We start from the raw sequence: 57,671 nt of genomic DNA on the forward strand, positions 1-57,671 counted from the left end.
TAATTGTTACTGTATAGGTGCCGGCAGTAAGACCACTTGCAGTTGCTGCTGTACCACCGCTGGGCGACCAGCTATAGCTGTAAGGTGCTGTGCCACCGCTTACGGCAACACTCGCCGTACCATTGCTGCCCATGTAACAGCTTACATCTGTTTTAGAAGCAGTAACTGAAAGTGCTGTTGGTTGGTTAATGGTCACACTTTTTGTAACCTGGCAACTATTAGCATCGGTAATTGTACAGGTGTAGGTACCCACTGCAAGGCCGCTGGCAATTGCGCCGGTTCCGCCGCTGGGGCTCCAGCTATAAGTATAAGCGGGTGTCCCTCCGCTTACGGCAACGCTCGCCGTACCATTGCTGCCTGCGTTACAAGACACATTGGTAGCTGAAATGGTAGCAGACAATGCGGCTGCCGGTTGTGAGATTGTAAAGTTCTTTGTAGCCGTGCAGGTTATGTTATCGGTAATGGTTACCGTATAGCTACCTGCCGAAAGCCCGCTGGCTGTAGCTGCTGTACCACCGCTGGGCGACCAGCTGTAACTATAGGGTGAAATCCCGCCCGAAGGGGTAACAGTAACGCTGCCCGTACTCGCTCCATAGCAGGCAATATTCGTCTGACCGAAAGCTGAGCTTATATTTGATACGGTAAGTGTACCGGCATTTGACGTTGCAGTTCCTGAGCCGCTGGCTACACACCTGTATTGGTTGCTACTCATTCCCGCGGTAATTCCTGCAAGGCTAAGTGTACTTGTTGTAGCACCGGAATATGCCCCTCCATTTGAGATGTTACTAAAACCAGACCCGGTGTTTTCCTGCCATTGGTAACCGGTAGCATTGGTTGCCGTTACCGAAAAAGTAGTATTGGACAATGCGCACACTGTACGGTTGAGAGGATTGGCTGTTATGGCTGGTGGTGGGCTTGCTGATGCAGGACCAACCTGTATATTGTTTACTGTAATATAAGAACTTATTCCGCCCTGTTGATACATCCGCACCTCATCCACATTTTTAAATATCGCAGAAAGCTGATCCTCCTCTCTTAATTGAACATATGTTCCATCTATATTACCGCTAAACGTTATACTTCCGAGAGAGATACCATCCCTGAATGCCTGCAATACAAAAGTGGTACCACCTTCCCAGTTTCCCCAATCATGCGCATCAATGGCTTTGAGATTGAATTCAGCACCATCGCCGGAACGGACAGACCAGCCATAATGTGCATTGACGGAGCCGTAAGTAATGATAGCAGGATATCCCGACCAGCCGGGTTGGGTTTCATCGTGATATTCAATGGGATCGGCCGTTAATTTTGATCCACCACTGTTTATAGGAAGTATATTAATATCAAAATCACTTATAGCAATAGAACCTCCTTCACCGTCCGATGCAACATTATCACTAAAACCACTATTATTTGAGAAACTGATAACCGGGTTTGTGCTTAATAATGCTCCCGGCACCGCAGTAGTGGTACCATAGCTTGTACCATCTGAGTTGATAGCATAAGCCCTGTAATTACTTGTGCCGGCGGAGACCGGAACATGATTTACCAATGAAAAGCCGTCTGTGCCATCTTCGTTGATGCGAACAACAGCGATATCGCCTGCCGAAAGCGTAGTTTGTGCAAGTGACGCTTTGTGCATGACAATGGCGAACAGGAAAATGAGTGCGATTTTACTTTTGAACCATAGTTTGCTGATACAGGCATAGAACAGCCCGTAGAATGAACGGGTAGGGTAAGGATTATTCATAAGAGATTGGGTTGAACCATTGTATGGTTTACTGAAATAATTTTCTTCTCAAAGAAAAACAACGGCTAAAACAAGATTAGGACATATTTATTTTGATGCAACGGTGATTTATTTACCTGTTAGGAGTTTATGCTTATGCGGGGTGTAAAATACACCTACGGATAATATTATTCATTAATTCAATTGTGCCACACCGTTAGGTAGTCGCTCCTTAAAACGATAAAGCCGGGAAAAAATACAGATACTTTTGTTCGGGAGAATCGTGCCTTGCGGAGAAGTATGAAAGAGGTGTCGGACGCTTGGGTTCAGCATCTTCAAAGCCCGTAGCAGGTACTGCGCTGATCTTGTAGCTTTGATAACGACACTTAACCGGAGCAGAGCCGGGACTTTAGGCAATAAACAAGGGCAATTCCGGTTCGCGAAAGCAATACTGATGGCCAATAACATCACCAGGGTCTACTGTTAAGTAAAGCAAATTATGTTTGTATGAAAAGTGAGAGCCTACCCCCATCCGACTGGTGTCATCCGGGCGGGCGGCTGAATGCCATTCGGACGGGGATAAAGGTGAAAGAAGTGTTTGACTTTTTCACGTTTGACAAAGCACTACCTCCCATTTGCCCGCAATACAGTTATTTCTTTCTTCACCTGGTCGTCATAGGTTTTTTTTACGATATAATGCCATTGCCGTTCGGGCACATCTACAAAAAATACATCTCCTTTTTTATGCTTGCTCACAGCGTCCTGGAATTCTTTAGGCATCATCATTTCGCCGAAAAACCAGTCGGTATCGCCGCGGGTTTTATTCCCATCCATAGTATACTGGTCAGAAAGATCCTCAAAGGAAACACCTTCGGAATGTTTTTGCAGGATAACTTTTTTAAGGCTGTCAACTTCAGCCGGAGATAATGAGAAGCCGTCGAGAAAAATATAATTTGCCCGGTAGTTGGTTGTTTCTGTTCCGTCTAACACCTTATACGTAACATAACCTACTGAAAAAATATCCCCTTTATTCTGCTTCAGCAGGCGCTTGTCAATAAGCGTGGTATCTTTTCCAAGTGTGAGGTAGAGCAGGGTAGGTTTGAGCGCCGGATTAGCATCAATGAATTTTTGCGCTTCCTCTTTTGTGCCGATCTTTTCAAATTGTTCTCTAACTGTTAATTGTGCAAAAATGGGTGTGGAGAAAAGCAGGAATAACCATGCGAGACTAGCTTTCATATTTTTATTTTTTGTTTGGGTCCATTAAAAAAGTTGCCGGTATTTTGTTTTTATAAACGACGAGGTACAGCCTGATGAAGATACTATTTTTTTACAGTCATTCAATGGTGTGTAAGACCCGGACTTTGGAGAAAACTGTTAATGTTACCATTAATATTTCAATATGCTCATAGCATTCACAGGATCGCGATGACAGAAATTGCCTGCTCCGGATTGTTAAGCGCATTATCTTTATAATCTACAAGTCGGGAAAATTAATTGCTATGGAAGAAATCCTCTTTATCACTGTTGCTTTTGTTCTTGGCTATATATTTTTAAGATTCGGACTCCCGCCATTGCTGGGCTACCTTGCCGGTGGATTCCTGCTATCGGCTTTTAACTATAGCAGTTCGCCTGCCTTGGATCAACTGGCTCATGTGGGAGTTATATTCCTGTTGTTTACACTTGGACTAAAGATCAGGTTAAAGAATTTTCTTCAGCCGGAAGTGGCTGTATCGGGATTATTGCAAATTGCGATCAGTGTTGTTGTGCTCTCAGGCTTTTTCTTTGTGATCGGTATTTCAGCAGGGTTTTCCATGTCGCAAACCATCCTGCTGGCCATCCTTCTTGGGGTAGCCAGTACCGTTGTTGCCGCCAAGGGTCTTGAAGATAAGGGCGAGCTTGATTCCTATCATGGCCGGTTAGCGATTGGTATCCTCGTTATGGAAGATATTATTTTGATCGGCATCCTCGCTTTTACCGGTCTTAAAGCGCCATCACCCTGGGCGCTGACCTTGCTGTTGCTGCCCTTGCTTAAACCGGTTGCCGTATGGCTGCTTCGTTCCATTAAAGACGCGGAGTTGCTGATGTTGTACGGCATTTTTATGGCACTGGTGGGATCCTACCTCTTCGATACCGTACACCTTAGTGCGGAACTGGGCGCCTTTTGTTTTGGTGTGCTGCATGCGGGAGAAGAAAAATCGGATGAAATGACGGAAAAATTATGGGGACTGCGTGAGGCCTTTCTTATCGGGTTCTTCCTTAAGATAGGGCTTACAGGAACCCCGGTTTGGCAGGATCTGTTTTATGCTTCGGCGCTCGTACTGTTCCTGCCGTTCAGGGCAGGCGTTTTCTTTACGATCCTGACCGGTTTTCGGCTGCGCGCCCGTACTGCTTTTCTTACCGCTACATCCCTGGCGAGTTTCAGTGAGTTTGCACTCATAACCGGCGCCGTTGCCATTAGTGCCGGATTGCTGCCGGAATCGCTGCTTATCACAATAGCCACAACAGTGGCCCTATCTTTCCTGGTAGGAGCGCCCGTTAACAAAAAGGCTAATTTTATTTACAACCGGCTACAGCATTTTTTAGAACGTTTTGAAAGGAAAAAAGCACGCAGCGATGCAGAACCCAGTTCTATAGGCATTGCCAATTTCATTGTGGTGGGAATGGGCAGAACGGGTACGGCTGCATACGACTATCTGTCTAAAAGTGGCAAAAAAGTAGTGGGCTTTGATACCGATCCGGGTGTGCTGGAAAAGCACCGCGCCCAAAAACGAAGAATATTATACGGTGATGCCAGCAGCACAACGCTCTGGGAAAACTTAGATATAGATGAACTGCAGGGTGTAGTGGTTGCTATACGCGAAGAGACGGCTAAGCTCAATATCATCGAAACGCTTCGTAAAAGAGGATTTGTTGGAGCTGTCAGTGCGGTAACTGAGTCGGAAGCGCAGTCCGCGATATTAAAAGCCGCCGGCGTTAATACACTGTTCAACCCGCTTGTGCAGGCCGGCACTGAACTGGCAGAAAGAGTAGTGATGTCAAGATTACCCGTAAACCAGGAATAGATGTTTCGAAACTTATCTGGCTCTACAACAAAACGGCATTGGCAGGTTGCGTATTTTTTTGTAAGAGGTGAGGAGAGACAAAGGATAGACAAAATCCCCTCGTTTACTTCTTCCTCTCACCATTCACTTCTCGCTTTTCACGTCCCCACTTCTCACTTCCCACTCCACATATTCCCATAGCCGGCCGATTACCTTTTTATTGCCGGATCTGTAAATTCCTCTTTTCGCAACACGATTTCCCAATTGAGTAGTGTGTTTTTTTTTCCTGCACATATTTTTGCCTTGTCTCAAACAAACCAACGTAAAACAAAATGAAGAAAATTAATATGCTTATGGTTGCGGTGTTAGTACTGCTCACAGGTATTTCCGCGCAGCCTGCAACCGGCTATATCAAAGGAAAAGTTACGACAGCAGATGATAAACCGGCCGAAGGTGTAACAATACTTTTAAAAAATACGGTGAAGAATGCAGTTGCTGATAATAGCGGCAATTTTGAAATTAAAAATATTCAGCCCGGCAGTTATACGCTTGCCGTAAGCCTTGTGGGGTATAAAGATGCGGAGCAGGAAGTAACTGTTGAGAACGGGAAAGCCACAACCGTATCTTTTCAGCTCACATTATCAAACAGGGAACTGAATGAAGTGGTGGTAATAGCCAACAGGAACAGCTTTAAAACCAATCGCACCTCCAACTCCCTGCGGCTGCAAAGCCCCATCTTAGAAGTGCCGCAGAATATACAGGTAGTAACAGCCAAACAGATCAGCAACCAGCAGATATTTGATATGCTGGAAGGGGTAACCCGCAATGTGAGCGGCGCCAGCAGGGTGGAGCACTGGGATAATTACGCGCGGATAACCATGCGGGGAAGCAATGTGGGCGCTTTTAGAAACGGGATGAATGTATCTACGGCATGGGGCCCTTTAACGGAAGACATGAGCATGGTGGAAAGAATTGAATTTGTAAAAGGTCCTGCGGGGTTTATGTTGGCCAATGGCGATCCCAGCGGCTTTTATAACGTGGTAACCAAAAAGCCCAGCGGCCGTAACAAAGGAGAAGTGGGCATATCAATGGGCAGCTTTGACCTTTATCGAGCCAGCCTTGATCTCGATGGGAAATTTTCGGAAGATGGAAAATTATTATACCGCATCAATGTAATGGGCCAGTTAAAAGGCTCGCACCGGCAGTTCGATTTTAATAACCGTTACTCTGTTGTGCCCGTACTGAAATATTTAGTAGACGATAAAACATCTGTTACTTTAGAGTATACACACCAGTTTTCTGAAGTGAATGTAATTGGATCCAACTATTTATTTTCCAAAAAAGGGTATGCAGACCTTCCCCGCGATTTTACTACAGCCGAAGCCAATCTGGCACCTACTAAAATGAATGATAAAAGTTTGCTCGTGATCCTTGATCATAAGCTCAGCAACAACTGGAAAATTACCGCGCAGGCTGCCTATTTTAATTACCAGCAGCAGGGAGCATCATTATGGCCGCAGTGGCCGGTAGCTTTTGATCCGCAGAATGATAGCATATTGTACCGGGGTATGTCTATATGGGATGTGCTGGGCACGAGTAAAATAGGGCAGATGTTTGTTAATGGTGAAGTGCAGACGGGCGCCGTATCGCACAAAATACTGGCAGGGCTGGATATGAGCAATAAGGAATATTATCACGACTGGAACCAGGGTGGCGCACTGGGAGGTGAATTTAATATTTACGCTCCTGCATATGGAAATGCCACCCAGCCGGTGTTCGACAGAACCAAAAACATCAGGGAAAGAGGTGTACGGTATTACGATGGGTATACCGGTTTGTATGTGCAGGATGAACTGGGCTTTTTTGACGATGCATTGCGCCTCACTGTAGCCGGCCGCTATACTACCCTTAAAACCGGCGATGTGTACAGCGGGGATTTTAAGAGCAGCCGGTTTACGCCGCGTTTAGGCCTTAGCTATTCGATAGATAAGAATACAGCCGTTTATTTTGTAAAGGATGCATCTTTTTTAGAAAATTTTGGGTCCGACTGGCAGGGAAAAAGTTTTGATCCTATTACAGGCGGAAATATTGAAGCGGGGATAAAAAAAGACTGGGTGAATGGCAAATGGAATTCCGCCGTTTCGGTTTACCAGATCACCCGGAATAATGTGCAGACTACCGATTTTGATCACCTAAATCCCGCAGGTGGTTATTATACCCGTCAATCGGGTCAGCAAAAAACGAAAGGAGTGGAGGTTGATATAAGAGGACAGATCGTAAGAGGGCTTGATGTGATCATTAACTATGCGTACACGGATGCCAAAGTGACCAAAGACAGCGATAAAGAAGTTATCGGCACACAGGTTGCCGGCTCCAGCCGTCATATCCAGAACGCTTGGCTGAACTACAGGATGGACAGGGGAGCATTAACCGGCTTTGGTATTTCAGTGGGCTACCAGTACCAGGTAAAGCGTTCTCCCTGGTATGTTTTTGATAATTCGAAAAACAGCCTGCCCGATTACTTTCGCTTAGACGGAAGCCTTTCTTACCAAAAAGAAAAGATAGGCTTTAACCTGGTGGTGAATAATATTCTGAACAAATATTTATATTCTGGTGCGCCGTACGAGGATTATTATTACTGGCAGGCAGAGCCGGGAACGAACATGCGGTTTAGCGTATCGTATAGATTTTAATTCCACAATGCTATTGTAGTAAGGCATGACATTTAAGAAACTCACAGGAAAAATTCACCTCTGGCTCGGGCTCAGCTCCGGGCTGGTGGTTTTGATACTGGGTATTACCGGTTGTATACTGGCATTTGAACTGGAGATCAGGAGCCTGACCGAATCATTCCGGAACGTAAAGGTGGAGAACAGAGCTGTTTTACCACCATCGGAATTGAAAGCCATTGCGGAAAAATACTTAGCATCAAAAAAAGCGCTGGGCATTGAGTACCCGGGTAAAGACAAAGCAGCCGTTGCGGCCTATTATGATGAAAAAGAGTACGAACTTCTTTTCATGAATCCGTACAGTGGGGAAGTGCTGAAGCATAAAAACATGAATAAGGATTTCTTCCGTATTGTCTTGGATGGTCATTATTATTTGTGGTTGCCAAATGATATCGGGCAGCCTATTGCAGCATCTGCCACACTTGTTTTTTTGGTGATGATGATCAGTGGTTTGATCCTTTGGTGGCCAAAGAACAAAGCGGCAAAAAAGCAAAGATTCACCATTAAATGGAGTGCAGGATGGCGGCGTAAAAATTACGATCTGCATAATGTGCTGGGTTTTTACATGACCTGGATAGCCATCTTCCTGGCAATTACAGGGTTGGTATTCGGTTTTCAATGGTTCGCCAGATCCTTATACTGGATTACAAGCGGCGGTGAAACAATGGTTGAACATACCCACCCGGTTTCAGATACCACAAAAACGGCATCGTTTGCCAATATGGCCGATCATTTATGGCAGGAACACCGCGCAGGGTTAAAAGAAAATGAAAGCATTGGTGTGTATTTCGCCGGCATTCCAACCGACCCGGTTGAAATAGCAATCAATCATAAACCCGGCACCTATTACAATTCCGATTATTATCATTACGATCAATATACCGGCAAAGAGCTACCGGCTACCGGCAGCTATGCCGGAAAATTTGAAGATGCGGCGCTGGCGGATAAAATAGTGCGCATGAATTACGATATGCATGTAGGCGCTATATTGGGTCTTCCGGGAAAGATACTGGCTTTTTTTGCGAGCCTCATTGCTGCCAGTTTGCCCGTAACGGGCTTTTATATCTGGCTGGGACGGAAGAAGAAAAAGAAGGCTGTTTTTGCAAAACAAAAAACATCAGTGGCGGCTTCTGTGGCTTAATTAAAAGGGAGATGCAAGGTGAGTAAGAAGCGCATTTAAGCACTTTGAAAAATAACATGGTATAGCCTGGCTTAACAATGCTGAAAGGTATAGGGCATAGTATTGTTATACGACCTGAAAGGACTGCAGGCTATAGCCCGTTCACACCGAAATGGTACGACCCCTTCGGGGTCGAAGACTTTCTCTATAATTTTTTATAAACCTTGTATCCCTTCAGGATAGAAGGGAGCTATATTGAAGAAATCCGGGACAGCCTATGTAAGCGGTAATGATTCAATTGCCGGGCTGAATATCAATACAATTACCCGGCGTTAGTTTCCTTATTTCGAAAATCATTTTCCTGATTGAAGCACATTTCTCTTTTTGAGGAATCTATTATTGCTGCAAAATTATTTACCGGATGTGCGGATTCCAATATCTATATAATGGTGAAGATGGCTATGTGGTGCGTTGCAAAAATTGCGGGCATTACCAGATTGCTTTTGCCAGTTTTATGCTAACACTTTCGCAAAGCGAATTTCAATCGTTTTGTGAGCTGGTAAAATATAAATGCAATGAACCCGGTTATTCCCTTACCGAATACAGTAAAAGCATCATCCTGCAAACGCCGGCACAGGGCGTATTTATTTTACTTACCAAAAATGAAGATTCCCGGTTATATCAAATACTGGAAGAAGCCGATAATGAGGACAAAGCGCTTGCCCTTATGAGCCTGTTTAGCTCTTGAATCACAGCGTGCTTACAACACCAGGGCCTCTTAAGCCATTCCGGCTTGCTTTAATCATCGGTACATATTTTGTTCCATCACATAAAAAAGTGGTTGTCTTTATTGTAAAGACAACCACTTATATACTATTACTATTTTTTTAGTGAAAGCTACTACTCACTACTGACTACTCACCACTCACTATCCCTAATGCGCAGCCGCTGCTGCCACGGCAGCGCTATTGGGACTTACCTTTTTTTGCCAGAAGAAAAATATAATGAACAGTACAATCAGTATAGCCGGGAAGGCAACCATTTTGGCCAGCGTTGCCTGCCCTGCAACCAGCTCCAGTTGGTCGCCGGTTAAGCCGGTTGTTGCAACAGCAGCTTTATCCTGATCAATCCAGTTACCGATGATGGGTTGCCATATTGCGGTGGAAAACATACCTACGCCACCGATTATTGACATGCCCAGTGCGCCGCTTAGTGGAACACGCTGTGCAACTGCTCCTACCATTGTTGGCCAGAAAAAACAAACGCCTATCGCAAAGAATATAGCCGCTACATAAGCCATAGAGCCGGTAACAGTACTGAACATATATATTCCGATTGCTGCGAAGATAGCTCCCCCCAGCAAAACACCTGTTTGGCCTAAAGCATGCGTAACCGGACCTCCAAAGAATCTTCCAACAGCCATCAACCCCGTAACTAAGGCCAGAATCAGCATTGGGCTTGCCCCGCTTTTACTCATAATCAATCCTACCCATTGTTGCGGACCGAATTCGGAAATAGCCGTAAGCGACATACATACAAACAGGAAAATAAAGGTTGGTGTAACCATCGCCCTAAAGTTTTTACCAAGATGGGTAGCGCCTTCCACTTTTGATTTGGGAAAGGTTTTTCCGTAAAAAAGAATGGCGTAAATAATGGTAGGAACCATAGTAATCCACATCTGTGCCTGCCAGCCCAAATTGGCATCGGTCATAAATTTGGAAATAAGACTTCCGAGAACAATACCGCCAGGGAACCACATATGAAACCTGTTGAGCATCTTACTCATTTTATTGCCCGAATACATATCGGCAATCATTGGGTTACATGCTGCTTCCGTACAACCGTTTCCAAAGCCGATGAAAAGCGTCGAAATGAGCAGCAACGCATACCCCCCGGAGTAAATGGTAAAGATGATACCCAGGGTGTGCGCAACAAAAGCTACTCTCATAATGTTTCTTGCGCCGAACGTGTGATAGAACAATCCTCCGAGGATCATTGAAATGGGGAACCCTATGAAAAACATAAGGTTAATGAACCCAAGCTGTTCGGCAGTAAGATTAAATTCAGTACCAAGTTGTGGTAAAATGCCCGCCCTGATGCTGAAGGTAAAGGCGGTAGTGATGAGTGCAAAGCAACTTCCGTTAAATAAAGCACTTTTGTTAATGTTCTCGTTCATTAATATTTGGTTTAGTGAGTTATGGAATTTTTTTTCAAATGATTAACGCAAACATTCAGGCAATATAATAAAAAAATACACGCTTTTGAATTTATATGAAATCAAATTATTTTTAAGGGGGGTGGTGCAGTGGATGGGTTATGCATTATACCCGCAGGTTTGTATTTGGAACGGGAGTGGAGCGGGACAGGGCAGGACAGGAATTTCATAAAGAAGCAACTTTTGGATATCAGGGGCTATACCGGTTTTTATTTAATGTTCACCTCCAATATCTTTGGCAGTTGGAATACTATTCTATTATTGGTTTAAAATACAAGCCTGTATGATTACAGAAGAAACTTTGGTCCTTGCCCGCCGGTTATGGGATTATCACCACATGAACCATACACTTGCAAAGTGCGATTGTATATTGGCCCTGGGCAGTCATGATTTGCGGGTGGCACACAGAGCTGCTGAACTGTATGTAGAAGGATGGGCGCCGCTGGTCATTATGTCGGGCGGATTGGGAAATTTTACACAGGGTATGTGGACAGAAACGGAAGCCGATCAGTTTGCAGTTATAGCCATGCGAAAGGGCGTACCGGCCGATGCGGTACTCATTGAAAACAGGTCAACCAATACAGGTGAGAACATTTTATTTACAGCCCGGTTATTGAAAGAAAAAGGATTAGATCCCAATAATTTTATCGTAGTGCAGAAACCTTATATGGAAAGAAGGTCGTATGCCACTTTTAAAAAACATTGGCCCAATAAAAATGTACTGGTCACCTCTCCGCAACTGGGTTTTGATGAATACGCAACAGATGAAATACCATTGGAGCGGGTAATCAATATTATGATCGGCGACCTGCAACGCATTAAATACTATCCTGCGAGAGGATTTCAAGTTTACCAGGAGATACCTGCGGAAATCTGGGATGCTTATGAAAGGCTGGTTGCATTAGGGTTTGATAAACATTTGATGAAAGATTAAAACACTGCCGGCTGCGGTCGGCACGCGACAAAGGAGCGTCAGGCCGTATTTTTCTGTGCTGAACGGAGTGGCGGAAGAACGGAGATTCGTACAGCGGGGGTTATTAATATTTTGCGGGACGGAGTCCCGGAAGAACATACTGTATACGTTCGGGATAAGGGTTAAAGAAGTATATTTAAAAAAGAGCAGACACCAGGTCATCCCCCGTCATTCCTTTAAAATAGGCATCAATAGTAAAGTTCTTTAACACTTCCCGGAGTGCAGGTTCGTTATGCGCCTGGTTTTCTAATGCTTTTTCAATGTCGGAAATATCCTTTTCATTAAAAAAATCGCCGAATATCTTTACTTTTTGAATGATGCCCTTTTCAACATCCAGGTTCATCTCCAGCATACCGCCATTGGTTTTTACTTCTTTTCTGAAACTGTAGTCGGGCGACTGTCCGTAATTCCATTCATCGGTAGCATATTTTTCATCCCTTATCTTTTCAATAGCGCTAATGTCTGCAGCGGTAAATGTATAGGGCACACAATCTTCATTGGTTGCAATAATATGCTCCATGATCTTTTGCGTGAATGCTTCTATGCTCAACGGTGTGGTAAGATGTTCCGCTATGTTGGTGACCCTTTTGGGAATGGATTTTACTGCTTTGTCCCTGTATTTTAAAGGGTTTATCCGCAATGCCTCACTTACATTTTTCATTTCAGATGAAAACAATAAAGTGCCATGATGGAGTATTTTATTTTTATAAATATGCTCCGCATTTCCTGAAATTTTTTTACCGTCAATGGTGATATCGTTCCTGCCTTCAAACCTGGCATCTGCACCAAGGCTTCTCAACACTTCCACAATAGGCCGGGTATATTTTTCAAAATCCATCAGGGTAGAATCCCTGCCTGTTTTGGTGAAAGAAAAATTAAGATTCCCCAAATCATGGTACACAGCGCCACCACCGGAAAGCCGTCTCACAACAGGAATATTGTATTTTTTTACATAATCGAAATTAATTTCCGCTAAAGTGTTTTGATGTTTGCCTACTATAATGGCATTGTCATTGCGCCAGAGCATGAAGCAATCCTCTTCTATATGTTTAAAAATATATTCATCGGTGGCTATATTAAAATAAGGATCAGTAGATTGATGATAAATGCAAAGCATGGGAGTGTTTATGCGAATTTATACAAATAAATACCCTTTAACCAGGTACTGCCCGCACGGGTTCCGTTTGCCTCCGATAAAAATAGTATACTTGCAGCCTGTTAGCAGTTCTGCTTAATAATTGGTACACACATGAAATATTCTCAATGGATTGGACTGGCTGCGGCCATACTGGTGGTTATTGCCTGTTATTTACCCTGGATTGAAATTGCTTCTTTATCTAAAATACTCACGGGAATGGACACTGCCGGAACCAATTTTGGTAAACCGGGCAAACTCCATATTATTTTTTGTGTGCTGGCTTCGGTTTTATTCCTGCTCCCGCTGGTATGGGCTAAAAGAGTGAACTGGTTTTTTTGTGCATTGGGTTTAGCATGGGCAATACGTAATTTCCTGATATATGCCCGTTGTGAAATGGCAACCTGCCCTGAAAGGCAGTATGGATTATACCTTGTTTTGCTTGGGTCAGTGGTTATGCTGCTGGCAGCGCTTTTCCCGGACATGAAAATAGTGGAGAAGACAAAAAAATCATCATAGCGTTACCACAGGACAATCATACCTGTCTTTATACCCAAGCGAAAAAATCAATCCTATAGAATGGCTATGGTAGCTATCCTTTTTACCGGGATTGGCCGCCTGGCTAAATCCATCTAAATAATCGGTAAACATAAACCGGTAGCTGGTTTCTGCCGCAAGCGAAAGATTTTTAGTTAAAGCATATTTTAGCCCGATGCCTGCAGGCAATACCACTGCAGTGCGTGGTGTTCGATGTGCAATATCGGATATCAAACCGTCCGAAACCGATTCGCTGTTAAAATAAGCGGCATTATAATTACTCCAGTTGCGGCCGATATGCAACAACGATAATCCCGCTCCCGCAAATACATAAGGTGATAATCCCCTGGGTTGCTCTAGTCCGTTTTTTGCCAGTATATTCCACACCAGCATACCCGAGAACTCTGTTACAGGTGTAGAGAACTTAAAGTTTCTTTGTCTCCTGTATTCAGGTTTTTCGTACACTGCATCGTTGCCTTTTAATTTGCCAAAAGTAAAATTGGCGCGCACAGCAAAAGACCTGTTTAATATCCTGCCAGCAAAAAAACTAATATTGGGAGCAATCGTTTGATACGACCCTAAATCAGAAGGTGTAAGATCGCCCTGGTAAACAAAAGTGCCCACACTAACACCCGCCTCATAGCGGTGCGTATAAATTTGTGCATATATTAATTGGCTGCAGGTTACAAATGGCATAAACCATGCAATTCTTTTAGCAATAGAACTCATCGGTAGGTTTGGTTTAAGTAAAAAATGATACCGTGTAGAATTCTATTTATATAGCATTGATTAAGTTGAATAAAAAAATGATCAGGCAGTAAGTAATGGAAAGAGTAAACTAAGCGAAAGAATAAACTGTACTGCCAAATTAAATAATACAAGCATATAAAACAATGCCATAAGTATTCACAGGCTGTTAAATATTTCAGTATTTTATTTGCCAGCAAGGCATGAAAATGCCTTAATGAGAAAGATCAAAATTCATGACTGAAGGAACAGTAATATTGATAAATAGCCTTCTTTTAAAAAAATCCAGTTATATTGCGGCGAATTTTTAAGGAAAGGTGCACATTATGACTTCATTTACCAATTTCAAAGTACCCTATGCTGCTATAGATGAAAGGTACACCAAACGGGTTGCTTATTTTTCGATGGAATTTGCCATTCACCAGCCGCTTAAGATTTACAGTGGCGGTCTCGGCTTTTTGGCTGGCTCACACATGCGGAGCGCATATGAATTAAAACAAAATCTTGCAGGCGTAGGTATTTTATGGAAATACGGGTATTACGATCAGTCGCGCAACCAGGATCAAACGCTGCAGGTGCAGTGGAATGAAAAAATATACAATTTCTTAGAAGACCATAACATAAAATTCCAGATCAATATACACGATCACCCGGTTTGGGTTAAGGCCTATTATCTGAACCCCGAAACCTTTAAGAGTGCACCTTTGTTTTTATTGAGCACTGATCTGCCGGAGAACGATTACATTTCACAAACCATTACCCACCGCTTATACGACGCCAATGTAGCGACCAAAGTGGCGCAATTTATACTGCTTGGGGTAGGCGGGGCCAAACTCATGGATGAGCTGGGCTTCAATCCCGAAGTATATCATTTGAATGAAGCACACGGACTTTCTGCGGCGTTTTACCTGTATAAAAAATTTGGAAATAAGGAAGATGTAAAAAAACGGCTGGTATTTACCACGCATACCCCCGAGGAAGCAGGAAATGAGAAGCATGAAATTCATCTTTGCGAAAAAATGAGCTACTTCTGCGGTATACCGCTTGATGAAGTGCGTAAGCTTACGGGTATAACAGACGATCAGTTTAATCATTCGCTCGCTGCACTGCGGTTCGCCCGTTTATCCAACGGCGTTAGTGAACTGCACGGCCATGTAAGCAGGGCCATGTGGAGCAAGTACCCTGGCATTTGCCCTATTATTCATATCACCAATTCACAAAACTGGCGGTACTGGGCCGATAAGCAATTGTACTATGCGGCTGAAGAAAATAACGAAGATAATTTTATTGACCGTAAATGGTTTTTGAAGAAAAGAGCTTTTGATACCGTAGCCGATCAAAGTGGTAAGCTGTTTGATCCGAATGTGTTTACCATTGTTTGGGCAAGACGTTTTGCAGGATATAAAAGGGCTGAACTAATTACCCGCGACAAGCATCGCTTTGAGGCGCTGCTTAGCAGTACCAAATATCCTGTGCAGATTATTTGGGCGGGAAAACCTTACCCGGTGGATTATCCTGCCATCAGTGATTTTAATTACCTTGTTAACCTCAGCAAGGCATATAAAAATGTGGCCGTATGTATAGGCTATGAACTAACACTGAGTAAAAGGTTAAAACAGGCCGCAGATCTGTGGTTGAATAATCCACGTGTGCCCCGTGAAGCATCGGGCACCAGTGGCATGACGGCCGCTATGAATGGAGCCGTGAATTTTTCAACAGATGATGGCTGGATTCCCGAATTTGTTCAGCACGGACACAATGGCTTTGTAGTGCCCAAAGCAGATTATGCGCGTATGACGGTACAGGAACAGGATGCCTACGATCTTGAAAAAATATACGAAATATTAGAGAAGGAAATTCTTCCCCTGTATTATGATCATCCCGATCTGTGGCGGCAGGTTATGAAGAACGGCATGGATGACACCCGTTTCAGATTTGATTCCGGAAGAATGGCCGATGAATATTACAGGTTACTCTATAATGCCTGATTGTATTGCCATGCGTTGTATATTATTTGTTGTTTAGCAGGTATTGGGTTTGTCTGTCATTTAAATCATTTACACGCATTTAAATCTTATATAAGACATGGAGGCGTATAAAAAAAACCCTGAAGTAAGATGGGCAGATCTTGATCCCAATTTTCATATGCTCCACTCCAGGTATTACGATTTTGGGGCTTATGTACGCATGTGCTTTTTAACCGAACACGGATTAACACCTGTGGTAATGCAGGAGCATAGTCTCGGGCCTATACTTTTCAGGGAGGAATGCGTGTTTAAAAGGGAGGTAAAATTTGGCGACCGGGTTGAAATAGATTTTGTGATGCTCAAAGCCAGGAAGGATGGTTCAAGATGGACCATGCAGCATCATATTTATACAAATGGCGACACACTGGCTGCTGTAATTACCGTAGACGGCGCCTGGATGAATACACAAAGACGCCGCCTGGCTACGCCACCTCCATTGTTTGCTGAAGTATTTAATAAGATACCGCGTTCTGAAAACTTTGAATGGCAATAAACGGGAAGTAAAAAAAATGTTAAGTCAGGCAAAGTATATCTGTATGTTATCGGGAAAAGTGAGAAGAAAAGGTGAAAGAAGAATTTCACTTCTCACGTTTCACTTCTCACCTTTCACATTGACACAATACTCGTTTCACTTCCCGCATTACAATTTTATTCATTATACAATTTCCACCAGCTCCACATCAAATACAATGTCCTTACCTGCCAAAAAATGATTGGCATCTAATATAACAGCCTTTTCCTGTACTTCGGTAACCACCACAGGAACGGGTTGCCCCTCCTGATTTTGAAGTGTAAGCTGCATACCTGGTTCTAATTTCATATCGGCGGGAACATGCTCAATTGGAAACTCAATAATAGCTTCTTCATTTCTTAAGCCATATCCGTCTTCGGGTGCAACGTTAATTAGTTTTTTTTCTCCAACAACCATTCCTTCAACTCCTGTATCAAAACCTTTGATCATTTGCCCTGCTCCCAAAGTAAATTCCAATGGTTCACGGCCAGCAGAAGAATCAAACTGGTTACCGTCGGTTAAGCGTCCTGTATAGTGCACACGTACCACATCTCCTTTTTTTGCCTGTTGCATAAAATGTAAATTTTGAGTATTTAAAATCAGGAAAGGTAAATGATCCTGCTCTTTCTACAAAAGTTTAAGGATATTTGAGCGCCGGATTATTCCGGCAAATGTATATATATCAATCTTAAAAAATTGTTATGACGGCTCATCATTCCATAATAGCACTGGTAACCTTTTTTGCAACAGGTGCTTCATGTTACTGTACTTCAGCTACATATAATAATGGTGCTGAAACAAATGATGTTTCTGTTGCAAACAACATCAATAAAAATGATAATATTATTACCGGTGCGCAACGATTAGATAAATACATTCATTTGCTGAAAGGGAAATCGGTGGCCGTATTTGCCAATCAAACTTCACTTGTTGATCAGGCACATCTTGTTGATACCCTCAAAAACAGCGGTATTAACATAAAAAAAATATTCTCTCCCGAACACGGCTTTCGCGGCACTGCCGATGCTGGTGAAAAAGTGGGTAATTATACCGATGCACAAACGGGGGTACAGGTTGTTTCTTTATATGGAAGCAAAAGAAAGCCTGCTGCTGAAGATGTAAAAGATGTGGATGTTTTGATTTTTGACATACAGGATGTGGGCGTTAGGTTTTATACCTACATTTCATCACTACAGGAATTTATTGAAGCTGCCATAGCGTTAAATAAACCACTGATCATTCTTGACAGGCCAAATCCCAATGGCTTTTATGTAGACGGACCTGTGCTGGATACGCAATACAAATCCTTTGTTGGTATGCAGCCCATACCTGTAGTATATGGTATGACGATTGGAGAATACGCCTGCATGTTGCTGAAAGAAAATATGCTCTCCGTAAAAACAAAGGTTCAGCCTGCTGTTTACATTGATCCAAAAACAGGGGATAATATTGCTTTATCAAAATTCAGTCTTACCATTATAAAATGCGGCAACTACACGCATGATAGTAAATATGTACTGCCCGTACGCCCATCTCCCAACTTGCCCGATATTCAATCTGTATATCTTTATCCCTCTACCTGTTTTTTTGAAGGAACCGTTTTAAGCGAGGGCAGGGGAACGGCAAAACCCTTCCAGGTATTCGGACATCCGTCTTTGCCAAACAACTTATTTTCTTTTACACCCAATCCAACTGAAGGAGCCCAAAATTCAAAACTATACGGACAGCTTTGTTATGGATGGGATTTAAGCGGAACAATGGAAGAAGTGCTGGAGAAAGTTAATAACCAGGTGCAATTAAAATGGCTGATAGAAGCTTACCGGTTCTTTCCTGATAAGGAGAAATTTTTTATTCTTCCCAGATCCGGAAAAATGGAAGAGTCATTCTTTAATAAATTAGCGGGCAATAATCAATTGTGGCAGCAAATTAAAAACGGTGTGCCGGAAACGGAGATCCGCAAAAGCTGGGAACCCGGATTATCTGCATTCAAAAAAATAAGGAAAAAGTATTTGCTGTATGAAGATTTTTAGCGTGAAAAGTGAGAGCCCGCCCGCCTGCCCCGTCCTACTGGTGTCATCCGGGCGGGGCCAATAGTGAATTTCACCCTTCACCACCTCACTTCCCGCGTTTGACAAAGTATTACATCTAATTATTAATAGCCCGCTATTGATGAATAATATGGCTTCATAAACGGTTTAGTAATTTTGCAATCATGCCTGCACAACAAACAGTTCCTTCTAATAAAAAAGATCTTCGCATTGTATTTATGGGTACACCCGAATTTGCGGTTGCTTCTTTAGATGCATTGGTGAAAGCAGGATACCCTATAGCCGCAGTAGTAACCGCTCCCGACAAGCCTGCCGGCAGGGGCATGAAGCTTACCGAAAGCGCAGTAAAAAAATATGCTTTGGAACAGGGATTAAGGATTCTTCAGCCTGTAAAGCTAAAAGATCCCTTATTTGTTGATGCATTGAGATCATTGAAAGCGGATATACAAATTGTGGTTGCCTTTCGCATGCTGCCCGAAGTGGTATGGAATATGCCGCCGATGGGCACCATAAATGTACACGGATCATTACTTCCCCAATACCGTGGCGCAGCCCCCATTAACTGGGCTGTGATCAATGGTGAAAAAGAAACCGGGGTAACAACTTTTAAGCTGCAGCACGAAATAGATACAGGGAATATTTTACTCCAGGAGCGTTTTGCTATTGGTGAAGATGAAACCGCCGGCGAAGTACATGACCGCATGAAAGAAACAGGAGCAAGGCTTTTAGTGCAAACCATAGACGGCCTCATAAACGGAACAATTGAAGAAACTGCACAACCACTCACCACTCACCACTCACCACTCACCCCCCAGCCCCTTAAACATGCTCCCAAAATATTTACCGAAACCTGCCGGATAGAGTGGAACAAGCCGGTGGATGAAATTTATAACTTAATACGGGGGTTATCCCCTTTTCCGGCTGCATTTACGTTGTTAAATGGAAAAACATTAAAGATCTTCCGCGCAAAAAAAAATACAACTGCGCCGCTTATTCCGCCGGGCACATATGAATCAGACGGTAAGCAATTTTTGCGTTATGCGGGTAAAGACGGTTATATAGAAATACAGGAATTGCAGTTGGAAGGTAAGAAACGAATGAAGGTGGAAGCGTTTTTAAGGGGATACAAATTTTGAATGTGGGAATTTGAGAATGTGAAAATGTGGAGAAATGCAAGTCGGTGCGGCCGGCACGCGACAAATGTAGCGTCAGTCCGCTGTGAAAATGATATAAACTATGAACTACAAACTACAAATCCTCCTTTATTTCTTTTGCCAAAAATAAATTCCGGTCTAATATCCCTGTAGCCGTTATGCTTTTTCCTGCAAGTATTTCAAGTGATGCATCCTTGAATGGGTTGCCGCCCAATTTCCTTAAAATATAAGATTTGTTTTCGGTTTGTAACAATACTGCATTGCGCTCCGATTTGGAACCCTCAGAAGTTTTTTTCATCACAACTTTCCCTGAAAGCTGTACCTCCTTTATCTTACCCGTATTTTTTTTACCTCCGCTCATATATTCTCCACCCCAGTAGCTGGTCCTGGGATTCTTTAACCACCAGTACTTTAATATTATCAAAACCTACTGACCCTGGTGTGGAAATTTCTTTAACGAAAGTACGGAATCTGGCTGTGCGGGGTGCGAGTTTCTTTTCTGCCATGCTCTGCGGGCTGGCTTTTATAGTGGCCTTATACAACCCCTTTTTGTCGTAAGCAGTAAAACCTGTTTCCTTTAGCAGTGTATTGATGTCTTTTTGATGAGCAGACGGTGTTACGTTTTTTTCTTTATGGCTGGGTGCAAGACTCTTTTTTAGATCGGTGCCTTTATTGAATAATTTCATTCTTGTATTTTGTACTGTATTCTTAGAAACCACTTTTTTTACGCTTTCATCAATTACTGCTAACACCGAGGGGTCGCCAAGCAAATGAAACTGGGCGATGGTTTTTAATTCATAAGGGTCGAGATGGGGCCCTGATTCGCTCAAAAATTGTTGTCTTGCCTGTAGCAATGCCCTTCCTGTTGATGCGCCACCAATAATATTTTTTATAAAATACTGTGTTACCAAATCTGCAAGCCCCTGCGAGTCCGCTGGGCCGTATGCGATATTGCTGCTGCCCATAAAAGCAATAGCATTGTTCTTTAAATAATTATTGGCAATGCTTAAAGCGCCGGGTTGAGGAAGCAGGTCGGGGTTTACCAATTCGGCGCCGAAGCAACACTCTGCTGCTACAATGGTTCCCTCGCTGATCTTGCCGTTCAATTGTGTTGAACTGAGCGCTATCGGGTAATTGCTTCCTTTTTGTCCGTAAAAAGCCATGTCGTTTTGTGCGCCGTGGCAATTGTAAAAATGAGTAAGTTTTTTTAATTGGGCAGTGGTATACTTATTTTTTGAACCCGGGCTTAGCAGGAGATTGTTATGATTGCCAACGATGTTCTGCAGGCTCAGTTGGGTTGATACACGCCATACCCATGCGCTTACACCAAAATACTCCATATACAATTCCTCCTTCCGGGGTTTGGCATTTATGATGTTGTTGATGATGGTTGTAAAGTATTGTATGTCATTTTCACCGGGCACATCAGGAATGCGGCCTACCACACGGGTAGGTCCTGTAAAGGATTGTACGTTCCTGCTGTAGGGAGCATCGCAGGCATAGGGAAGATCGGACGGAACGATCAAATCTCCATCTGCATCAGCAGGATTATTGATCTCCTGGAATGGAAATATATCCTGCGAACCTGCCAGCACAATGTAATCCGGTATATGTTTTTTATACAGGTCATCCACGGCTCTTTTGCATTCCCTTGCATTTACATTTTTTACCGGTTTAATACCAGCCTGTTTTGCAGAAGTGGCATCATCTATAAATACAATGCGGGTTGCTATGCCCCTTTTTTTATCGGCCGTTTTCAGGTTTTGAAGCAGTTTTTTTATTTTAGAAAATTGGGTACCATACTTTAATGTCAGCGTGCTTTTGGCAGAGACAATAATTTTTTTAGCATACATGGTAGTTGGTATTAAAGGTGTACAATAATATTATATTGATAACTGTTGCAGAAACCCTTTTAAGCTTGCGGAACTGCCGGGATGGGAGATCACTGCTTCGGTAAATTGTTTCCATTTTCTTATACCTACTCTTTCGTAAGGGAGGGTTTCATCATCAATTAACTTTGATAGTTCGGGGTAAGTATAAACCAATTGTGCCAGTTCTGTATTATACATCTGCATAACGGGTATAGCCTGTGGATTTTTATTTTTAAACAGCGTGCTCAGCACAGGGAACCAGGGCACATGATCTTCCGGTGTTTTTGTTGCGCCTGTTGTTACCGGAATTTTCAATGCATCATTGGCCTGCAATATGCCATTGCCAAAATAATGATGATAGGGCAGGGGCGCATGCTTTACTATTTTTTTTGCAGATGTGTACAACGCATGGCGCACGGCTTCCACACGTTGCCACGGTTGGAGCTTGTTCAACTGGTCAAAATACTTTTTATAATAAATAGCGGCGGCGGCAGCAACCTGGGGTACAGCACACGAAGTGCCGGCTCCGTCAAAGCTAATATTATTTGCTGCTGTGTTTACCCACGGCATATTAGGCGTAAATGCCGCTAATGCTTTTTTCATATACCGCTTAGGTCCAAAGCAGCCCTGCATTTCACCCGGTTTCAGTGTAAAATAAGGTTCCATATTGTAGGTAACGCCACAGGCTGCAATTACTCTTCCAAACCGGGCGGGATATATTACATGCCTGGTGGGTAAGCCATTAAAATTATTCCCCGCGGCAGATACAATAGCAATGCCTGCATTGTATGCCGCATTCACGGCTGTTGCCCACGATGCGGAAGGCGCACCTCCCATGCTTAATGATACAACATGAACAGGTGTACCACTGGCAGTGAGTTGGGTGATATAGTTCAACGCCTCTGCCAAAGCACTTGTTTTTAATAATACTACCGAAGATGCAATTCTGCAGCAAATAACTTCAGCAAACCAGGCGCCGCCTAAATAATCATTGAATTCACCTTTACTTGCCGGCGCTTTAATTTTATTGCCGGCAAGCAGGCCCAGGGTTGCTGTGCCATGGCCGGGCATTTTTAAAAAGCCATCTTTTAACGGGTCGTGTGCGTCATCCACTGGTTCCCCTTCAACGAAATTGTGTTGCCATTTATTTGCCTTTGCACTATCCGGTACAGTAAAATGGGTACGACTGTAGCCCGTATCCAGGTGAGCAACGCGTATAACCGGTTCTCTATCCTGCACGCTTTCCCTTGCTGATTTTAACTGTGAATATGCGTCATCTAAGTGCCAGATCATATTTTGATGGGGCGGCCAGTCTTTATCGTAATTGATATCATTATTCCTGTTCCCGAAAGATTTGGCATCTGTCTTTCCCGGTTCGGTGCTAACTTTTCTATTAATGGGAAACTCCTGTAAAAAATCCGGCTCCACAAATGTATGAGGATCGTTTAAAGCAGTGCGGGCCATATGCGCCACATCCCAGGGGTTTACTTCGGCATCATTGATTTTTGTTTTGGTATATGTATTTTCAGGAATAGTGGTTTTGTATTTTGATTTGGATGAGGCAGAACGTACACCAGCCGCTTTTTTTACCGAATGCACAGGAATGCCTGCCGCTTCCAGGCATTTTTGTATTTCCTTTTCATTGCTGGGAAGCATACCGCCTTTAGTTTGCGGCGCTTCAGCATTTTGCCGGATAATAATTTCAACTGGCTGGTTGTAACATTTCATAGCATCAATTCAAGTTATCAGAAAACAGGAAGGGAACGGAACAGTTAAAGGGCTACAACTGGTAAACAGTAATAGATCAGTAAATTTAATAATTGTTACTGGCAGATTAATACTGTAAAGCTATATTTAAAATCTTTGAAAATATGTCTTTGTATTTGAAGCCGTAACTTGTAATATAAAACAATACAATAGTACATGCAGGCAGCGCTCAAACCCCAACGTATTCTTTCCATAGATACCTTTCGTGGCATTACTATTTTGATAATGGTTTTTGTAAATGAGCTGGCAGGCATAAGAGATATTCCCCAATGGATGAAACATATGCCCGCTGACGCGGATGCCATGACCTTTGTTGATGTAGTATTCCCTGCTTTTTTATTTATTGTAGGCATGTCTGTGCCATTTGCTTTACACAACCGGATGCAGAAAGGTGATGGTTTCCTACGGTTGCAATGGCATATTGTATGGCGTACTGCAGGCTTGCTGGTGCTGGGTATATTTATGGTAAATGGAGAAGGCGGGTATAACGAAAAAGCAATGGGCATGTCCATACACTTATGGCTGCTGTTGTTTTATATATGCGCTGTTCTGGTATGGAATGTATACAGTGCTCAAAAACGAGTATGGGTGTACCTGCTGAGGACAGCAGGAATAGCCGGGTTAATTGCGCTTGCATGTATTTATCGCAGCGGAGAGGCCGGTACGGGCCATATGCAGCCCCGTTGGTGGGGTATATTGGGATTGATTGGATGGGCCTATCTTTTTGGCTGTATCGTTTTTCAATTGTTCCAAAAAAATATATTTGCGATGCTGGTAATGATCGCTTTTTGCATTTCGTTTTATATTGCCGGCCAAACATCTTTTGTGCAGAATAATAGCGGTCTCCGCTGGATCAGCAACCAGGCCGGTAATGCAGCGCATACCTCGGTAGTGCTCTGCGGAATAGTATTATCGCTTATTTATTTTGATAAGCCCGGTGGAAAGTCTGTTACCCGCCGGTTTGTGGAAGCCGGTATTTTTGCATTGCTGCTTTTTGCAGCAGGATATGTTTTGCGTCCTTATTTTGAAATCTCAAAAATTAATGCCACACCCACCTGGTGCTTATACAGCGCAGTTATTTGCTGCATAGCATTTGGTATATTGTACTGGTTAATTGATATTAAGAAGAAAAGCGCGTGGACGCATTTCTTTAAGCCGGCCGCCACCAACCCCCTGCTTACTTATATTATCCCGGGAATATTGTATGCTTTGTTTTCTGTATTGCAGATCACCCTTTTTCCTTCCGGCCTCCGTTACGGGCTCCCTGGCTTTTTTTGGGCCGTTTTTTATGCCATTGCGGTAATGTATGCAGCAAAGGGACTCATCAGGATCAATATAAGATTGCAGTTGTAACGAAATGAATGTGAAAATATGGGAAATGTGGAAATGAGCTAATTTGAAAACCTGCCAGCTCGTCCGAAACGTTCATCCGCTATTCTCCGTTAGGAGAAAGGCAGCGTATAAAAAAAATTCCTGCTTCATTGCACCCTTTCTCTTTCTGTATTTTCATTTAGATTTGCTTTATGACAACATACGAAGAGGCGCTTTCATTTCTGATCCAAAATGCCCTGCAGGAAGATACCGGTGATGGCGATCATTCTACATTGAGTTGTATTTCGCCGGATGCAAAAGGCAAAGCCATTTTAAAAATAAAGGAAGAAGGCATTTTAGCCGGAATGGAGGTTGCAGAAAGGATATTCAGATACGTGCAGCCTGATGTTGTATTCACTGCCTTCAAAAAAGATGGCGATGAAATGAGCATTGGGGAAACAGCTTTTGAGGTGGAGACCGGGGTGCATGCCATATTGCAATGCGAAAGGCTGGTACTGAACTGCATGCAGCGCATGAGCGGTATAGCTACACTCACGCGCAAATATGTGGATCAGCTAAAGGGGTATCACACAAGGTTGCTGGATACCCGGAAAACCACGCCCAATTTCCGCCTGCTGGAAAAAGAAGCGGTTCGTATCGGCGGTGGTTTAAATCATCGTATGGGATTGTATGATATGATTATGCTGAAAGACAATCACATTGATTACTGCGGCGGTATCGAAAAAGCGCTGGCAAAAGCATATGCATATGTTCAGGAAAAAAAGCCCGGTTTAAAAATTGAAATAGAAACCCGGAATATTGATGATATAAAGCGGGTAGTGGCATTTGGTAAAGCAGACAGAATTATGCTTGATAATTTTACGCCTGAACAGTTGCCGGAAGCCTTAAAAATAATCAATGGAAAATTTGAAACCGAAGCCAGTGGAGGCATTAACCTCGAAAATGTAGCCGCATATGCCCAAACAGGGGTTGATTATGTGAGCGTTGGCGCTGTTATCCATCATGCAGTAAGTGCCGATTTAAGCTTAAAAGCTGTATTGATCTGAAAATATCCCGAACATGTCTAAAAAAAATAAGCCAGACAACCGTGGGTATGTGTTCAGCACAGACCCCTCTTTTTCTTTTAAAGAAGAAAATAAAAATATAGAAACGCTGCCTCCGGCGCAGCAGCCCTTAAGAATTATATTAGATACAAAACGCCGTGCAGGAAAAACAGTAACCATTGTGTACGGGTTTAAAGGTAAGGATGATGACCTTGAATCGTTGGGTAAAAAATTAAAAAACTATTGCGGTACAGGCGGATCGGTGAAAGAAGGCGAAATTATTGTACAGGGTGACCAGCGCGATAAGGTGCTGCAATGGCTGCAAAAAAACGATTATAAGAAAGCTTGTAAGGTATAGTTAAAGGTTTCAGGTTACAGGTCTCACGTTTCAGGGGCATTCCCTTGGAACTTGTACCCTGCAACCTGCATCACCACTGATAGCTCGTAGCTGATTGCTGACAACCCCCTTCATAAATTCATCTTATCTCTTATCTTTGCGCCCTTATGGCTACCAACGATAATAACAAATTTCAGGCGGTTATTGCACACGCAAAAGAATATGGTTTTGTTTTTCAAAGCAGTGAAATTTATGACGGGCTCAGCGCCGTTTACGATTATGGTCCCTGGGGCAGCGAATTAAAGAAAAACATCCGCGATTACTGGTGGAAAAGCATGACCCAGTTGCATGAAAATATTGTGGGAATTGATGCGGCTATTTTTATGCATCCCACCACCTGGAAAGCATCGGGGCACGTTGATAATTTCAGCGACCCTATGATTGATAATAAAGACAGCAAAAAAAGATACCGGGTAGATCATTTAATTGAAGCGCATGCGGAAACGCTGCCTAAAGAGGATGCTGAATCTTTGCTTGCTTCAATGGACAGGCTGCTGTCGGGAGATGATTTTACCGGGCTGAAACAACTGATTGAAGATAATAAAATCAAATGCGCCATCAGCGGCACCGGCAACTGGACGGATATACGCCAGTTTAACCTTATGTTCAAAACCGAATTTGGGGCTGTAGCTTCCGAAAATGAGGGCGACAACATGGTTTACCTGCGCCCGGAAACGGCACAGGGCATTTTTGTAAACTTTTTGAATGTGCAAAAAACCGCCCGCATGAAAATTCCTTTTGGTATTGCACAAACCGGCAAAGCATTCAGAAATGAAATTGTGGCACGTCAGTTCATTTTCAGGATGAGGGAATTCGAGCAAATGGAAATGCAGTTCTTTGTGCGGCCTGGTACCGAAGGTGAATGGTATAAATACTGGAAGCAGGAAAGACTGCAATGGCATTTGAGTTTAGGAATGCCTGCGGAAAAATATCGCTATCACGATCATGTTAAATTGGCCCACTATGCTAAGGAGGCCTGCGATATAGAATTTGAATTTCCTATTGGATTTAAGGAGGTAGAAGGCATACACAGCAGGGGTGATTTTGATTTGAGCCAGCACCAGTTGTATAGTAAAAAGAAGCTGCAGTATTATGATAATGATATTGATGCAGCAACCGGAAAGCCTTATGGCAATTATGTTCCCTATGTAGTAGAAACATCCATTGGTTTAGACAGGATGTTTTTGTCTGTGCTCTCCAATGCTTACGAAGAAGAAGCGATACCCAAAGAAGATGGTTCTTCCGACAGCCGCACCGTGTTGCGTATCCCTGCTAAAATAGCGCCTGTAAAACTGGCTATACTCCCTTTAACCAAAAAAGATGGCTTGCCCGAAATTGCCAGGGATATTATGAGGAACTGCCAGGATGAATTTTATTGCTTTTATGAAGAGAAGGATACCATTGGTAAGCGTTACCGCCGCATGGATGCCATAGGCACGCCGTTCTGCATAACTGTAGATCATCAAACCAAAGAAGACAATACTGTTACCATCCGTTACCGGGATACCATGACACAGGAAAGACTGCCTATTGACAAAGTAAAGGAATTGGTGAAGGAAAAGATCAGGTAGAGAGAAGATAAAGGTGAGAGGTGAAAAGAGAGAAGTGAAAGAGCCATTTATTCACGACTATCCATTTTCCTGATTGCCTGCCGTATAGATTGATCATTGATCATCACATCTTTTATTACAGCATCACCGTTTAGAATGCTTACTATCGCATAAGTTTTTTGGGTTGAATCCCTGGTGCTTTCACGGTACACCGTTTCTGCTTTGGGTGCTTTAAATTCATCCATATAAAATTCATCGAAAGGGTATTGCAGGTGAATGACTGCTGTATCCTTTTTCCTGTCAATATAGCTGATGGAAGCTTGTACATAATCGGGCGCTGCAAGTGGCTTTTGCTTTACTACATTTTTAATCTTCGCAAAGCCATCTCCGTCTTTTTCAAGCAGCACATATGCGTCGCCGTAATTGAAGAGGCCCGAATCGGGGGAAGTTGTTGTAAACGCATTTTCTTTGAATGAAAGCGCAATATACCTTCCCTTAAAAGGATGTGACGGGTCAACAGGTTCGGTACGGAAATTGAAAATTTTTCCTTTTCGCAACACGGCTTCCTTATCCCATATCATTTTTCCGGGCACAAACCATTGTACAATGGCAATAATGATAAATGCTCCAATTGCAAATTGTTTCATCATAAAATTATTTTTTGACAATCGCTTTTCTTTTTTTAACCATCATATAATTGGCAGCGAAAAAGCCTGCACCTGTAATAAGAAAGAAAAATCCACGCCATATAAAAGGGATCTCATCATCGAAAAAGCGAAGAACTGCTAATGTCGCTATAATGAACAAGCCAAAATTTAATATACCCAGATGATCCTGCAAAGCTCCTTTATGAATGAAAAAAACAGCCAGGAACAGTATCCACAGGTTGATGAACAGCACAGCAATATGAGGCAGGCTCCGGAACGCCAGCAACAATACAAGCAGAACAAAACCCGAAAAGCCCGTGGGATCGAAAATGATAGTTTTAGTAGTCCTGTAGCCTGATAGTACAAGCCACGCTGCAACGATAAGTATAGAAATAGTAACATATAGAAACGGAGAAAAATATATGGATGGACGGTCAATGTCTGAATAACGGTAGGCATCTGTCCACGACCAGTCGAAGCTCCAGAACATAAGAATACAAATTGTTCCCAATGTTCCAACGATTAAAAAAGGATTGGCGAATAACTTTTGATTGCTAAAGCTTTCCAACCTGCCCAAAAGATAAAACACAGAAAACAAAGCAAGATATCCCGTAAATACCCATTCGGTTCTGTCTTGCCCACCGCTAAAACTTCCCAGTACAATTGTTACAGACAGCACCAACAACCAGTTGAGCAGATGAAAAAAGTTGCTTTCTTTTTTATGTGTCAAATAGGAGTAATAGTGAGGGATAACCAGGGCCAGCAAAAGCAAATAATAAAAAGGAACCGCATCATCCGGGTAGTTAAAATATTTTGTAGCGCAGGCGTACCAGGTAATGCCTGCAATGTATAGTAATGCCACTATGGAAGAAGGCAAAATATAAACAAGCGGTATGGTAAGCAGCATCCATGTTAGTAAAAAGTCGCTTATTGTACCGCTGATATGATAGGTTTGACTAATGAGTGATATGGAAGACGCAACAGCGAAGAACAGGATAACGCCCGCCGGTTCGCGCCAGGCGATATTGTTTTTCTTTTTAAGGAGCACATACAGGCATAGGCCCTGGCCAATTGCCAATGGCAGAAAAGCAAAAAAAGTTTTGGCTGTTCTTCCCAACTCATCCCAGTTGTGCGCCACTACCAGCACTATGCCCAGGCTAACCAGTAAAGCGCCCAAAATGTTAACCACTGCGGAGAACCTGTTGGGTCTGTCTTTCTCTCTGTGTTTATAGTAGTCAGCTATTTCCTGAGCCGTAACTTGGGTTATGATATTGGCGCCTACCAACTCATGCAGTTCTTTTACAAAAGATTTACTCATACATTTCAGGGACTATATACCTTAAACGTAATAAAAAGCAGGAAATTTTTTGAATATTAAAATGGCCTTTAATATTTCCGGGGGAATTTGATGTTTAGTGGCAAGCGGGCTACCTATCGGGCAGTCGTGGCAAGTAAAGCCCAATACCAGCACGGCAGCTAAGTCCAAAATATCAATTGCTGTATTTGTATATAATATTACTTCAAATTGAAGTAGTGATTTATTGTCTTATTTTCCCTTTTAATGCGTCTAATCTTTGAGCGATAACGTTTGAGGGCAACCACTGTTTTCCAATCATTACACCGGCAATACTGGAGGTTTGCGTGATATCATTGAGCGGATTGCCATTCAACAATACAAGGTCGGAAACCGCACCCGGTTTAATTACACCTGACCCGGGATTATTAAAATAGGCGCCGGCGTTTACGGTACTGGTTTGCAATACTTCAAAAGGCGTAAGTCCCGCATCGGCCATATATTTCAGCTCCTGGTGCAGTGAGAATCCCGGAACATCAAAAACCTGGGGCGCATCGGAGCCGGATACAATACCAACATCATTATCGCTGCAGGCTTTCAGTATTTTTTTTCTCAATGCTATCAGCGCTACCGCCCCTGCAGAATCATACAATGGATCGGCCATGATATTGTTTTTTGCTTTCACCCAGTTGTTTAAAACAGACTCATTCATGTATACCATTTCCGGGTCTTTGCTGAAAGCTTCAGCCGTTCTCAAAGGGGTAAACCATCTTTCGGGCAATGCTTCTGTAGGCACAACCCAAATATTATGCTGTTTAAGGGCTTTAACGAGGGTATCTATTTTTGAAAGATCGGCCTGGCGGGCAATGTGCAGGCCAAACAAGCCCCTTTTATGTTCCGGTATTTTTTCTATGCCCGGTACCAGGCTTTCTACAAAACCGTCCATATGATCAACGGAGGCATAACCGGCAGCAATGGCATTCCATATGCCTACATCGTAGGAAACGTGTCCTGCAAAAGGAATGTTTACTTCCTTAGCCGTTTTTACTATAGCGTTAAAATTTTCGGGAGTAAGTCCTGGTAAAAGTTTAAGCAGGTCATATCCTTCATTTTTGTATTTTCTTACAAGGCTGTCCGCGTCTTTTACTGATTTTACCGTACCGCCCGATAAGCCCGGAGCGGCCGCGTAAAAATGCGGGCCTGTTATTTCTCCTTTTGATAGCTGCGCTTTTAATTCGAGATGCACAGGATCGCCAAGCATACCACGAATGGTTGTAACCCCGTTCAATACAAACAGTTCCAGCATATCCTTCATTGCGGCTGTATCTTCTCCACGGGGCATATGTGCATGCATTTCTGCCAATCCGGGTATAAGAAATTTACCCACACCATCAATGATCAAAACTTCTTTACCAGGTTCCTTTTCTGCAGTTGGTCCTATATGTGTAATTTTTCCGTCAGCAACAAATACATCCTGGTTTTCAAGCACTGTTTCTTTGTTCATAGGGATCACAGACACGTTTTGTATTACAAACACGCCTGCAACAGGGCTATCCGTTGGACCAGAGTTACATGCAAACAAAAGCAGTCCTGCCCATAAAAGAAATCCATTTTTCATATTAAGCTATTTATGAGGTGCTGCAATAAAGATAGATAATAAAGATTACATCTCTCTTGCCCTGAACATAAGAAAAAGGCTGAAATCTTCCGCTATTTTAAGTGTATTGATGCCGTACCTTTAGAAATCAAAGGATATGCATTATGAGATATGTCATAAGCTGCTTCATCATTATTTTCTGCACTGCTTATATACAGGCGCAGCCTACACAAAAGCCTCCCTTACACGGTAAACACTGGATGGCCATTACGGGTAAGCCTTTGGCTGCTACAGCAGGCGCCGCTATATTTCAGCGGGGTGGCAATGCGGTGGATGCCGCCTGTGCCATGCTTGCCGCAACCTGCACCATGTGGGATGTATTGAGCTGGGGCGGCGAAACACAGGCGCTGATCTACAATCCCAAAACAGGAAAAGTGATTGGGATCAATGCGCTGGGCGTGGCGCCAACAGGGGCAACACCTGCTTTCTTTAAAAGCAAAGGCATGGATTTTCCTCCTGAATATGGGCCCTTAGCTGCGGTTACTCCCGGTACGCCTGGCGGATTGTGTACCATGCTTGCAGAATACGGCACAATGAGTTTGAAAGAAGTGCTGGGGCCTGCAATGGAAATGGCGGCAGGCTATGCTATGGAAGCGCAAACTGCCAATAGTATAGAAAGAAACAAGGAGCGCATTAAGCAATGGCCTTATTCAAAAAAAGTTTTTCTGCCGCACGCCGGTGAAAAACGTGAAGCGCCGGAAGCAGGCGAAGTTTTTGTGCAAAAAGATCTGTTGCAAACCCTGCAAAAGCTGGTAGAAGCGGAACAGCAGGCGCTGAAGAAGAAAAGGAGCAGGAAGGAAGCGATATACGCGGCATACGACCGCTTTTATAAAGGAGATATCGGGGCCGAATTTGCAAGAGGATGCAGGGAGCAGGGCGGGTTGATCACCACTGAAGACCTGGCGAAATGGACTGTGAAAACAGAGGAACCCTTAGTAGTAAATTACAAAGGTATAGAAGTGTATAAGTTACCGCAGTGGACACAGGGCCCGGTTATGCTGCAGGCATTGAACATCCTGGAAAATTTTGACCTGAAAAGTATGGGGTATAATTCTGCTAACTACATACATACCATAACACAGGCCATGCAGCTATCCTTCGCCGACAGGGATTTTTATTATGGTGATCCTTATTTCCCACCGGAAGAGCCTATGAAAGGATTATTGTCGAAAGATTATGCAAAAGAAAGAGCCCAACTCATTCATCCCGGGTACAACAATGCCAATGCGGGCCCGGGCAATCCCTATGTTTATGAAAAAAGGTCCAATCCTTATCTTAACATAATGAACAAAAGAGGATTTATTACCGATACAACGAAGAGCCGTAATTCAGATGAATTTATGCCTGCACACGATGCCACAACATCTGTGCAATCTTTTTCTTCACCGGAAGAAACAGCGGTGTATAAAGACAGGTTATGGCGGGGCACTACTTCAATAGAAGCTGCCGATGCGGAAGGCTGGGTGGTATCTGTAACGCCCAGTGGCGGCTGGATACCAGCGTGTATTGCCGGCAATACGGGCATGGGTATGAGCCAGCGTATGCAGAGCTTTATTTGCGACAGTACATTAAATCCCTTTAATTTAGTGGCGCCGGGCAAACGTCCAAGGGTAACGCTAACGCCTACCCTTGCATTGATGGACGGGAAACCGTACTTGTCGTTTGCTGTGCAGGGCGGCGATACACAGGATCAGAATTTACTGCAATTTTTTTTAAACATTGTTGAATTTGGTATGACGGTGCAGGAAGCTACCGAAGCAGCCAATGTAAATACCAACCAGCTATGGTTATCGCTCGGCGGAACCAGCAATGCCGACCGAAAGCCACGTTCAGGCAGTTTGTTGCTCAACAGCAATACCCCTTCATGGATAAGAAAAGAACTCACGCAAAAAGGATACAGACTCAGCTTCGATGACCGTACTTCCGGTCCCATCAATGCTATTTATTTCGACTGGAAGCATAAAACACTATGGGGCGGCAGCAGCAACCATGGTGAGGATTATGGAATTGGATGGTGATGAGATGCAGGGTGCAGGTTACAAGTTCCAGGGTGCAGGTTACAGGGTGCAAGGTTACAGGGTGAAACTTGCGGGGTATATGTTACAGGGCGCAGGTCGCAAGGTTGGCGTCACAATAAACTATAAACGACAAACTATAAATCCTTCCTGTTCCATTGCCATTTTACCCCCCCCATCAGCCACCTGCCGGGCATGGGAGAACCTAACAAATCGCTGTATTGCCTGTCGAAAATATTATCTGCCTGTATAAAAACGGATAATGCTTTTTGGAAAAATGCATAATCCAATTTGGCATTCATTATAAAATAATCGGGAGTAATGCTGGCATGAATAGCAGAAGCAAATTGCTCCTGCCTCTTTTTGTATAAGCCATTAATGCTTGCAGTGAAATTATGGCACTGGTAAACAACAGAAAAATTGGTAAGAAATTTGGCGTGCGAAGAAATGTAAAAAGAGGGAACCGTATCGCTGCTTTTGCTGTTGAGCCATACTAAGCCGGCAGATGCGGTAATGCTTTGCTTTTCATTCAATGTATGTATATATTGGAGATCCGTTTCAAAACCTGAAGTATTTACCGTAGCAATATTCTTTGCCAAAGCATACACACCTGCAGGTGAAAGGTTGTCTTTCCTTGGCATGTCGCTATAAGGTGTGGTGCTGTAATCAATGAGCCGTTGATGAAAGCGCTGAAAAAAAGTAGCGGAAACTTTTAGCTTGTCCTGTAAAAACCAGTCGGCACCCGCTTCATAGCTGAACGACCTTTCCGCTTTAAGCCCGGGGTTGCCTATTCTTCCGCTTGTAACAAGTTCCTTATTGTAGTTATTGTATCGTTCCGTAAAATCGGCATCCCTGATGGTTTTGCCCGCGCTGCCCCGCAATTGCCATTGCCGTATTTTGTAGGAAAGATCAAGCTGTGGCACGAGTTCGGCCGGAATTTTTTCAAACAGTGCCAATTGCACGGAAGGGCGAACTAAAAAATGTTCTGCAATTTGTTGCGAAACAGAAACAAAGGGTGACGCCATATACAAAGAGTGATTGCCCCTGTCGTTTGAACGGATTGTTTTTTGCTGGTAGTTCAACCCGGTAACCAGCATTGTTTTTGTGCTTAACTGATTTTGATACAGGAGAAGCGCCTGGAATAATTTCGAAATATTTTTATTGGCTGCTGAGCTGCTGTTGTAGTTGAAATTATCATTTACCGATTTAAAGCCTGCATCTATGGAAAGACTTTGTTTTTGGGTATGATAGCCAATCCTTACCTGGTTCCACAAAGAAGATACTTGTTCTGTTGCGGTATCAGACAAAAAACTGGTATAGAAATTTTGTGCTGCAAAGTCGCGGTTATCGTATGCCGTGCGGTATGCAATATTCCATTTGGAGTTAAAATGATAATTGGCAGAAAGCGATGCTGTAGTATTATGAAAAAATCCCTTTGTGCCTCTTTGCTGTACACCACCGGCATTATTGGTTAATACGCCACCGCCAACGCTGAGGTTGTTTTTGCTGTAAAAAAAACCGGCATCGGCATTTAAAAAACCGTATTCGCCTGCGGAAATGCCTGCCGAAATATTTGTTTTCTCCTGGTTTTGTTTAGCGGCAAATGATTTGGTGATAATATTGATTACGCCACCTACCGCATCGGCGCCATGAATGGCGGAAGAGGCCCCTTTTAAAATTTCAATCCTTTCTATTTCAGACGGCGCAATGGGGATATAGCTGTTAAAGTGCCCGGTATTGGGGTCATTCAGCCGCATGCCGTCTAATATTATCAATACCTGCTGAAAAGTGCCGCCACGCAATACAATATCACTCTGGGAACCCATAGGACCTCTTGCCTGAATTTCCACCCCAGGTACATAGCGGAGCAGCTCATCCAACGAATGCACAGGTAAATTTTTAATGCGCTCTCCCTTTAGTATGGTAATATTTCTTCCGGTTTCGGAAGCTCTTTTCTGGCTTAAAGTAGCGGTTACAGTAATGGGGTCTAATTCTATTTCCTGTGCATGGGTAAAGGAAACAGTTATGAGAAAAATTGCAGTAAGTACTTTGGTAATGGTATTCATATGTGGCGCAAAAATAGTGAAATGAACGAATAGTTTATCTAAACGATATTGTATACAAATGCAGGCACAGGTAAAGTTCAAAATAAATACAACAGATGCATTTGGAAGCACAGGATATAAATGATCCATCTTTATACAGGCCTGTTTATTTTGAATTTACTCCGGCTATCTTTGCATTATGCATATAGATATTATTTCCGTATTGCCGGAATTACTGGAAAGCCCGTTTGCGCATTCTATAATGAAGCGGGCCCGGGACAAAGGTTTGCTGAATGTGGAAGTGCATCATTTGCGGCAGTGGGCAGTAAACGCTTACGGACAGGTAGATGATTACCAGTACGGGGGTGGCGCAGGTATGGTAATGATGTGTGAACCCTTAGTGAATGCCATTGAACAGCTATCCAAAAACAGAACATATGATGAAGTCATTTATCTCACTCCTGACGGAGAGCAGTTTAATCAAAAAACAGCCAATCAACTTTCTTTGCAGCAAAACCTGTTGCTGATCTGTGGCCATTACAAAGGGATTGACGAAAGAGTGCGCGAGCATTATGTGACAAAAGAAATTTCAATAGGCGATTATGTGCTAAGTGGCGGAGAGCTGCCTGCTGCCATATTGGTAGATGCTGTTGGACGCCTGCTGCCGGGCGTTTTGAATGATGAGACTTCTGCATTGTTTGATTCATTCCAGGATAATTTATTGGCCCCGCCGGTATATACACGTCCTGCCGAATACAGGGGCTGGAAGGTGCCGGAAATTTTGCTGAGCGGCGATCCAAAGAAAATAGCCGACTGGCGTTATGAGATGGCTTTACAAAGAACCAAAGAAAGAAGACCGGATTTGGATGAGAAAGAAAACGATCTTTAAATACTGAAAAGCGTTTATACAAAGGCGGTGTAAAGCATTTCAGTTAAGCATAGCATTTTTGAATTAAAAAATGTAAAGATTACATTGATGAAGGTGCTATCAGCCGTTTAACTAAAATGTATGGTTAACTTTCAGGCATGAAGCAACTTGTTTTATTTCTTACGGTACTGTCATTTCTTTTTTTGTCCTGCCGTAACCCCGGTAGTGAAGTTCCTGTTGTTGAAAAAAGAGATACTACCATTACCGTGTCTAACGCCTACACCCAATTGTTCTTTGATAGTCTTGCTTTGGAGCAATACATTCAGCAGCAGCAATATTCCGATACCGCAGCCAACCAGTTCCGTAGTTTTTATAATGCGCGCAATTACCAGTATGCCTGGTTCTTCCATGATGGACCTGCCGAACAGGCGTACAATTTTCTAAACATGCAGAGCGATTACATCGCTTATAGCGGAGACAGCAGTTTATATAACCCCATACTGCAACAGGTATTTGATACCTTAAAATCCGGAGGGCATTTTGTTCCATTAAATAGCAATGATCGTTTGAGGGCGGAACTATCGCTTACTACCCAGTTTTTTCGTTATGCAGGTAAAGCTTACCAGGGCGATAATAATTTAAATACCACCGATCTGAAATGGTATATCCCCCGTAAAAAAATAAACGAAGTGGCATTCCTTGATTCCCTGATTACACATAAAGGTGAAAAGGTTGCCAGTTATGAGCCGGTAAATATATATTATAGACGCTTAAAACAAAAATTACTGGATTACTACGCTATAGAAAAAGCAGGGGAGTGGCAGCCGCTTGTTACCAGCAGAAAGAAATTGGAAGCCGGTGATGCTGATGCGGTTGTTGCCGGTATAAAACACAGGTTATTTCTTTTGCAGGATTTGAGTTCAGCAGACAGTTCAGATTTATTTACCGGCTCTTTAAAGATAGCAGTAAAAAAATTTCAGCGAAGACACGGCATGCATGCAGATGGTGTTATAGGTGCAGCCACACTTCGCAAAATAAATGAGCCTTTGCAGGCAGGTATTCGTAAAATACTTATTAATATGGAAAGACTCCGGTGGGTGCCGGAGGAAATCAATAAGGATTACCTGCTGGTGAATATCCCCGAGTTTAAATTGCATGTATTTGAAAATGGTCAGCTTTCATTCAGTATGAATGTGGTAGTTGGATCTGCCCAGCACAATACGGTTGTATTTAGCGGCGATTTGAAATATGTAGTATTCAGTCCGTACTGGAATATTCCGGTCAGCATTGTAAAAAATGAAATTATGCCCGGCATGAAAAAAGATAAAAACTATATCATTAAGCATAATATGGAGATCACAGGCTATGCAAACAATATTCCTGCGGTAAGGCAAAAACCTGGTCCCAACAATTCACTTGGCAAAGTAAAATTTCTGTTCCCCAACAGCTATAATATTTATCTGCACGATACACCGGCAAAAAGCCTGTTTGGCGAAACAAAAAGAGCTTTTAGTCATGGATGCATCCGTTTAAATGAACCTGAGAAATTAGCTCAGTTTCTTTTGCGAAATGACAGTTCATGGACCGAATCAGCAATAACTTCGGCTATGAATAAAGGCAAAGAAAAGTATGTTACGTTAAAAGCGCCTGTTCAGGTATTCATCGGCTATTTTACAGCCTGGGTAGATTCAAAAGGTGAATTGAATTTCAGAGATGATATTTACGGGCATGATGTGCGGATGGCAGAAAGAATATTTGAGAAAGGCTTGCAAAAATGACAAAACCACAGTTAATATTAATCCGGGATAAATAAATGATCAATAGGTTCTGCTGCAATAGGGTATCAATGGTTTAAACCTTTACAGAATATTAATTTTTTGCATTACACCCGATTTATGGGTTTTGCTGATGGGGATCATATTACCATTTATGAATAGAACGTTTTCCTGTATATCGTTGATCTTGGTAAAATTTACGATATAGGAACGGTGTACTTTCATAAACACCTGGGGATTTACCTTGGTCTCTAAATTTTTGATGGTGTTATGAGTAATGTATTTTTTGGCTGGAGTGATAAACTTTACATAATCACCCATACTTTCAATAAAGAGTATATCATCATTGTGCAGCCGGATAAGTTTGCCGTCTGTTTTTATGAACATATGGTCCTGCTCGGAGTTGCCGTTTAGCTGCTCGGTTTTTTTACTTACTTTTTGTACTGCTTCCAGGAAACGCTGATAGGTAAATGGCTTTTTAAGATAATCTGTAACGTTGTACTGGAAGGCATCGTAAGCATATTCGGTTTTAGAAGTGGTAAGGATCACCTGTGGTGTGTATACCAGTTGATCCAGCAATTCAAAACCGGTGGCGCCGGGCATTTCAACATCTAAAAAAATAAGATCAACAACATTGTCTTTCAAAAAAACCAGGGCATCTTCCGCGTTCAAAAAGTGATGAGCAGCTTCTATAACACCTGATTTTTCACAAAACCTTTTAAGAAATTCTGCAGCAACCTGCAGATCTTCTACAATAATGCTCTGGAACTTCATAAATATTGGGTATTGTATTGTTTCAATCGCTTAATTTCATTTTCTGCAATCTTTATCGCTTCAAGACTTATGGCTATGATATGATGAAACCCGCTTTCGGCTTCAGCCATCGTTTCAGCCTGTGCACATACCTGTTCAAACGATGCAAATTCCTGCATGGTTTCATTAAGACCTGTGTATCCGAATAGTGGCTTCATTTTATGGACCACTTTCTTTAATCCTGCTATATCTCCATCGTGGAACCTGCTTTCCACCAATGGCAGCTCATTGCGCAACTGCTGTACTGTGGATTCAAAAACGAATTCAGCCTGCTGTAAATCATCTCCGTACAATTCCTGCAGGAATGCGGTATCCAGTTCCGGTGAGAAATAGAATGCTATTTTCTGATCTTCATTGTACATGTCACAATTTGTAAACCACAAAGGCGTTTTACCTTTTGCGTTGAATAATTATTATTGGGAAAAATCATCATCTCAGGTTATGCAAACGAATATTTTGGATAAATTAGTATCTTTTTGTTATAGTATTTTAAATAGTGGTATTGATCCTGCAAAAGGACATGAGGAGAACAAAAATGTACAAAGGCTCATCATTTTTATCTTTTTCGGTATAGGTGTAAACCTTATTTCAGTGCTGCTGAATGTTGTACATGGATTGTACATAAGCGTTTCTCTTAATATCACTTCCATCATCTTATTGTCGGTATGCTATTTTTTAAATAAAGATGGCAAAAGAGTGTTTGCAAAGGTGCTGGGTATAATTACAATTAATCTCTATTTGTTTGCCATTAGTTATGCCGAAGGCTTAAAGGCGGGCGAGCACATGTATTATTTCCCTTTTTTACTGGCTCTTATTTTTGTAATTGATATCCGCAAAAATTATGAAGAGCTGATAATGACCTCAGTGGTAACGTTTATTACTGCGGCATTAATTTTTATTGTTGCGCCCTATGTAAGTAATGTTCAAACCATCAGCACAGAGCAATACAGCGCTTTATTCAGTTCAAATCTTAGCCTTTCCCTGGTTATAACGGCATGCTTTACTTACTATATCTTAAAAACACTGGAGATCAATGAGGAGAAATTATTAGATGAAACACGATTTAAAGATACCGTGTACGATACCTCACTTGACAGTGTATTCATTGTTGACACCCATAGTATGGTAATAACCGGCTGCAATAAAAAAGCTATGGAAGTGTTTGGGTTTACAGGTAAGGAAGAAATCCTGGGCACTGCTGCCAGGCAACTTTTGGGCAATGTAATGGAAGAACATATAGTGGTGCAGGGAAAACAGCAGTTTGCTAAAAAATCTCCCTGGTATGGTAACATGGATTTTATACGAAAGGATGACACACCTTTTTTTGCATATGTGAACATTGTTCCTTTTTCGCACAGAGAGTTTAATTATTGTAAAATCAGTATTCTTGATATTACAGAGATCAAAATTGCCGAATTTGAAATATTAAAAGCCAAAGAAAAAGCAGAAAAGGCAGTGCAGGTAAAGTCAAGGTTTTTGTCGAATATGAGCCATGAGCTCAGGACGCCTCTAAATGCCATTATAGGCACTACCAATATCATATTGAATGAGGAGTACCTGCCATCGCAAAAACAAAGCTTTGAAGTACTCAAGTATTCTTCAGAACACATGATGCAACTGGTAAATGATATTCTTGATTTCAGCAAAATTGAAGCCGGGAAAATGGTGCTTGAAAGTACTCCGTTTAATGTGAAAGTATTTTTACAGAAGGTGGCGGCATCTTTTGCCGCCCCAATTGCGGCAAAAAACCTTGCGCTTCACATTGAAGTTGACAACAATGCGGACCTGGAAGTATATGGAGATGAAATGCGCCTGATACAGGTAATGAATAACCTGCTGGCCAATGCTATTAAGTTTACAGAAAAAGGCACTCTTACAATTGAAGTGAAAGCCGTTAACCACAGGAGCCATAATGCGGATATATATTTTGCGGTTAAAGATACCGGTATCGGTATTGCGCAGGGCAAGATGCGGCAGATATTTGAAAGCTTTACGCAGGCAGATATTGAAACCACGCGGAAATTTGGTGGTACAGGATTGGGGCTTGCCATAAGCAAAAAAATAGTAGCGCAAATGGGTGGTAATCTGCAGGCAGAAAGCAATGTAGGAACCGGCAGTATTTTTTATTTTACGCTTGGCTTTAAAATTGCACAACAGCAAAAATCATATGTTGATGAAAACAAATTAAAGGGGCTTTCCAGCCTGGAAGGAATAAAAGTGCTGCTTGCTGAAGATAATCCCATTAATATGATCGTTGCCAAAAGATTCCTGCAAAAATGGAATATTGAGGTAGTGGAGTCCGAAAACGGAGTGAAGGCCGTTGAGCGCTTCTATCAGCATAATCCCGATTTATTGTTAATTGACCTTGAAATGCCGGAAATGGATGGAGCGCAAACCGTTGCTGAAATAAGAAAAACACACCCCTATATCCCGATTATTGCCTTTACCGCAGCTACATATGAAAATATAAAGGAAGATCTGCTCAGTAAAGGCTTTAATGATTATGTGCCTAAACCTTTTAAACCCGAAGAGCTGCACAAGAAAATAATGCAGTTTACCGAAATGCTCAATATTCATAAAAAAGCATCATAAAAAAGGTGAGAGAAAATTAAATGTTTTTCTCTTTTCTCACCTCTCACTTTCATCTTTGAGCAGTCTTGCTTAGTTCGTTTTTTCCAATTCTTTGATATCGAGCGAAGTGTTTACATCAATTTTTGTGATGGTGGCTTTTATCTCTCCTACCATAGGGCTGCTGATTACTGTATTGTAGGCAAAAAGGAATCCTTCAGGCGTTTTTTTGTAATCTGAATAATTGGTGGTTTGCTCAACCTGCTGGCCCATTACAGTTGCTTTTGTAATATTACGTATAAGATAATAGCTGGCGGCATCTATGTAAATGGTAGACACAACATCTCCTTTGCTTAACTGAATCTTGTGTACCGCTGTTCCGTTGGCTGTATCTTTTCCCTCATAGGTGGCTGTATAGCCATTCGCTTTGTAATCTGTTAACTCGCCCCCCGCACTTAATGATCCTGATGCACTCTTTACCGCTTCATCGGGCAATGGTTGCGCCTCTGTACTACCCATTAACGGGTTAATAGACCAGCCTTTATCCTTCCCGATAAAAGTGATTATTTTCTGCCCCTGCACTTCTATTTCCTGGCGGGTAGCTCTATTATACACTATCCATATTTTGGCGGGAAGTTCCATCCCCATTACCTGCATATTGGTTTCCATAACAATGTTTTTCAACCCGTCAATTTTTTCTTTTCCGCCCAATGCTTTAATATAGTTGGTTTGTAACTCTTCAACTGTTTGTGTGTATGCACACATCACCGAAACACAGGTAAAAACGGTCAGTATTGCAAATCTTAATTTTTTCATTGATTGATTTTTAATTGGTTCCGCCAAAAATAAGTTTTTCCGGACTGTTTATGTTGTCCGTTTATCATTTAACTTGTCATCAGATCATCAATTCCTGTTAACATGATTGGTATTACTCAAATTAGGGGCCGGATTGTAGATGTTTTGCGGCAAACCATTTTTCCGGGAATAATTTCTTTTTCCGGGGGTAAGATACAGGCAATACATAAAGCGGCAGATGGAGATAATAATGATCGGGAACTTCCTTTTATTTTACCTGGCTTTATTGACGCGCATATACATATTGAAAGCTCCATGCTGGTGCCTTCGCAGTTTGCAATACTTGCAGTAGTTCATGGTACGGTAGCCACGGTAAGCGATCCGCATGAAATTGCGAATGTATGCGGCATAAAAGGAGTGGAATATATGATCAGCGATGGCAAAAAAGTTCCTTTCGGTTTTTTCTTTGGTGCGCCCAGTTGTGTGCCCGCCACTGTATTTGAAACGGCTGGCGCGGAATTGAATGCCGCGGATATTGAAAAACTGTTACAGCAGGATGAAATCAAATACCTAAGTGAAATGATGAATTTCCCGGGCGTTTTGATGAAGGACCCCGAAGTGATGAAAAAAATTGCTGCTGCACACAAATTAAACAAGCCGGTAGACGGGCATGCGCCGGGTCTTAGAGGTGAACAGGTGCAGCAATATATAGATGCCGGTATTTCAACAGATCATGAATGTTTTACAAAAGAAGAGGCGTTGGATAAATTGAAACGGGGTATGCATATCCTGATCAGGGAAGGAAGCGCAGCCAAAAACTTTGAAGCATTAATTGATTTATTGAACCACTACCCGGAAAAGATAATGTTTTGCAGCGACGACAAACATCCCGACAGCCTGGTCGAGGGACATATTAACCAGCTATGTGCAAGAGCAGTTGATAAAGGCATAGATCTGTTTAAAATATTACGGGCGGCCTGCATTAACCCCGTGTTGCATTATAAGCTTGAAGTGGGTTTGCTCCGGGAAGGCGAAAGTGCAGATTTTATATTGGTTAAAGACCTGAGGGGCTTTGAGGTATTGCAAACCTACATTAAGGGTGAATGCGTAGCTGAAAAAGGAAAGAGCCTGATCCGCCTGCCCGGTAGTGACGCAGGAAACGATACGGTAATTAATCATTTTTCCTGTACTAAGAAAACCATAAATGATTTTCAGCTTGCGGAGCCTGAAGCCGCATTGCCGGTAATTGAAGCACTGAACGGGCAGTTGATTACCAATAAGTGGATGAATGGAAAAGTATTATCCGAACCCGATATTGTGAATGATATATTAAAAATAGTGGTGGTTAACCGTTACAAAGATGCGCCTGTTGCAAAGGCATTCATTAAAAATTTTGGATTAAAGAAAGGAGCTATCGCGTCTTCGGTTGCACACGACAGTCATAATATCGTTGCTGTTGGTGCGGATGATCTTTCCATTTGCAATGCTGTAAATATGATCATTGAGCATAAAGGAGGTGTGAGTCTTTGGTCCGGAGATGGCGAACCCGGAAATATTATATTACCCTTACCGGTAGGCGGTTTAATGAGCAATGAAGACGGTTACCAGGTAGCCGCACAATACGCCGCTATTGATAAAGCAGCCAAAGCGCTTGGATCAAACCTGTCGGCGCCCTATATGACATTATCCTTTATGGCCTTACTGGTTATACCCCACCTGAAGCTTAGCGATAAAGGATTATTTGATGGGGACGATTTTCGGTTGATATAAGGGTGTTGTCCTATTGAATAATTTCCCATTTTTCAATTTCGCCTTTCACAACATTGAACATAGGATGAGAAACAAGTCTTTCTTTATTGCTTGCTTCCGTAAACTTAAGTACGTTACGGATTCTTAGCTTGCTGAGCAAATGGGTTGTTTCATATTTTATTTGTCCGGTTGTAACCTGCATTGACACAGGTGAAAAATTCCAATTTATTTTATTTCTGCCGAAGTTATAGCCTCGTTTGGCAGATTCTTCAAAAACAGAAGCCAGATATTGATTTATTGCATCTTGCGATCTGTCCATTTGTTTAAACCGGTCAAGTTGTGGATGATTGCGATAACCTTTGGTCCTGCCTTCAAGAACCTGCCTGGCGAGCAGTGTTTCTCTCCACAGGGCTACAAGTCCCTTAGCGTCTAAATATTTTGGATGAACAGACCAAATTCTCATACGCTGTCAAAATAGCAAGTTGCCACTATGTATTTCGTAAAGTTGTCAATCATCCTGCTGTACGGTCATGTTTTGCATTGCTGTAACCTTATTGCTGTTCTGCAAAATACCGGTGAAAATAGGGTATCGTTTCTATGCCTTTATAAAAATTAAAAATATCGAACTTTTCGTTGGGCGAATGGAGGTTGTCGCTATCCAGCCCAAATCCCATAAATACAATTTTAATCCCCAGTTCTTTCTCAAACAGGGAGCATATAGGAATGCTTCCCCCGCCACGAACCGGAATAGGTACCTTCCCAAAAGTAGTTTCAATCGCTTTTGCTGCAGCCCGGTAGGCAGGTGAATCAATCGGCGTCATATAGGGCTCTCCGCCATGATGTTCTTCGGCCTTTACAGTTACGCCCGCCGGGGCAATACTTTTAAAATATTGTAATAATCTGTCTGTTATATCTGCCGATGACTGGTTAGGTACCAGTCGCGCTGATATTTTTGCATGTGCCCTGGCAGGTAAAACGGTTTTTGCGCCTTCGCCTGTATAGCCTCCCCAAATGCCATTGAGCTCCAGTGTTGGACGGATGCCGGTTCTTTCATTGGTGGTATATCCTTTTTCGCCCCACAAAGCCTCCACTCCAAGGTCTTTTTTATAGTCTGCTTCATTAAAAGGGGCTTCGGCCATGAGTTTTCTTTCTTCCTCTGTTGCATTTACTACATTATCGTAAAAACCCGGAATGGTAATATGATTGTTTTCATCGTGGCAGGAAGCGATCATTTTAGCCAGTATTGTTATAGGGTTGGCTACAGCGCCGCCGTATACGCCACTGTGCAGGTCGCGGTTAGGCCCTGTTACCTCTACTTCTATATAAGATAGCCCGCGTACGCCTATGTCTATTGAAGGCGTATCCATGCTGATCATGGCAGTATCGCTGATCAGAATTACATCGGCGCTCAGCAAAGCTTTATTGGATGCAACAAATTTGGCTAAGTTGGGAGATCCGATCTCCTCTTCTCCCTCAATAATGAATTTAATATTCGTAGATAAAGTATTGGTTTTAACCAATGTTTCCAATGCTTTTACGTGCATGTAAAATTGTCCTTTATCATCGCAGGATCCCCTGGCGAAAATTTTGCCGTCTTTAATTACGGGATCAAAAGGGCCGCTATTCCATAAATCAAGCGGATCGGGAGGCTGTACATCGTAATGTCCATATACCAATACCGTTGGATTTGAAGCGTCAATTATTTTTTCTGCATATACTACAGGGTGGCCTTCTGTAGAAAACATTTCGGCTTTATCAGCGCCTGCTTCTAATAATTTTTGTTTAACTGCTTCGGCGCAGGCTATCATATCTTTTTTATGTTCACTATTGGCGCTTACCGAAGGAATACGCAACAGATCCAGTAATTCATTTAAAAAACGGTCTTTGTTTTTTAACTGGTAATCTTTCCATACCTGCATAATCTGAAATTTTAGGATGAAGATGACAGAGGAACGAAATTAGGTGGTTTTTACCATACAGGAATAGCAAACAAGATGTTATTGTAATGCGTATGGTATAAAAAAAATTTACATTTTTTTTATGATTGGGTTTATGCTTGTATGCTGCAGCGCTTTATATTTGCATCGCATTGCAAGTCATATATCAGCCTTTGTTGGTCCAACCGTTTATGGAAGGTTCTAACAAAGGCTGAGCCAATTAGTGGCTACCCCAGCTTTGCTTTTTTGCGGAGCAGCATTAGTGCAGCCGAAAAAATAATATACAAAAGCGCCAGGCCTATTAATAAGAATTTGGTAGCCGCCATAACTGTGGTGAGTACAGATGTAAAAGAAGTGGTTGTAATATGAATGGAAAAGCTCATCAGGATATTTTCTATTGCGTCAAAAACCATAGCCACCAAGCTTCCGAAAGCCAGCAGTACACCAGCTCTTTGTGCGCGGCCGGATTGGTAATGAACGGAAAAATATCCACATGTGGAGTAGAGAAAAAGTCCATAAAAGGGAATGAGCAGGAAATCCAGCAGCATATTCATCCGGAATGCTCCTCTCAGTGCATTTTTCCACGCCGTTGCAATGGCCTGCGTATGTGATGAGTGGTAGCTGAATTCCAGCGACAGGATACCTGAAGGAGATGATGGTGTAATCAATTGCTTTCCCTGTAATTGCAGCATCAGCAAAAAAAATATGGTTCCGGCAAAGAAAAAGCCAATGATTTTCCAGTTCGTCATTTGTATAGTGTGTGCAGATTAAGGCAACGAACCCCGTTTGTTCCTGTTTAAGCTTTATTCAAACTGTAGTAGAGGTCCCTTAACAATATTTTCCTCAAACTGAAATGAATAAATAAAGATAAGTCAAAAATCAATTTTGCTCCTTCGCCAATTTCTTTTTGTTGATAATTGATTTGAGACTCCTGAAAAAGCGGTAGTAAAATTCTTTGTTGAACAGCTGAGAATCATGCATGGCCTTATAGGTAAAAAATATGCCAACAGGCAACAATACCAGTGTAGATAGCCACATTCCAAAAAATGCTGAAGTAATGTCTTCCCTCACAAATTTTTCGCCAAACATATTGAGTAAGTGAAAAATAAGAAAAAATATTACTGCTATTACCAGCGGCATACCCATTCCTCCTTTGCGAATAATGGAGCCTAATGGGGCGCCTATTAAAAAAAGAACAACACATGCAAGAGACAATGAAAACTTCCTGTGCCATTCTATAAGATGAAAGCGCAGGTCTTTTTGTTTCATACGGGCTTCCTCAGCTATGATATCAAGGCTGTTTTTTTGGCTGCTTACCCTGTCAATAGCTCTTGTAATTATTGTTCTCCTCGCCGAATCGGGCAGCAATTGAGTGTATCCTCTTCCTTCAGGGGGTTCCAACGCAAGCACAACACTGCCTCTTTTTGGATTGTATTCAGGCTTTTTGGGCGCCAAAAGTTTATTTGCGCCGTTGGGTTGAATATCGGCAGTTGTTATCTTTTCAGCAACAGGATACTCTTTTTTTTGAGGAAGCAGTTCACGTCTCACAAAAGAATAATTAATGCCTACTTCCCGGTCTGTTTTTTTCTCAATATCTCTCCCCGAAGTTTTTTTAAGCGAATCAATGGTTTTATTCAGTTGCTTTACATTCAACATCCTGAAATTATCTTTAAAAAGACTGTCGGGCGTTTGCATCATTTTAAAAGAGCTCAGGTCAAAAACCTTTTTATAGTTTTTAAAGCTCAGTCTTATATAGTCTGTATTGATCGTGTATGATGGTCCTCTTTCTTCATTACGCCACCCGTTCTCTAAGTAAAACTCAAGGAATTTTTTATCGGCGCTGATGCTCATTTTACCATGCTCAGCAACAATAATATTATCCTGCAGGCTGTAATTTCTTTCAAAAATGATGATATTATGGATAGTAGTATTATCCTTGTCTTTCTTTCCAATTTTGATGGTGTAGCCTTCAAATTCCCTGAAAAAAACACCTTCTTTAAGGTTGAATGCAGGCTTTGCCACTGTTATATCATACAGTAAGGTTTGAAATTTTAACTGAGCAACGGGAATAATGTAGTTGGAGAATAAAAAGGCGACTATCGAAATCAGGAAAGAAATAATAAATAAAGGACGCATGAAACGCAGCAATGGTATACCGGCTGATTTTATGGCAACGGTTTCAAAGCTTTCTCCCAGTTTGCCAAAAGTCATTATGGAGGATATCAGCACAGCCAGGGGTAATGCCAGCGGAACTGCCGTGGCAGTAACGTAACTGGTTAAACGTACAATAGTAAAAAAATCGAGCCCTTTTCCAACCAGGTCGTCTATATATTTCCAGAAGAACTGAAGTACCAGGACAAACAGGGTGATAAAAAAAGTGACAATAAAAGGGCCGATAAAGGCTTTGATGATAAGCTTGTCTAATTTTTTAATCACGGTTTTACGCTTGCTGTTTTATACTGCGATAACTTTAGCTGATGGATAATGCAAAAATACAGTTTTCGGCAGATGAACTGCGTTTGGTTACAGACGAGCAGTTCATTTTAACAAAGAATCGCATTATTGAAAAAGTTTCCATTTTTTTTGGTTTGCTGCAGAACAGCTATCGTATTGCATCTGCAGATATTTTCTCTTCACTGGGCATTGTGCAGCAACCCAAAATTTCTCGTGGTGAAAATTATAACGGTCTGCCATATGTGATACTGGATTATCCAAAGCATTTCACAAAGGAAGATATTTTTGCTATACGTACTATGTTTTTATGGGGAAATGATTTTAGCATTACACTGCATCTTAAAGGGCGGTATAAAACACTTTTTGAAGAGCCGCTGATTAAAAATGTGTCATTGTTAAAACATCACGGATGGTATTTGCAGGTGTCTGGAAATGAATGGCAGCACCATTATGCACACGATACGCATCTCCCAGTTAATGATATTACAGTCCATAAAATGCCTTCTGTTATTACAGGCGCATGCTTTATAAAAATTGCATTCTACTTTTCTTTGCAGCAGTGGCGGGAAGCAGAACAATTGTTTTCGGACTGTTTTTTCAGTATAATAACCACACTGGATCTCAAAGCTTAAGCCCCAATGCGGTGAAATAACTCTTTTACCTGGTAATCCCAAAGGCGGCTTTGATCGGCAACTTCTTTTTTCTCAGCAAAATCCTTAATTACCAATATGGTTTGATTGGTGACTTCAGATTTTTCAATGCTAAATTCAAAATATTCTTCTTTGGGAGCATGCGACCAGTGAAAACGGATAAATTTATTTTCTTCCCCTTCCAGCACCTCAGCTTTATCTGTAGAGCCTTCCCATGTAAAACTGAATACCATATCCCTTTCATCAACCCTGTCGGCAAACCATTCCTGTAGCCCTGCAGGGGTTGAAAGAAATTCATATAATATAGAGGGGGAGCAGCGAACCGGATATTCTAGCGTATATAATTGTTTTTTACTCATTTTATCAGTCTGTTAGTCATAATGCATGATAGCCTGCAATAATATAAAATTAATAGAAGCATCAAAGGTTTTTACGGAATATTTTTCTTTAAACGGGTAACAAAACAGTCCCGGGCATTATTTTCATGAAAAAGGGTTGATCCTCAGGGAATAATATTTTTTTCTTATCCCTGCTATTTCCTTAAATTGCTAAAGAAGTGCAATTTCTTATGGTAGCCAGCGTTTTATAGATAAATCCGTATATATATGATTTCTATTAAACCTCTTAAATATTCCTGCGTATGAGTATGCGTCAACTCAAAATCACGAAGTCCATTACCAATCGTGAGTCTCAGAGTCTTGAAAAGTACCTGCAGGAGATCGGTAGGGTAGAACTGATTGGCCCTGAAGAAGAAGTTAAGCTGGCGGGGCTTATTAAGCAAGGCGATCAGAAAGCGCTGGACCGGCTTACCAAAGCCAATCTGCGTTTTGTGGTTTCTGTAGCCAAGCAATACCAGAACCAGGGCTTATCACTTCCGGATCTTATTAACGAAGGTAATTTGGGACTCATCAAAGCTGCACAGCGTTTCGATGAAACAAGAGGATTTAAATTTATATCATATGCGGTATGGTGGATCCGCCAGAGCATTTTACAGGCATTGGCCGAGCAATCACGTATTGTTCGTTTGCCGCTTAACAAGGTAGGGCTTACCAACCGGATCAATAAGGCTTTTCAGCAATTAGAGCAGGAATATGAACGGGAACCTTCTGCAGAAGAACTGGCAGATTTGCTGGATATAGATTCCGACGAAATTTCGGCCACACTTGGGGTAGCTGCAAGGCATGTAAGTATGGATACTCCATTGTCGGATGGGGAGGACAGTACCCTGGTTGATGTTATGGAGAATCCCAATGCCGACAGTGTTGACCTGAAAATAGTCCATCACGAATCATTGAAGAAGGAAATTGAAAGATCCCTGCACACCTTAACCGACCGTCAGCAGGATGTGATACGTTTCTTCTTCGGCATAGGCTTCGATAACCCCATGAGCCTTGAAGACATAGGTGAAAGGTTCAATCTGACACGTGAAAGGGTTCGCCAGATAAAAGATAAGGCAATCACCAAGCTCAGAACAACCTCCAGGTGTAAACTTTTAAAAACTTATTTGGGCACATAATTCTACTCATCGTTACTTTGCTTAACTTTGTAACGTTTTCAAGAGTGAACAATTTGATACTGTTCACTTTTTTTATGTGGAAAAAGCGAATGCATACTTGTAATTGAACCTGCATTAGCGCTTCTTTTAAGAATGATTAAATAAGCAATTGTATGTTTGAGTCATTGTCCGAACGGTTAGATTCAGCCTTTAAACAAATTAAAGGAGAGGGGAGAATTAATGAGTTGAATATCGCCAACACGGTAAAGGATATTCGCCGTGCACTGGTTGATGCTGATGTGAACTATAAGATAGCAAAAGAATTTACCGATACGGTAAAAACCAAAGCACTCGGGGAAAAAGTACTTACGGCAGTAAGTCCCGGTCAGTTAATGGTTAAAATTGTAAAGGACGAACTGGCAGAACTGATGGGCGGTTCTGAAAGTGAGTTTAATATTACCGGAAATCCTGCGGTTATTTTGATTGCAGGATTACAGGGAAGTGGTAAAACTACATTCAGCGGTAAGTTGGCCAATTATCTTAAGACAAAAAAAGGAAAGTCCCCGCTCCTGGTTGCTGCAGATATTTATCGCCCCGCAGCCATTGATCAGTTAAAAATATTAGGAGAGCAGATCAACGTTGAAGTATACAGTGAGCCCGAAAATAAAGATGCTGTAGCCATTGTACAAAATGCTGTAAAAGAGGCCAGGAGCAGGAATAAGAATGTCATTATCATAGATACTGCAGGGCGTTTGGCAGTAGATGAAATTATGATGCAGGAGGTAGAAAGTATAAAAAATGCTGTAAAACCCCAGGAGATTCTTTTTGTTGTAGATTCCATGACAGGACAGGATGCGGTAAATACGGCCAGGGTTTTTAATGAAAGACTTGATTTCAGCGGAGTAGTACTTACTAAATTAGATGGTGATACCCGCGGTGGCGCCGCCCTGTCAATAAAGTACACCGTTAAAAAGCCTATAAAATTCATCAGCAGCGGGGAAAAATTAGATACGCTGGATGTGTTTTACCCGGAAAGGATGGCGCAGCGGATTCTGGGAATGGGTGATATTACCACTTTGGTAGAAAAGGCCCAGGCGCAGTTTGATGAGGTGCAGGCAGCCAGGTTGCAGAAAAAAATGCGGAAGAACCAGTTTGACTTCCAGGATTTTTTGGACCAGTTGCAGCAGATAAAGAAAATGGGAAATATTAAGGATTTGATGGGGATGATACCCGGCATGGGAAAGGCCGTAAAGGATATTGATGTTAGCGATGATTCCTTTAAAGGCATAGAAGCGATGATCAATTCTATGACTCCTTTTGAAAGAGCCAACCCGGATGTAATAAACCCGGGCCGCAGGGCACGGATTGCCAAAGGAGCCGGAAAAGATCTTACAGAAGTAAGCCAGTTCATGAAGCAGTTTGAGCAAATGAAACAAATGATGAAAATGATGAATAAGATGCCGATGGGAAGAATGGGTTTGGGAAAACGTTGATTTTTTGTACTTTTAATTTTTGTAAATAGTTTGCAAGACTTATCTTCGCAAACCTTAAGAAAGAAACCATAATGCATCACCCATTTAAAATGTTTATTTTTTATGGCTGTTAAAATCAGACTACAACGTCACGGGAGCAAGAAGAGACCCTTCTATTTTATAGTGGTAGCCGATGCCCGTGCGCCAAGGGATGGAAAATTCATCCAAAAGATCGGCACCTACAATCCATTGGGGCAACCTACTGCTGTTCAGTTAGACAGGCAAAAAGCACTGGACTGGCTGCAAAAAGGAGCTCAGCCAACAGATACCGTCCGCCGCATTTTGTCTTACAAAGGAGTTTTGTATCTCAAACATTTGCTGCGTGGTGTAAGCCTAGGTTTATTTGATGAAGCAACTGCTATGGGCAAGTTCCAGAAATGGCACGAAGAACATGAAGGCAACATCAGAAAAAAACAGGAAGAAGCCGCTACAGCAAGAAGGCCAAGACGACCTGTTGCACCAAGGAGAACTGAACAAAAAGAAGAAGAAGGTAACTGATTATAAAGTTTTCTTCAACTGAATTAAATTGCCTTGCATCTATTGCAGGGCTTTTTTTATTGCAATTTTGCAGAAAAATTTGAATTCATGTAATGCCCGAATATTTTAAAATAGGAAAAGTTGTTTCGGCGTTTGGATTAGAGGGCGAGATGATCCTGTTGCACAGCCTGGGAAAAAAAACCTCGCTTAAAAGCATAGAAGCCATCTTCATTGAAGAACGAAAAACTTCTTTTTTGCCTTATTTTGTTCAATCCTCACGCATAAAAAGTGAAAAGGAAATATACCTTAAACTTGAAGATATTACTTCACGTGAAGCGGCTTTAAAAATTGTACAGAAAGAAATATGGATGGAGGAAAAGGATTTTAAAAAATTTGCTGCTAAATCGGCGCCTATTTCTTTACTGGGTTATCATTTAATACATAATAATGAAGATATTGGTGAAATAGATGAAATAATAGAACAACCCCACCAGGTGCTGTGTAAAATTATGTTTGGAGAAAAAGAAATACTAATACCCCTGCATGCGCAAACATTGCAACGGGTGGATAATAAAAACCGGAAAGTGTTTGTTGATCTTCCGGATGGATTACTTGAAATTTATAGAAACGGTTAATTCAAAGAGGTTTAAATTTCTCCTGTAACATACACTTCCTTCCAATAATTTAATGTACCAAGGATACCGTGTTGGCCTAATAGTTGCTATTATGCATAAAGCTGTTGTTGAATAGAAGGAGTAAAAATAAATCAATAGAATTTTCACAATATGAAACGCAAAAATAATCCGTCTGGTCTTGTTACCTTATTACTGGTTATAGTTGCTATAGTAGTTTTACATGCGCTGCGTGATGTTCAGAAAAGCGATGGGAGTAAAGCTCCGATTGAGGCTGCATTAACGGAAAAAGTTACCAAAAATTAAATCTGAACACAGCTTTTTTACAATTCCCGGTCCTTCATAAATAAAGCCTGTCCACACCTGCACTAAAGTTGCACCGGCCTGCATTTTTTCCATGGCATCGTTACCATTAAAAATGCCGCCGCTGGCAATAACAGGTATTGCTGCATTTGTTTGCTGGGTAATTTTTTGCACAATTTGCGTTGATCTTTGTTGTACCGGTTTCCCGCTTACTCCTCCCGCACCTATAGCCTCAATTGCGGATACAGCGGTATTTAATCCCTGCCTGCTAATGGTAGTATTTGTAGCTACTATACCATCCAATTGAATTTCTTCAGCGAGATCTATAACATCATTAATTTGCTCATCGCTTAAATCGGGTGCAATTTTCAGCAATATAGGTTTGGGATTTGGTTTTGTTTTATTAATGCTTTGCAGGTTTGACAAGATCTTCATGAGTGCGTCTTTTTCCTGCAATGCCCTTAAGCCCGGCGTATTGGGTGAGCTAACATTCACTACAAAATAATCAACAAAATCAAACAAAGCGGTAAAGCATATCCCGTAATCTTTCCATGCATCTTCATTAGGGGTTAATTTATTCTTTCCAATATTCCCTCCAACCAATAATGGTAACGTGTTTTTTGCGGAAGGCTGCCTGCTTTTCCATTTACGCAGTCTTTCAGCAATCACTGCCGCCCCATCATTATTAAACCCCATCCTGTTGATCAGGGCTTTGTCCTTGGGTAAACGAAACAGTCTTGGTTTATCGTTTCCTGCCTGTGCCTTTGGTGTAACCGTTCCTATTTCAACAAAACCAAATCCCAAACATTCCAGTTCTCTCAAATACCTTGCATTTTTATCAAAACCGGCCCCCAAACCTACCGGGTTGGAAAATATGAGTGACGAATGCCGGGTATGAAGAACGGTAACCAAACGGTCATCTTTTGGGGGAGTATAATATCCTTTGATAAAATCCCTTATCCATTTCACGCTGCATAAACCCTTTAATACGTTCATAGAAAAATAATGTACCCGCTCGGGCGGGAAAAGAAAAAGGATCTTGCGTAATAGTGTATACATAACCGGCGCGAAGTTAATAAAGGAAACGGAGCATAATAAACTTTCTGTCCTGACGGGAACGGAGAGGATGCGTATCGCTACCGTCAAAACCACACTTTTTGCTACCGTCAAAAGACGGTTTTTTTTATGTTTGTCGCCGTTGTTGCTGTTCGTGGGATGGGCAACTTGTGTCGGCATCACCAACAACAAGAGCCGATATTTGATTTGGTAGAGATATGAAAGAAGCGAAAGTTACATTAAAAGCAGAAATTTTAAAACAGCCTTTTTTTATTTTTATTGGCTATCCCGCTGGTGACAACACCAGGCGGGGGCGGTGTAAAGGGTGAAAGTGGAACCCCGTTTTGGCGAAAGAATGAGACATAGGAAAAGAGCGGGGGTTTCTTGTGCCATGTGCTCCATCTCGAATTAATAATCAAATTTTTATGGCAATAAAAGCAGGTATTAACCGGTTTACACAATAAAAGCGCCCGGTAAGATTTTGGTATCCATATCCGGAACATTTATCTTTGAACTACAAAGTTGCATAAACAACTAAACTCAAATACCATGCAGGATGCATATATAGTTGCAGGCTTTCGTACGGCTGTAGGAAAATCCAAACGCGGAGGATTTCGCTTTACCCGGCCCGATGACCTTGCTATAGAAGTGATCAAAAATGTGCTCGCTTCTGTACCCCAGCTGGAAGCTAAACGAATTGATGATGTAATTGTGGGAAATGCTGTTCCTGAAGCCGAGCAGGGATTACAGGTTGGCAGGATCATCGCTGCCCGCGCATTGGGTATTGAAGTGCCGGGAATGACGATAAACCGCTACTGCGCTTCTGGTTTGGAAGCCATTGCTATTGCAACAGCAAAAATCCGCACCGGCATGGCAGAGTGCATTGTTGCGGGCGGTACCGAAAGTATGAGTCTTGTGCCAACTGCGGGTTGGAAACCGGTTCCGGCTTATTCTATTGCCAAAGATGAACCTGATTATTACCTGAGTATGGGACTAACAGCGGAGGCTGTTGCCAAAGAATATAATGTGAACCGTGAAGACCAGGATGCATTTTCATATCGCTCTCACCAAAAGGCCATTAATGCCATTCGGAATGGGTATTTTAAAACCGGCATTTTACCGGTAACAGTTGAAGACGTATATGTGGATGATAAAGGAAAAAGACAAACCCGGAGCTATGTTATGGATACCGATGAAGGGCCCCGCAAGGATACTTCAGTTGAAGTGCTGTCAAAATTAAAACCGGTTTTTGCTGCCGGGGGAACAGTAACAGCGGGAAATTCTTCTCAAACCAGCGATGGCGCCGCTTTTGTAATTGTGATGGGTGAAAATATGGTGAAGGAGTTAGGACTTAAGCCATGGGCCCGATTGGTAGCTTGCGCTTCTGCAGGCGTGCATCCGCGGATTATGGGCGTAGGACCAATTGAGGCGGTACCGAAAGCATTGAAACAGGCGGGTATGTCATTGAATGATATTGACCTGGTTGAATTAAATGAGGCCTTTGCTTCCCAATCGCTTGCTGTAATCCGTACACTGGATATCAATCCGGAGATTGTAAATATAAATGGTGGCGCTATTGCTTTGGGACATCCCTTAGGCTGCACCGGCTGTAAACTTACCATACAAATTACGCACGATATGAAACGTTTGAATAAGAAATACGGTATTGTAACTGCCTGTGTGGGCGGAGGCCAGGGAATTGCGGGAATAATTGAAAATATAAGCTAAATAATAACTCCTCAAATAAAGATTAAGCGGATTTTGTTTTTACACCCGGGATATGTTTCCGGGTTTTATTATGTCTGTACCTGGTATAATCCTGTAAAATAATGGGACGTATCAACAGGTAAAACCGGTGGTAAAAGTAAAATAATACGCATTGAGATCCTTTTGAGCCTTGCAGCAATGTTGTAAAACTTATAATATGTTTATCTTATCTTTACCAGGGATGAAGGAACAGTAAAAGTAGCCGGTCAGTTTAACCGGATAAATTACTTTTAACGGGATGATACTCCAAACCAATATCTTTTACTCAGCATGAGAGGCTTCACCACAGCATTGTACGTATTGTTCTTTTGTTTTTTTTGCCAAACAGCCTCAGCCCAGGAAGATACCTCCTATTTAAAGGCATTATACGATCGCGTACTTGATTTTAACAGCATTAAAGCAGATTCTGTTCTGTTTTATGCGGATTATATTGATAGAGAAGCAAAAAAGCTGGACTTTAATAAAGGAGCTGTATTGTCGTTAAGGCTTAAAGGAATTTACCAGGAATTCAGGGAAGAGTACGATTCAGCAATAAATTATTATTACCAGGCACTCGAACAGGCAAGGGTGCTAAAAAAAAATGAGTACGAAGCTGCTGCTTTAAGCGATCTTGCCATGGCTTATAACAATATTGATCAGCCTCAAAAAGCAAGAGATTTTTTTAAGGAAGCATTCCAGGTATCCATACAGCGAAAGGAGGCCTCATCCATATTTACAAACAGTTCCAATCTCGGTTCCATTTATAATCGCCTTGGATATCCGGACAGTGCTTTATTTTATTTGGAGCAGGCAGAAAGCGTTGCCCAAAAATACAATCTTCACATTGATCTTCATTCTGTATACAACAACATAGGAAACGCATGGTTTCACAAAAAGCAATGGGATAAAGCCCTTCATTTTTTTAAGCTCAACTATTCAGCAAATATTGCCAATAACGACAGGGAGATGCTCTGGTACGACTGCCTGAATATAGGAGATGTATATATTGAAAAGAAAAATTTCGATTCGGCCCGTAAATACATTGATCTTTCTTTTGATATGGCAAAATCCCAGGGGTCCAAAAAGAAAGAAGCGGACGTTCATCTCCTGTATTCTAAATATTATTCTGTTCGTGGTGATTATAAGTCGGCCTACAAACATTTTACGGACTGGCATACGCTGGATACGGCCCTGGTTAACCAGCGTACGTTACACACTGTTGCTGAACTGCAGGAAA

The 57,671-nt window shown here is 42.1% G+C and carries 49 protein-coding genes (1 of these 49 running past the window's edge); 27 read left to right on the forward strand and 22 right to left on the reverse strand.

Annotated elements, in window-relative coordinates; all coding sequences use genetic code 11:
* A partial coding sequence (locus FRX45_RS11630) for a SprB repeat-containing protein (protein ID WP_193311673.1) occupies positions 1-1,750 on the reverse strand: 1,750 nt, incomplete at its 3' end.
* Between the two features lie 603 nt (positions 1,751-2,353).
* Entirely contained in the window at positions 2,354-2,965 is a 612-nt protein-coding gene (locus FRX45_RS11635; protein ID WP_152268605.1) for a peptidylprolyl isomerase, read from the reverse strand.
* A gap of 263 nt (positions 2,966-3,228) precedes the next feature.
* Between FRX45_RS11635 and FRX45_RS11640 the strand changes: the two genes are divergently transcribed.
* The 4 genes from FRX45_RS11640 (at position 3,229) to FRX45_RS11655 (ending at position 9,367) form a co-directional block, all read left to right on the forward strand.
* The gene (locus tag FRX45_RS11640; protein WP_152268606.1) at positions 3,229-4,791 is read left to right on the forward strand and encodes a cation:proton antiporter family protein; all 1,563 of its coding nucleotides are present in this window, start codon (positions 3,229-3,231) and stop codon (positions 4,789-4,791) included.
* 311 nt (positions 4,792-5,102) lie between these two features.
* Positions 5,103-7,463: a TonB-dependent receptor gene (locus tag FRX45_RS11645; RefSeq protein ID WP_152268607.1), complete on the forward strand. Its 2,361-nt coding sequence runs from the start codon at positions 5,103-5,105 to the stop codon at positions 7,461-7,463.
* A 25-nt stretch (positions 7,464-7,488) separates the two neighbouring features.
* Positions 7,489-8,640, forward strand: coding sequence for a PepSY-associated TM helix domain-containing protein (locus FRX45_RS11650; protein ID WP_152268608.1), 1,152 nt, complete (start codon positions 7,489-7,491; stop codon positions 8,638-8,640).
* 400 nt (positions 8,641-9,040) lie between these two features.
* Positions 9,041-9,367 (forward strand): DUF6686 family protein, encoded by a 327-nt coding sequence (locus FRX45_RS11655; RefSeq protein WP_152268609.1) that lies wholly within the window; start codon positions 9,041-9,043, stop codon positions 9,365-9,367.
* Positions 9,368-9,553: 186 nt separating this feature from the next.
* On the opposite strand, the gene FRX45_RS11660 is transcribed toward FRX45_RS11655, so the two are convergent.
* Entirely contained in the window at positions 9,554-10,795 is a 1,242-nt protein-coding gene (locus FRX45_RS11660; RefSeq protein WP_152268610.1) for an MFS transporter, read from the reverse strand.
* A 322-nt stretch (positions 10,796-11,117) separates the two neighbouring features.
* On the opposite strand from FRX45_RS11660, the gene FRX45_RS11665 reads away from it, so the two are divergent.
* On the forward strand, positions 11,118-11,768 hold the full coding sequence (locus FRX45_RS11665; RefSeq protein WP_152268611.1) for a YdcF family protein: 651 nt from the start codon (positions 11,118-11,120) through the stop codon (positions 11,766-11,768).
* Between the two features lie 175 nt (positions 11,769-11,943).
* On the opposite strand, the gene FRX45_RS11670 is transcribed toward FRX45_RS11665, so the two are convergent.
* Positions 11,944-12,924, reverse strand: coding sequence for a lipoate--protein ligase (locus FRX45_RS11670; protein ID WP_152268612.1), 981 nt, complete (start codon positions 12,922-12,924; stop codon positions 11,944-11,946).
* A 132-nt stretch (positions 12,925-13,056) separates the two neighbouring features.
* Here FRX45_RS11670 and FRX45_RS11675 point away from each other — a divergent pair, with 132 nt between their 5' ends.
* Complete coding sequence (locus FRX45_RS11675) at positions 13,057-13,461, forward strand: hypothetical protein (protein ID WP_152268613.1); 405 nt, start codon at positions 13,057-13,059, stop codon at positions 13,459-13,461.
* Here FRX45_RS11675 and FRX45_RS11680 read toward each other — a convergent pair.
* Positions 13,456-14,208 (reverse strand): DUF6089 family protein, encoded by a 753-nt coding sequence (locus tag FRX45_RS11680; RefSeq protein WP_152268614.1) that lies wholly within the window; start codon positions 14,206-14,208, stop codon positions 13,456-13,458. The two genes, FRX45_RS11675 and FRX45_RS11680, sit on opposite strands and share 6 nt — an antisense overlap.
* A 344-nt stretch (positions 14,209-14,552) precedes the next feature.
* Here FRX45_RS11680 and glgP point away from each other — a divergent pair, with 344 nt between their 5' ends.
* Positions 14,553-16,214, forward strand: coding sequence for an alpha-glucan family phosphorylase (gene glgP / locus FRX45_RS11685; RefSeq protein WP_152268615.1), 1,662 nt, complete (start codon positions 14,553-14,555; stop codon positions 16,212-16,214).
* Between the two features lie 97 nt (positions 16,215-16,311).
* Positions 16,312-16,746: an acyl-CoA thioesterase gene (locus FRX45_RS11690; protein ID WP_152268616.1), complete on the forward strand. Its 435-nt coding sequence runs from the start codon at positions 16,312-16,314 to the stop codon at positions 16,744-16,746.
* A gap of 162 nt (positions 16,747-16,908) precedes the next feature.
* Here FRX45_RS11690 and FRX45_RS11695 read toward each other — a convergent pair whose 3' ends face one another.
* Positions 16,909-17,337, reverse strand: coding sequence for an FKBP-type peptidyl-prolyl cis-trans isomerase (locus FRX45_RS11695; RefSeq protein WP_152268617.1), 429 nt, complete (start codon positions 17,335-17,337; stop codon positions 16,909-16,911).
* A 128-nt stretch (positions 17,338-17,465) separates the two neighbouring features.
* On the opposite strand from FRX45_RS11695, the gene FRX45_RS11700 reads away from it, so the two are divergent.
* Entirely contained in the window at positions 17,466-18,794 is a 1,329-nt protein-coding gene (locus FRX45_RS11700; RefSeq protein WP_152268618.1) for an exo-beta-N-acetylmuramidase NamZ family protein, read from the forward strand.
* A gap of 182 nt (positions 18,795-18,976) precedes the next feature.
* Positions 18,977-19,948, forward strand: coding sequence for a methionyl-tRNA formyltransferase (gene fmt / locus FRX45_RS11705; protein WP_226805296.1), 972 nt, complete (start codon positions 18,977-18,979; stop codon positions 19,946-19,948).
* A gap of 112 nt (positions 19,949-20,060) precedes the next feature.
* Here the strand turns inward: fmt and FRX45_RS11710 are convergent, their stop codons facing one another.
* The 3 genes from FRX45_RS11710 to FRX45_RS11720 are packed head-to-tail and all read right to left on the reverse strand — an operon-like array spanning position 20,061 to position 23,565.
* Complete coding sequence (locus tag FRX45_RS11710; protein ID WP_193311674.1) at positions 20,061-20,327, reverse strand: hypothetical protein; 267 nt, start codon at positions 20,325-20,327, stop codon at positions 20,061-20,063.
* Positions 20,314-21,819: a C25 family cysteine peptidase gene (locus FRX45_RS11715; RefSeq protein ID WP_152268620.1), complete on the reverse strand. Its 1,506-nt coding sequence runs from the start codon at positions 21,817-21,819 to the stop codon at positions 20,314-20,316. The genes FRX45_RS11710 and FRX45_RS11715 overlap by 14 nt, the downstream gene beginning before the upstream one ends.
* 30 nt (positions 21,820-21,849) lie before the next feature.
* A complete protein-coding gene (locus FRX45_RS11720; protein WP_152268621.1) occupies positions 21,850-23,565 on the reverse strand; it encodes a S8/S53 family peptidase in 1,716 nt (571 codons plus the stop codon).
* A 195-nt stretch (positions 23,566-23,760) separates the two neighbouring features.
* Here FRX45_RS11720 and FRX45_RS11725 point away from each other — a divergent pair, with 195 nt between their 5' ends.
* The 4 genes from FRX45_RS11725 to FRX45_RS11740 all read left to right on the forward strand — a co-directional run bounded on the left by FRX45_RS11725 (position 23,761) and on the right by FRX45_RS11740 (position 27,947).
* Positions 23,761-24,957: a DUF5009 domain-containing protein gene (locus FRX45_RS11725; protein WP_152268622.1), complete on the forward strand. Its 1,197-nt coding sequence runs from the start codon at positions 23,761-23,763 to the stop codon at positions 24,955-24,957.
* Positions 24,958-25,127: 170 nt separating this feature from the next.
* Entirely contained in the window at positions 25,128-25,982 is an 855-nt protein-coding gene (nadC, locus tag FRX45_RS11730) for a carboxylating nicotinate-nucleotide diphosphorylase (RefSeq protein WP_152268623.1), read from the forward strand.
* Positions 25,983-25,995: 13 nt separating this feature from the next.
* Positions 25,996-26,337 carry a translation initiation factor gene (locus tag FRX45_RS11735; RefSeq protein ID WP_152268624.1) on the forward strand — a complete coding sequence of 114 codons (342 nt, stop codon included), beginning with the start codon at positions 25,996-25,998 and terminating at the stop codon, positions 26,335-26,337.
* A 146-nt stretch (positions 26,338-26,483) separates the two neighbouring features.
* On the forward strand, positions 26,484-27,947 hold the full coding sequence (locus FRX45_RS11740) for a glycine--tRNA ligase (protein ID WP_152268625.1): 1,464 nt from the start codon (positions 26,484-26,486) through the stop codon (positions 27,945-27,947).
* A 47-nt stretch (positions 27,948-27,994) separates the two neighbouring features.
* Here the strand turns inward: FRX45_RS11740 and FRX45_RS11745 are convergent, their stop codons facing one another.
* The 3 genes from FRX45_RS11745 to FRX45_RS11755 form a co-directional block, all read right to left on the reverse strand.
* On the reverse strand, positions 27,995-28,576 hold the full coding sequence (locus FRX45_RS11745; protein ID WP_152268626.1) for a GDYXXLXY domain-containing protein: 582 nt from the start codon (positions 28,574-28,576) through the stop codon (positions 27,995-27,997).
* Positions 28,577-28,580: 4 nt separating this feature from the next.
* Positions 28,581-29,891, reverse strand: a complete 1,311-nt coding sequence (locus tag FRX45_RS11750) for a DUF2157 domain-containing protein (RefSeq protein WP_152268627.1) — start codon at positions 29,889-29,891, stop codon at positions 28,581-28,583.
* A 220-nt stretch (positions 29,892-30,111) separates the two neighbouring features.
* Positions 30,112-31,485, reverse strand: coding sequence for an amidohydrolase family protein (locus tag FRX45_RS11755; RefSeq protein ID WP_152268628.1), 1,374 nt, complete (start codon positions 31,483-31,485; stop codon positions 30,112-30,114).
* Between the two features lie 143 nt (positions 31,486-31,628).
* Here FRX45_RS11755 and FRX45_RS11760 point away from each other — a divergent pair, with 143 nt between their 5' ends.
* The gene (locus FRX45_RS11760; RefSeq protein ID WP_152268629.1) at positions 31,629-33,542 is read left to right on the forward strand and encodes a gamma-glutamyltransferase family protein; all 1,914 of its coding nucleotides are present in this window, start codon (positions 31,629-31,631) and stop codon (positions 33,540-33,542) included.
* A 134-nt stretch (positions 33,543-33,676) separates the two neighbouring features.
* On the opposite strand, the gene FRX45_RS11765 is transcribed toward FRX45_RS11760, so the two are convergent.
* Positions 33,677-35,734 carry a TonB-dependent receptor plug domain-containing protein gene (locus FRX45_RS11765; RefSeq protein ID WP_226805297.1) on the reverse strand — a complete coding sequence of 686 codons (2,058 nt, stop codon included), beginning with the start codon at positions 35,732-35,734 and terminating at the stop codon, positions 33,677-33,679.
* A 49-nt stretch (positions 35,735-35,783) separates the two neighbouring features.
* Here FRX45_RS11765 and trmD point away from each other — a divergent pair, with 49 nt between their 5' ends.
* Together trmD and FRX45_RS11775 are read left to right on the forward strand one after the other, a co-directional pair.
* Positions 35,784-36,473 carry a tRNA (guanosine(37)-N1)-methyltransferase TrmD gene (gene trmD, locus FRX45_RS11770; RefSeq protein ID WP_152268630.1) on the forward strand — a complete coding sequence of 230 codons (690 nt, stop codon included), beginning with the start codon at positions 35,784-35,786 and terminating at the stop codon, positions 36,471-36,473.
* 137 nt (positions 36,474-36,610) lie between these two features.
* Positions 36,611-38,230 (forward strand): L,D-transpeptidase family protein, encoded by a 1,620-nt coding sequence (locus tag FRX45_RS11775; protein WP_152268631.1) that lies wholly within the window; start codon positions 36,611-36,613, stop codon positions 38,228-38,230.
* Positions 38,231-38,311: 81 nt separating this feature from the next.
* Here the strand turns inward: FRX45_RS11775 and FRX45_RS11780 are convergent, their stop codons facing one another.
* On the reverse strand, positions 38,312-39,001 hold the full coding sequence (locus FRX45_RS11780; protein ID WP_152268632.1) for a LytR/AlgR family response regulator transcription factor: 690 nt from the start codon (positions 38,999-39,001) through the stop codon (positions 38,312-38,314).
* Positions 38,998-39,402, reverse strand: coding sequence for a hypothetical protein (locus FRX45_RS11785; protein WP_152268633.1), 405 nt, complete (start codon positions 39,400-39,402; stop codon positions 38,998-39,000). Before FRX45_RS11785 ends, FRX45_RS11780 begins: the two co-directional genes overlap by 4 nt.
* A gap of 79 nt (positions 39,403-39,481) precedes the next feature.
* Between FRX45_RS11785 and FRX45_RS11790 the strand changes: the two genes are divergently transcribed.
* Positions 39,482-41,632, forward strand: a complete 2,151-nt coding sequence (locus tag FRX45_RS11790) for a PAS domain-containing hybrid sensor histidine kinase/response regulator (RefSeq protein ID WP_193311675.1) — start codon at positions 39,482-39,484, stop codon at positions 41,630-41,632.
* 69 nt (positions 41,633-41,701) lie between these two features.
* Here FRX45_RS11790 and FRX45_RS11795 read toward each other — a convergent pair whose 3' ends face one another.
* Entirely contained in the window at positions 41,702-42,424 is a 723-nt protein-coding gene (locus FRX45_RS11795) for a hypothetical protein (protein WP_152268635.1), read from the reverse strand.
* Positions 42,425-42,526: 102 nt separating this feature from the next.
* Here FRX45_RS11795 and ade point away from each other — a divergent pair, with 102 nt between their 5' ends.
* Positions 42,527-44,173 (forward strand): adenine deaminase, encoded by a 1,647-nt coding sequence (ade, locus tag FRX45_RS11800; protein WP_152268636.1) that lies wholly within the window; start codon positions 42,527-42,529, stop codon positions 44,171-44,173.
* A 10-nt stretch (positions 44,174-44,183) separates the two neighbouring features.
* Here ade and FRX45_RS11805 read toward each other — a convergent pair whose 3' ends face one another.
* From FRX45_RS11805 to FRX45_RS11820, 4 genes are all read right to left on the reverse strand, one after another.
* Complete coding sequence (locus FRX45_RS11805; protein ID WP_152268637.1) at positions 44,184-44,615, reverse strand: pyrimidine dimer DNA glycosylase/endonuclease V; 432 nt, start codon at positions 44,613-44,615, stop codon at positions 44,184-44,186.
* An 88-nt stretch (positions 44,616-44,703) separates the two neighbouring features.
* Complete coding sequence (locus tag FRX45_RS11810; RefSeq protein ID WP_152268638.1) at positions 44,704-46,071, reverse strand: dipeptidase; 1,368 nt, start codon at positions 46,069-46,071, stop codon at positions 44,704-44,706.
* A gap of 245 nt (positions 46,072-46,316) precedes the next feature.
* Positions 46,317-46,838, reverse strand: a complete 522-nt coding sequence (locus FRX45_RS11815; RefSeq protein ID WP_152268639.1) for a hypothetical protein — start codon at positions 46,836-46,838, stop codon at positions 46,317-46,319.
* 130 nt (positions 46,839-46,968) lie between these two features.
* The gene (locus tag FRX45_RS11820) at positions 46,969-48,525 is read right to left on the reverse strand and encodes an LptF/LptG family permease (protein ID WP_152268640.1); all 1,557 of its coding nucleotides are present in this window, start codon (positions 48,523-48,525) and stop codon (positions 46,969-46,971) included.
* A gap of 41 nt (positions 48,526-48,566) precedes the next feature.
* On the opposite strand from FRX45_RS11820, the gene FRX45_RS11825 reads away from it, so the two are divergent.
* A complete protein-coding gene (locus FRX45_RS11825; protein ID WP_152268641.1) occupies positions 48,567-49,175 on the forward strand; it encodes a hypothetical protein in 609 nt (202 codons plus the stop codon).
* On the opposite strand, the gene FRX45_RS11830 is transcribed toward FRX45_RS11825, so the two are convergent.
* Entirely contained in the window at positions 49,172-49,552 is a 381-nt protein-coding gene (locus tag FRX45_RS11830) for an START-like domain-containing protein (RefSeq protein WP_152268642.1), read from the reverse strand. The two genes, FRX45_RS11825 and FRX45_RS11830, sit on opposite strands and share 4 nt — an antisense overlap.
* A 281-nt stretch (positions 49,553-49,833) precedes the next feature.
* Between FRX45_RS11830 and FRX45_RS11835 the strand changes: the two genes are divergently transcribed.
* From FRX45_RS11835 to FRX45_RS23295, 5 genes are all read left to right on the forward strand, one after another.
* Positions 49,834-50,709, forward strand: coding sequence for a sigma-70 family RNA polymerase sigma factor (locus tag FRX45_RS11835; RefSeq protein ID WP_226805298.1), 876 nt, complete (start codon positions 49,834-49,836; stop codon positions 50,707-50,709).
* A 152-nt stretch (positions 50,710-50,861) separates the two neighbouring features.
* Positions 50,862-52,181 (forward strand): signal recognition particle protein, encoded by a 1,320-nt coding sequence (gene ffh, locus FRX45_RS11840; protein WP_152268643.1) that lies wholly within the window; start codon positions 50,862-50,864, stop codon positions 52,179-52,181.
* A 102-nt stretch (positions 52,182-52,283) separates the two neighbouring features.
* Positions 52,284-52,718 carry a 30S ribosomal protein S16 gene (rpsP, locus tag FRX45_RS23840; RefSeq protein ID WP_152268644.1) on the forward strand — a complete coding sequence of 145 codons (435 nt, stop codon included), beginning with the start codon at positions 52,284-52,286 and terminating at the stop codon, positions 52,716-52,718.
* A 92-nt stretch (positions 52,719-52,810) separates the two neighbouring features.
* Entirely contained in the window at positions 52,811-53,332 is a 522-nt protein-coding gene (gene rimM / locus FRX45_RS11850; RefSeq protein WP_152268645.1) for a ribosome maturation factor RimM, read from the forward strand.
* A 150-nt stretch (positions 53,333-53,482) separates the two neighbouring features.
* Complete coding sequence (locus FRX45_RS23295; protein ID WP_193311676.1) at positions 53,483-53,635, forward strand: hypothetical protein; 153 nt, start codon at positions 53,483-53,485, stop codon at positions 53,633-53,635.
* Here the strand turns inward: FRX45_RS23295 and FRX45_RS11855 are convergent.
* A complete protein-coding gene (locus FRX45_RS11855) occupies positions 53,609-54,691 on the reverse strand; it encodes a quinone-dependent dihydroorotate dehydrogenase (protein WP_152268646.1) in 1,083 nt (360 codons plus the stop codon). The genes FRX45_RS23295 and FRX45_RS11855 overlap by 27 nt on opposite strands.
* Before the next feature lie 546 nt (positions 54,692-55,237).
* On the opposite strand from FRX45_RS11855, the gene FRX45_RS11860 reads away from it, so the two are divergent.
* Together FRX45_RS11860 and FRX45_RS11865 are read left to right on the forward strand one after the other, a co-directional pair.
* A complete protein-coding gene (locus FRX45_RS11860; RefSeq protein ID WP_152268647.1) occupies positions 55,238-56,416 on the forward strand; it encodes an acetyl-CoA C-acyltransferase in 1,179 nt (392 codons plus the stop codon).
* A 309-nt stretch (positions 56,417-56,725) separates the two neighbouring features.
* On the forward strand, positions 56,726-57,671 hold the 5' portion of the coding sequence (locus tag FRX45_RS11865; RefSeq protein WP_152268648.1) for an ATP-binding protein. Its footprint extends 899 nt past the window's final position; 946 of the gene's 1,845 nt are visible here — the first part of the coding sequence; it begins with the start codon at positions 56,726-56,728; the stop codon falls past the right edge of the window.

The organism is Agriterribacter humi (genome assembly GCF_009192765.1).
GTDB classification, from domain to species: Bacteria; Bacteroidota; Bacteroidia; order Chitinophagales; family Chitinophagaceae; genus Agriterribacter; species Agriterribacter humi.

Bases quoted from the DNA above. Each gene is read 5' to 3' on its own strand.
- FRX45_RS11635 (WP_152268605.1), bottom strand. From the start codon at position 2,965: ATGAAAGCTAGTCTCGCATGGTTATTCCTGCTTTTCTCCACACCCATT.
- FRX45_RS11640 (WP_152268606.1), top strand. From the start codon at position 3,229: ATGGAAGAAATCCTCTTTATCACTGTTGCTTTTGTTCTTGGCTATATA.
- FRX45_RS11645 (WP_152268607.1), top strand. From the start codon at position 5,103: ATGAAGAAAATTAATATGCTTATGGTTGCGGTGTTAGTACTGCTCACA.
- FRX45_RS11650 (WP_152268608.1), top strand. From the start codon at position 7,489: ATGACATTTAAGAAACTCACAGGAAAAATTCACCTCTGGCTCGGGCTC.
- FRX45_RS11655 (WP_152268609.1), top strand. From the start codon at position 9,041: ATGTGCGGATTCCAATATCTATATAATGGTGAAGATGGCTATGTGGTG.
- FRX45_RS11660 (WP_152268610.1), bottom strand. From the start codon at position 10,795: ATGAACGAGAACATTAACAAAAGTGCTTTATTTAACGGAAGTTGCTTT.
- FRX45_RS11665 (WP_152268611.1), top strand. From the start codon at position 11,118: ATGATTACAGAAGAAACTTTGGTCCTTGCCCGCCGGTTATGGGATTAT.
- FRX45_RS11670 (WP_152268612.1), bottom strand. From the start codon at position 12,924: ATGCTTTGCATTTATCATCAATCTACTGATCCTTATTTTAATATAGCC.
- FRX45_RS11675 (WP_152268613.1), top strand. From the start codon at position 13,057: ATGAAATATTCTCAATGGATTGGACTGGCTGCGGCCATACTGGTGGTT.
- FRX45_RS11680 (WP_152268614.1), bottom strand. From the start codon at position 14,208: ATGAGTTCTATTGCTAAAAGAATTGCATGGTTTATGCCATTTGTAACC.
- glgP (WP_152268615.1), top strand. From the start codon at position 14,553: ATGACTTCATTTACCAATTTCAAAGTACCCTATGCTGCTATAGATGAA.
- FRX45_RS11690 (WP_152268616.1), top strand. From the start codon at position 16,312: ATGGAGGCGTATAAAAAAAACCCTGAAGTAAGATGGGCAGATCTTGAT.
- FRX45_RS11695 (WP_152268617.1), bottom strand. From the start codon at position 17,337: ATGCAACAGGCAAAAAAAGGAGATGTGGTACGTGTGCACTATACAGGA.
- FRX45_RS11700 (WP_152268618.1), top strand. From the start codon at position 17,466: ATGACGGCTCATCATTCCATAATAGCACTGGTAACCTTTTTTGCAACA.
- fmt (WP_226805296.1), top strand. From the start codon at position 18,977: ATGCCTGCACAACAAACAGTTCCTTCTAATAAAAAAGATCTTCGCATT.
- FRX45_RS11710 (WP_193311674.1), bottom strand. From the start codon at position 20,327: ATGAGCGGAGGTAAAAAAAATACGGGTAAGATAAAGGAGGTACAGCTT.
- FRX45_RS11715 (WP_152268620.1), bottom strand. From the start codon at position 21,819: ATGTATGCTAAAAAAATTATTGTCTCTGCCAAAAGCACGCTGACATTA.
- FRX45_RS11720 (WP_152268621.1), bottom strand. From the start codon at position 23,565: ATGAAATGTTACAACCAGCCAGTTGAAATTATTATCCGGCAAAATGCT.
- FRX45_RS11725 (WP_152268622.1), top strand. From the start codon at position 23,761: ATGCAGGCAGCGCTCAAACCCCAACGTATTCTTTCCATAGATACCTTT.
- nadC (WP_152268623.1), top strand. From the start codon at position 25,128: ATGACAACATACGAAGAGGCGCTTTCATTTCTGATCCAAAATGCCCTG.
- FRX45_RS11735 (WP_152268624.1), top strand. From the start codon at position 25,996: ATGTCTAAAAAAAATAAGCCAGACAACCGTGGGTATGTGTTCAGCACA.
- FRX45_RS11740 (WP_152268625.1), top strand. From the start codon at position 26,484: ATGGCTACCAACGATAATAACAAATTTCAGGCGGTTATTGCACACGCA.
- FRX45_RS11745 (WP_152268626.1), bottom strand. From the start codon at position 28,576: ATGATGAAACAATTTGCAATTGGAGCATTTATCATTATTGCCATTGTA.
- FRX45_RS11750 (WP_152268627.1), bottom strand. From the start codon at position 29,891: ATGAGTAAATCTTTTGTAAAAGAACTGCATGAGTTGGTAGGCGCCAAT.
- FRX45_RS11755 (WP_152268628.1), bottom strand. From the start codon at position 31,485: ATGAAAAATGGATTTCTTTTATGGGCAGGACTGCTTTTGTTTGCATGT.
- FRX45_RS11760 (WP_152268629.1), top strand. From the start codon at position 31,629: ATGAGATATGTCATAAGCTGCTTCATCATTATTTTCTGCACTGCTTAT.
- FRX45_RS11765 (WP_226805297.1), bottom strand. From the start codon at position 35,734: ATGGATCATTTATATCCTGTGCTTCCAAATGCATCTGTTGTATTTATT.
- trmD (WP_152268630.1), top strand. From the start codon at position 35,784: ATGCATATAGATATTATTTCCGTATTGCCGGAATTACTGGAAAGCCCG.
- FRX45_RS11775 (WP_152268631.1), top strand. From the start codon at position 36,611: ATGAAGCAACTTGTTTTATTTCTTACGGTACTGTCATTTCTTTTTTTG.
- FRX45_RS11780 (WP_152268632.1), bottom strand. From the start codon at position 39,001: ATGAAGTTCCAGAGCATTATTGTAGAAGATCTGCAGGTTGCTGCAGAA.
- FRX45_RS11785 (WP_152268633.1), bottom strand. From the start codon at position 39,402: ATGTACAATGAAGATCAGAAAATAGCATTCTATTTCTCACCGGAACTG.
- FRX45_RS11790 (WP_193311675.1), top strand. From the start codon at position 39,482: ATGCAAACGAATATTTTGGATAAATTAGTATCTTTTTGTTATAGTATT.
- FRX45_RS11795 (WP_152268635.1), bottom strand. From the start codon at position 42,424: ATGAAAAAATTAAGATTTGCAATACTGACCGTTTTTACCTGTGTTTCG.
- ade (WP_152268636.1), top strand. From the start codon at position 42,527: ATGATTGGTATTACTCAAATTAGGGGCCGGATTGTAGATGTTTTGCGG.
- FRX45_RS11805 (WP_152268637.1), bottom strand. From the start codon at position 44,615: ATGAGAATTTGGTCTGTTCATCCAAAATATTTAGACGCTAAGGGACTT.
- FRX45_RS11810 (WP_152268638.1), bottom strand. From the start codon at position 46,071: ATGCAGGTATGGAAAGATTACCAGTTAAAAAACAAAGACCGTTTTTTA.
- FRX45_RS11815 (WP_152268639.1), bottom strand. From the start codon at position 46,838: ATGACGAACTGGAAAATCATTGGCTTTTTCTTTGCCGGAACCATATTT.
- FRX45_RS11825 (WP_152268641.1), top strand. From the start codon at position 48,567: ATGGATAATGCAAAAATACAGTTTTCGGCAGATGAACTGCGTTTGGTT.
- FRX45_RS11830 (WP_152268642.1), bottom strand. From the start codon at position 49,552: ATGAGTAAAAAACAATTATATACGCTAGAATATCCGGTTCGCTGCTCC.
- FRX45_RS11835 (WP_226805298.1), top strand. From the start codon at position 49,834: ATGAGTATGCGTCAACTCAAAATCACGAAGTCCATTACCAATCGTGAG.
- ffh (WP_152268643.1), top strand. From the start codon at position 50,862: ATGTTTGAGTCATTGTCCGAACGGTTAGATTCAGCCTTTAAACAAATT.
- rpsP (WP_152268644.1), top strand. From the start codon at position 52,284: ATGGCTGTTAAAATCAGACTACAACGTCACGGGAGCAAGAAGAGACCC.
- rimM (WP_152268645.1), top strand. From the start codon at position 52,811: ATGCCCGAATATTTTAAAATAGGAAAAGTTGTTTCGGCGTTTGGATTA.
- FRX45_RS23295 (WP_193311676.1), top strand. From the start codon at position 53,483: ATGAAACGCAAAAATAATCCGTCTGGTCTTGTTACCTTATTACTGGTT.
- FRX45_RS11855 (WP_152268646.1), bottom strand. From the start codon at position 54,691: ATGTATACACTATTACGCAAGATCCTTTTTCTTTTCCCGCCCGAGCGG.
- FRX45_RS11860 (WP_152268647.1), top strand. From the start codon at position 55,238: ATGCAGGATGCATATATAGTTGCAGGCTTTCGTACGGCTGTAGGAAAA.